This window comes from Streptomyces sp. NPDC096105 (assembly GCF_044763335.1).
In the GTDB taxonomy this organism is placed as follows: domain Bacteria; phylum Actinomycetota; class Actinomycetes; order Streptomycetales; family Streptomycetaceae; genus Streptomyces.
In genome coordinates, this window is sequence record NZ_JBIWGC010000001.1 from 55,354 (window position 1) to 112,088 (window position 56,735).

The window sequence follows — 56,735 nt, forward strand, 5'->3', positions numbered from 1 at the left end:
GGGACCCGGCTGGACGGAAGAGTACGACGAGGGAGCCGATCATCCAAGAGCCCGAAGTCCCCGAACCGGAGGCCACCCGGCGGGAGGCCGGCGTCACGGAGAGCTCCCGGGCCAACCGGGGCTGGTGGGACCGCAACGCCGACGAGTACCAGACCGAGCACGGCGCCTTCCTCGGCGACGACCGTTTCGTATGGGGCCCGGAGGGCCTGGACGAGGCGGAGGCGGGGCTGCTCGGCCCGCCGGAGGAGCTGAAGGGACGCGACGTCCTGGAGCTGGGCGCCGGCGCGGCACAGTGCTCGCGCTGGCTGGCCGCGCAGGGCGCGCGCCCGGTGGCCCTCGACATCTCGCACCGCCAGCTCCAGCACGCGCTGCGCATCGGCGGGGCGTTCCCCCTGGTGTGCGCGGACGCGGGCGCGCTGCCCTTCGCCGACGCCTCCTTCGACCTGGCCTGCTCGGCGTACGGGGCGCTGCCCTTCGTCGCCGATCCGCGGCTGGTGCTGCGCGAGGCGCACCGGGTGCTGCGGCCGGGCGGGCGGCTGGTGTTCTCCGTGACGCACCCGATCCGCTGGGCGTTCCCGGACGAGCCGGGCCCGGAGGGGCTGAGCGTGTCCGGGTCGTACTTCGACCGCACGCCGTACGTGGAGCAGGACGAGAGCGGCCACGCAGTGTACGTGGAGCACCACAGGACGCTCGGGGACCGGGTCCGTGACGTGGTCGCCTCCGGGTTCCGGCTGGTGGACCTGGTGGAGCCGGAGTGGCCGGCCTGGAACACCTCCGAGTGGGGCGGCTGGTCCCCGCTGCGCGGCAGCCTGATCCCCGGCACGGCGGTCTTCGTGTGCGTACGGGACTGAGCGCGTGATCCGTCACGAGGCACTGGAGTCCCTCCCGGTGCGCGAGGCCCTGCCCGGGCTCGCCGAGGCGCTCGACACCCGCGGCACGTCCGTGCTGGTGGCGCCGCCGGGCACCGGCAAGACCACCCTGGTGCCGCTGGCGCTCGCCGGTCTGTGGGGCACGGGTCCCGCGCGGCGGGTGGTGGTCGCGGAGCCCCGGCGGATCGCGGCCCGCGCGGCGGCGCGCCGGATGGCGTGGCTGCTGGGCGAGCGGGCGGGCGGCTCGGTCGGCTTCACGGTGCGCGGGGAGCGGGCCGTGGGGCGTGACACGCGCGTGGAGGTCGTCACGACCGGTGTGCTCCTCCAGCGGCTCCAGCGCGACCAGGAGCTGGCCGGGGTGGACGCGGTGGTGCTCGACGAGTGCCACGAGCGGCACCTGGACGCGGACACGGCGGCGGCGTTCCTGTGGGACGTGCGCGAGACGCTGCGACCGGACCTGCGGCTGGTGGCCGCGTCGGCGACGACGGACGCGGAGGGCTGGGCACGGCTGCTGGGCGGCGCGCCCGTGGTCGAGGCGCGGGGCGCCGCGCACCCGGTCGACGTGGTGTGGGCGCCGCCCCCGCGCGCGGTGCGGCCGCCGCACGGCATGCGGGTGGATCCGGCGCTGCTCACGCATGTGGCGGCGGTGGCGCGCCGGGCCCTGGCGGAGCGGGACGGCGACGTGCTGGTGTTCCTGCCGGGGGTCGGGGAGATCTCCCGGGTGGCCGGGATGCTGGGCTCCCCGCCCGGGGTGGACGTCCTCCAGGTGCACGGGCGGGCGCCGGCCGCCGTGCAGGACGCGGTGCTGTCGCTCGGTGAGCGGCGCCGGGTGGTGCTGGCGACGTCGGTCGCGGAGTCCTCGCTGACGGTGCCGGGAGTGCGGGTCGTGGTGGACTCGGGTCTCGCCCGCGAGCCGCGCGTCGACCACGCGCGCGGACTGAGCGCCCTGGCGACGGTACGGGCCTCGCGGGCCGCGGGGCGGCAGCGGGCGGGCCGCGCCGGACGTGAGGCGCCGGGCGCGGTGTACCGCTGCTGGGCCGAGGCGGAGGACGCGCGGCTGCCGTCGTACCCCTCCCCCGAGATCAAGGTGGCCGACCTGACGGCGTTCGCGCTCCAGGCGGCCTGCTGGGGTGATCCGGACGCCTCCGGTCTGGCGCTGCTGGATCCCCCTCCGGGCGGCGCGATGGCGGCGGCCCGCGACGTCCTCACCGCGATCGGCGCGGTACGGCCGGACGGCCGCCCCACCGAGCGCGGCGTCCGCCTCACCCGGCTCGGCCTGCACCCGCGCCTGGGACGCGCCCTGATGGACGCCGCCCCGCGCGTGGGCGCCGGCCTCGCGGCCGAGGTCGTCGCGCTGCTCTCCGAGGAGCCCCCGCGCGACTACGGCGACGACCTGACCGCCGCCCTGCGCGCCGCCCGCCGCGGCGGCGACGGGTACGCGGCACGCTGGCGCACGGAGGCACGACGGCTGCGCGGGGCGGCGACCGAGGCGGAGGGAGCCGTACCGGCCGGCGGGCCGGGCGCGGGCGGCTCCGGCGGGACCCCGGCGTCGGACGCCCCTGCGGGGGCGGGCGGCGGTGCGGTGCCGGTGGCCCGCGGTGGCGGGGAGCGGCCGGGCGGGCGCGGTGGTGGGACCGGCGTGGAGGAGCGTGCCGTCGGTGTCGTCGTGGCGCTCGCCTTCCCGGAGCGGGTGGCCCGGGTGGACGGCGGGTCGTACCTGATGGTGGGCGGGACGCGGGCCGAGGTGGGGGCGGGGTCCGCGTTGCGCGGGGCCGAGTGGATCGCCGTGGCCGTGGCCGACCGGCCCGTGGGGCGCGGCCACGCGCGCGTCCTGCTGGGGGCCGCCGTGGACGAGGACGTGGCGCGCTGGGCGGCGGGGACGCTCGCGGAGCGGCGCGAGGAGGTGCACTGGGCCGGCGGGGACGTCGTGGCGCGGCGGGTCGAACGGCTCGGGGCGGTCGAGCTGGCCGCACGGCCGCTCACCGACGCCGGCCCCGCGCCGGTGCGCGCCGCGCTGCTGGACGGGCTGCGCCGGGAGGGGTTCGGGCTGCTGCGGTGGCCGGCCGGGGCGGAGGTCCTGCGGCAGCGGCTGGCCTTCCTGCACGAGCGGCTGGGCGAGCCCTGGCCGGACGTGTCCGACGAGGCGCTGCACGCGCGCGTGGACGAGTGGCTGGAGCCGGAGCTGAGCCGGGCGCGGCGCCGGGCGGACCTCGCCCGCATCGACGCCGGGCAGGCGCTGGCGCGGCTGCTGCCGTGGGCGTCCGGCGAGGCGGCGCGCCTCGACGAGCTGGCGCCCGAGCGGATCACCGTGCCCAGCGGGTCGACCGTACGGATCGACTGGTCCGACCCGGAGCGGCCGGTGCTCGCCGTGAAACTGCAGGAGATGTTCGGGCTGCGGGAGTCGCCCACGGTGGCCGGGGTGCCGTTGCTGGTCCACCTGCTGTCCCCGGCCGGCCGTCCGGCCGCCGTCACCGCCGATCTCGCCTCCTTCTGGCGGGAGGGCTACCAGCAGGTGCGGGCGGAACTGCGGGGCCGGTACCCGAAGCACCCCTGGCCCCAGGACCCGGCCTCGGCGCAGCCGACCCGGCACACCAACGCGCGGTCGCGGGGGTAGGACGCGCGGGCGCCCGTTCCGTACGGGGCGCCCGCGTCCGTGTCGTCAGGCGCCCGGGGTCTGCGAGGGCCCGGTGGACGGCTCCGTCGAGGGGTCTGTCGAGGGGTCTGTCGACGGTTCGGGGTCCGGGCTCGGGGTGGCCGCCGGTTCCACGGTCAGTTCGACCGTGAGGGTCGCGCCGCCGGCCGTGGTGAGGCGGAGCAGGAACGTGCCGGCGGTGTCGTCCGCGTACAGCTTCGGCAGGGTCAGCAGCCCGTCCGCGTCCGTCCTGAGACCGGTCAGGGTGCGGACCGTCCTGCCGTCGGCGTCCTTGAAGTAGGGGCCCTCGTCGTTCTCGGCGGGGTCGTCGGCGGACGTCACGAGGGTGGCGGTGACGGCGACCTTCCCGGCGGCCGCGCCCCGGTAGGTGGCCTTGACCTCGACCGGCTCGGCGAACTCGCCGCCCGCGACGGAGGTCAGTTCCTCGGGGCCGGTGCGGACGAGGGCGGCGGCGGCGCGCTCGGTGACCGTCGCCCGGTAGGGGACGCCCTTGACCGAGCGGCCCGCGACGGCCGCCTGGACGGCGAACGCGCCGGTCCTCTCCCCCGCCCGCAGCGCGGGCGCCACCGCGACGCCGGACGCGTCGGTGGTGACGGTCGCCACGCTCTCGCCGCCGGCGAAGGTGGCGTCCGTGTCGCCGACGATGGTGAAGCGGATCCGCACCTTGGCGACCGCCTTGCCGGTCTCGGTCTCCGCGCGGGTGCTGATGCGCTCGGCGAAGGTGTGGCCCGCCATGGCGGTGAGGGTGCCGGTGCCGGCGTCCTCCAGGTGATGCACCGTGTCGGTGGGCGTCGGCGGAGTGGTCGGAGGAGGCGTGGTGGGCGGCGTGTTCGGGCTGTCGCTGCCGCCGTTGCCGGGTGCGGCGGGGCCGGGCGCCGGCCGGGAGCCGGAGGGCTTGCCGGGCCGGGTGTCGCCGGGCCTCGCCGGCGGGGTGGTGCGCGGCGTCGACGGGGAGGCGCCGGGACGCGCCGTGTCGTCGCTGCGGTCCGCGGGCAGGCTGCCGGTGCCGTCGGGGATCTCGTGGGTGCCCTTGCGGTAGTACTCCAGCCACGACAGGACGGTGTTCAGGTAGTCCGTCGAGTTGTTGTAGCTGAGGATCGCCTTGCGCAGGTCGCCCTGGTCGGACAGGTCCCAGCCGAAGCGGCACAGGTAGTGGCCGGCGGCGAGGGCGGCGTCGTAGATGTTGTTCGGGTCCTCGCGGCCGTCGCCGTTGCCGTCGCGGCCCGCCCACTCCCATGTGGAGGGGATGAACTGCATGGGCCCGACGGCCTGGTCGTACATGCGGTTGCCGTCGTAGACGCCGTTGTCGGTGTCCCGGATGAGGGCGAAGCCGTTGCCGTCGAGCTGGGGGCCGAGGATCGGCGTGACGGTGGTGCCGTCGGCGGTGACCCGGCCGCCGCGCGCCTGACCGGACTCCACCTTGCCGATGGCGGCGAGGAGTTGCCAGGGCAGGTTGCAGCCGGGCTTCTTCTCGCGCAGCGCGGCCTCGGCCTTCTTGTAGGCGTCGAGGACGGTCGCGGGTATGCCGGCCTCGGCGGCGCGCCGGTCGCCGGCGCCCGCGGAGGGCGACGGGCTGGGGCTGTTGAGGGGCGGCAGGTCCGTGTAGTACGGCGAGTTGCCGGTGGCGCTGTCGTCGGCGGCGGCGTCGGGCGCGGAGGTGGCGTCGCCGGTGCTCCGTCCGCCCTGGTCGTCGACCGTGACGCCGGGCGCCTGGGACGCGGACAGGGCCGCCACCGCTGCCGCGGCCACGGCGGTGGTCGCCGCTTGCTTGCGGAGCCGCCTGCCGATGTGCGCCGCCATAGAGTGAACCCCTCCCCTGGGCGCTGCCGGCGCCCGTCACCGTGTGCTGTGTCCGCCCTGTTGTGACGATCTGCCCGCCCCGCCGGCTGCCCCGGGACGCGGGACCGGTTCGGCGACCCTCGCGACCTTACGACAACTTCCTTTGCACGGACACCCGTTGATGTCCGATATTCACCGGTTGGCCGCCTTCTCGTCCGGACGGTTCGCGGGGCGGCGGGCCCGCGCGCGCGGGTCTGCCGAATACTGGGGTCCGCCCGGCACCGGGGCCGCCGGCCGACGAGTCCGGACGCCCCCGGTCAACCCCCGCTGCGAGGAGTCCCGTTGCCGTTCACACTCAGCCACGCGGCGGCGGTCCTGCCGGCCGTCCGCACCGACGGGACGGGCCGCGGGCCGCTGGTCCCGGCCGTGCTGGTCGCGGGCAGCTTCGCGCCCGACATGACCTACTACGCGGCCAGTGCGGTGTCCGGGGCGATGGAGTTCGGCGACGTGACGCACGCCGGCTGGGGCGTGTTCACCGTGGACGTGCTGATCGCCTGGGCGCTGGTGGGGCTGTGGCTGTTGGTGCGGGAGCCGCTGGTGGCGCTGCTGCCGCGGGCGCGCCAGGGGCGGGTGGCGGCGCTGGTGCGCTGCGGCGCGCCCCGGGCGCGCGTACGGGCGTCCCTGGTGGCGCGTTGGTACGTGTCCGCCGTCCTGGGGGCGCTGACGCACGTGGTGTGGGACGCGTTCACCCATCACGACCGGTGGGGAACGCGGCTGTTTCCCGTGCTGGGGCGGGAGATCGGGGGTTCGCCGGTGTTCTGGTACGCGCAGTACGGGACGTCGCTGGTGGCCGCGGTCGTCCTGGTGGCGTTCGCGGCGCGGGCGCTGCGGCGCGCGGTCCCCGGGGACGCGGTGCCCCCGGGGGTGCCGGCGCTGTCGGCGGGCGACCGGTGGGGGGCCGCCCTGCTGCTCGGCGGATGCGCGGTCGTGGCGGCGGTGCTGCGGGCCACCCGGTGGTGGGCCCACTGGGGCCACATGGCGAAGCCCTACGAGCTGATCCCGACCGTCTGTTTCGGCGCGGGCGCGGGGCTGGTCGCCGCGCTGCCGGTGTACGCCGTCGCCGTCAGGGTGTGGCGTCGGGTCCCGGCCACGGGGGGCCCTGCGGGCGCGGATACGCGGGAGCCGGACCGTACGGCCGCATGCTGAGGGTCTCGCTCGCCGCGACGAACACGGTGACCGTGCGGACCGGGCGGGGCCGGGGCAGCAGGGTGAGGGCGAGGGTGAGGTAGGCGCGGGCCAGCTCGGCCCACAGCCGCCACGGGGGTTGTTCCGTCCCGGCGCCCGGGGCGGTGGGGGTGCGGCCGGTTCTCCGCCGGCCGCCGGTGACGCGGACGCCGAGCCGGGCGGCGGCGTCGCGGAAGGCGGCCGTGAGGCCGCCGGGGACGCGGGCGGTGCTTGCGGCGGCCGCGAAGACCGGGACCGGCGGAAACGCCTGGGTGGTGGGTCCGTCGGCGTCGGCCCGCGGGGGTGCCGCTCTGCGGTGAGGCATGCGTATACCCATGCCTGGCATGCTCTCCGCCCGGTCCGGCGCGGGCTCCCCTGTGAGGGCCAGGCGAGTGAAGCACGGGGAGCCCGGCAGCCGCCGGGACACCCTCCCGGACCCCGCCCGGCCTGCGGTCACGGCGCCCTGCGGACGCCTCGGGGCGGCACGGCGGGCCGGGGCGCTCGACCGCCCCGGCGAGGGCGCCGCCCGGCCACCGGCGGCCACCGCCGGGGTGAAACCGCAGGCGCCGGCCTGCCTGCCGCACGGGGACGGGCCGGGCGAACGGCAGCCCGGCCGGCGCGTACCGGCGCCTCCGTGCCGCTGCGCGGCGGCGCACCGGCCGGAGGGGGCAGGCGCCCGGCCGCGGGCGCGCGGGTGTTCACCCGCAGGGGCAGACGCCGCGCCCGGCCCCGCGCACCGCGTCAGTGCGCCGCCGACTCCCAGTCCGGGCCCGCGCCCACCGAGACGCCCAGGGGCACCCGGAGCTCGACGGCGGACGCCATCTCGCGGCGGACCAGGTCCTCGACCTGTTCGCGCTCGCCGGGGGCGAGTTCCAGGACGATCTCGTCGTGGACCTGGAGGAGCATGCGGGAGCGCAGGTCCGCCTCGCGCAGGGCGCGGTCGACGTTCAGCATGGCGATCTTGACGATGTCCGCCGCCGTGCCCTGGATCGGCGCGTTCAGCGCCATCCGCTCCGCCGCCTCGCGGCGCTGGCGGTTGTCGCTGTTGAGGTCCGGCAGGTAGCGGCGGCGGCCGAACAGCGTCGCCGTGTACCCCGTCGCCCGCGCCTCGTCCACGACGCGGCGCAGATAGTCCCGTACGCCGCCGAAGCGTTCGAAGTAGGCGTCCATCAGGGCGCGCGCCTCCGCCGCCTCGATGTTCAGCTGCTGGGACAGGCCGAAGGCGGACAGGCCGTAGGCCAGGCCGTAGGACATCGCCTTGATCTTGCGGCGCATCTCCGCGTCCACCGCGGACCGCTCGACGGAGAACACCTGGGCGGCGGCCGTGGTGTGCAGGTCCTCGCCGGACGTGAACGCCTCGATCAGACCGGCGTCCTCGGAGAGGTGGGCCATCACGCGCAGCTCGATCTGGCTGTAGTCGGCGGTGAGCAGCGCCTCGAAGCCCTCGCCGACCACGAAACCGCGGCGGATGGCGCGGCCCTCGTCCGTGCGGACCGGGATGTTCTGCAGGTTGGGGTCCGTGGAGGACAGCCGGCCCGTCGCGGCGACGGTCTGGTTGAACGTGGTGTGGATGCGGCCGTCCGCGGCGATCGTCTTGATCAGGCCCTCGACGGTGACGCGGAGCTTCGCCTGCTCACGGTGACGCAGCATGATCACCGGCAGTTCGTTGTCCGTCTGCCCGGCGAGCCAGGCGAGGGCGTCGGCGTCCGTGGTGTAACCGGTCTTGGTCTTCTTCGTCCTGGGCAGGGCCAGCTCGCCGAAGAGGACCTCCTGGAGCTGCTTGGGCGAGCCCAGGTTGAACTCGTGCCCCGCCGCGGCGTGCGCCTCCTTCACCGCCTGCTGCACGGCGCCGGCGAACATCTGCTCCATGGCCTCCAGGTGCGCCCGGTCGGCCGCGATGCCGTGCCGCTCCATGCGGGCCAGCAGGGCGGAGGTGGGCAGCTCCATGTCGCGCAGCAGGTCGGAGGCGCCCACGTCGGCGAGGCGGCCCTCGAAGGCCTCGCCCAGGTCGAGGACGGCGCGGGCCTGCACCATCAGCGCGTGCGCCTGGGCGCCGTCGTCCGCGCCGAAGGCGAGCTGTCCGTCGGGCGCGGCGGCGGGCGCCAGCTCCCGGTGCAGGTACTCCAGGGACAGGGCGTCCAGGTCGAAGGAGCGGCGGCCCGGCTTCACCAGGTACGCGGCGAGCGCCGTGTCCATGGTGACGCCCTCGATCCGCCAGCCGTGCTCGGGGAAGACCCGCATCGCGCGCTTGGCGTTGTGGAACACCTTGGGACGGGCCGCGTCTCCGAGCCAGGCGCGGAACGCCTGCTCGTCGGCCTCGTCCAGCTCGGCCGGGTCGAACCAGGCGGCCGGTCCCTCCGCCGTGGCCAGCGCGATCTCGGCGACGGAGCCGGTGCCGAGCGCCCAGGTGTCGACCGCGACGACGCCGACCGGGCCGGTGGCGTGCTCCGCGAGCCAGCCGGCCAGTTCGCCGGTGCCCAGCACGGTGCCGTCGACCTCCACGCCGTCCGCGGCGACCGGGGCGGCCTCGGCCTCCTCGGCGCCCGGGTCGACGGCGAAGAGCCGCTCCCGCAGCGAGGGGTTCCTGATCTCCAGGGTGTCGAGGATCATCGCCACGGTCTTGCGGTCGTAGGCGGTGCGCTCCAGGTCGAGCACGCCCTTCGGCAGCTCCACCTGGCGCTCCAGCTCGGTGAGCCGGCGGTTGAGCTTGACGGACTCCAGGTGGTCGCGGAGGTTCTGCCCGGCCTTGCCCTTGACCTCGTCGGCCCGCTCGACCAGCTCGGCGAAGGAGCCGAACTGGTTGATCCACTTCGCGGCGGTCTTCTCACCGACGCCGGGGATGCCGGGCAGGTTGTCCGACGGGTCGCCGCGCAGGGCTGCGAAGTCCGGGTACTGCGCGGGCGTCAGGCCGTACTTCTCGAAGACCTTCTCCGGGGTGAAGCGGGTCAGCTCGGAGACGCCCTTGGTCGGGTACAGCACCGTGACGTGGTCGGAGACCAGCTGGAAGGAGTCGCGGTCGCCGGTGACGATCAGCACCTCGAAGCCCTCGGCCTCGGCCTGGGTGGCGAGCGTGGCGATGACGTCGTCCGCCTCGAAGCCCTCGACGGCGAAGCGGGGCACGCCCATCGCGTCGAGCAGCTCGCCGATCAGCTGGACCTGGCCCTTGAACTCGTCGGGGGTCTTGGAGCGGTTCGCCTTGTACTCGGCGAACTCCTCCGAGCGCCATGTCCTGCGGGACACGTCGAAGGCGACCGCGAAGTGCGTGGGTGCCTCGTCACGCAAGGTGTTGGCGAGCATCGACGCGAAGCCGTAGATCGCGTTCGTCGGCTGGCCCGTCGCGGTGGTGAAGTTCTCCGCGGGCAGCGCGAAGAACGCGCGGTACGCCAGTGAGTGCCCGTCCATGAGCATCAGGCGCGGGCGGGTCCCGCCGGAGGTCTGGTCGGTCTTCTTCGATGCTGTCTCTGCCACGGGTCCGATCCTGCCACGCCCCACCGACACCGGCTCCCGCCCCCGCGCCGCGCACCTCCGGCACACCGGGGCGCGGCCCCGCGAGCCTCGCCCGCGAGATCCGCGCTCCCTTCCCTCCGCCCCGGCCCGGGCCCCGTGGGAGGATCGGAGATCCACCTCACACGTGTGCGTGAACGGAGTGCGCGATGGCAACGAAGCCGCCCCAGGGTGATCCGGTCCAGGACGCGCCGAAGGTGGCCGAGCGGAAGCGGGCGGCCGCCGGGCTCCCCGCGATCGGTCACACCCTGCGCATGGCCCACCGGCAGATGGGTGTGAGGCGCACGGCGCTGACGCTGCTCGGCGTCAACCAGGAGAACGGTTTCGACTGCCCGGGCTGCGCCTGGCCGGAGCCGGAGCACCGGCACCGCGCGGAGTTCTGCGAGAACGGCGCGAAGGCGGTGGCCGAGGAGGCCACGCTGCGCCGGGTCACCCCGGAGTTCTTCGCCGCGCACCCGGTCTCCGACCTGGCCCGCCGCAGCGGGTACTGGCTGGGGCAGCAGGGCCGGCTGACCCACCCCATGTATCTGCCGGAGGGCGCCGACCACTACGAGCCGGTGAGCTGGGAGCGCGCCTTCGGCATCGTCGCCGAGGAGCTGGCCGCGCTGTCCTCCCCGGACGAGGCCGTCTTCTACACGTCGGGCCGCACCAGCAACGAGGCCGCGTTCCTCTACCAGCTCTTCGCGCGCAAGCTCGGCACGAACAACCTGCCCGACTGTTCCAACATGTGCCACGAGTCCTCCGGTTCGGCCCTGTCGGAGACGATCGGCGTCGGCAAGGGCAGCGTGCTGCTGGAGGACCTGTACCGGGCGGACCTGATCGTGGTCGCCGGGCAGAACCCGGGCACCAACCACCCGCGCATGCTGTCCGCGCTGGAGAAGGCCAAGGCGAACGGCGCGCGCGTGGTGAGCGTCAACCCGCTGCCGGAGGCGGGCCTGGAGCGCTTCAAGAACCCGCAGACGCTCAAGGGGCTCACCGCAGGCACCGCGCTGACCGACCTGTTCCTGCAGATCCGCATCGGCGGCGACCAGGCCCTCTTCCGCCTCCTGAACAAGCTGGTCCTGGACACCCCGGGCGCGGTCGACGAGGAGTTCGTCCGCGAACACACCCACGGTTTCCAGGAGTTCGCCGAGGCCGCCCGCGCCGCCGACTGGGACTCCACGCTCGCCGCGACCGGCCTGGCGCGCGAGGACATCGAGCGGTTCCTGCGGATGGTGCTGGACTCGGAGCGGATCGTCGTCTGCTGGGCGATGGGCCTGACCCAGCACAAGCACTCCGTGCCGATGATCCGCGAGATCGTCAACTTCCTGCTGCTGCGCGGCAACATCGGCCGCCCGGGCGCGGGCGTGTGCCCGGTGCGCGGCCACTCCAACGTGCAGGGCGACCGCACCATGGGCATCGTCGAACGGCCCGCGCCGGCGTTCCTGGACGCCCTGGAGCGGGAGTTCGGCTTCGCGCCGCCGCGCGAGCACGGCCACGACGTCGTCCGGGCGATCCGCGCGCTGCGCGACGGGGCGGCGAAGGTGTTCTTCGCGATGGGCGGCAACTTCGTCGCCGCCTCCCCCGACACCGAGGTCACCGAGGCCGCGATGCGCCGGGCCCGGCTGACGGTGCACGTGTCGACGAAGCTGAACCGCTCGCACGCGGTCACGGGCACGCGCGCCCTGATCCTGCCGACGCTGGGCCGCACCGAGCGCGATCTGCAGGCGGGCGGCGAGCAGTTCGTGACGGTGGAGGACTCCATGGGCATGGTGCACGCCTCGCGCGGGCGGCTGGAGCCGGCGAGCCCGCACCTGCTGTCGGAGCCGGCCATCGTGTGCCGGCTGGCCCGCCGGGTCCTCGGCGCGGAGGACGACGTGCCGTGGGAGGAGTTCGAGAGGGACTACGCGACGGTCCGCGACCGCATCGCGCGCGTGGTGCCCGGCTTCGAGGACTTCAACGCGCGCGTGGCGCGCCCCGGCGGCTTCGCCCTCCCGCACGCCCCGCGCGACGAGCGCCGCTTCCCCACCGCGACCGGCAAGGCCAACTTCACCGCGGCGCCGGTGGAGTGCCCGCAGGTGCCGAAGGGCCGGCTGCTGCTGCAGACGCTGCGCTCGCACGACCAGTACAACACCACGGTCTACGGCCTGGACGACCGCTACCGGGGCGTCAGGAACGGGCGCCGCGTGGTGCTGGTGAACCCGGAGGACGCCCGGGAGCTGAGGCTCGCGGACGGCTCCTACGTCGACCTGGTGAGCGAGTGGAAGGACGGTGTGGAGCGCAGGGCGCCCGGTTTCCGCGTCGTGCACTACCCGACGGCGCGGGGGTGCGCCGCCGCCTACTACCCGGAGACCAATGTCCTGGTGCCGCTGGACGCCACCGCGGACACCTCCAACACCCCGGCCAGCAAGTCGGTCGTGGTGCGTCTGGAACAATCGGCGACCGACTGAGCGTGCGCTCAGGGCACAGACGTACGAACGTACCGACGCACGATTGGAGCCGGGCCCATGGGAGAGCCGCAGCAGGTGAAGTTCCCGCAGGAGGTCATCGACGAGTACGCCGCGCTCGGTGTGGACCTCCAGGCGCTGTTCTCGGCGGGCCACCTCGGCACGCGGATGGGCGTGCAGATCACGGAGGCGTCGGCGGAGCGCGTCGTCGGCACGATGCCGGTGGAGGGCAACACCCAGCCCTACGGCCTGCTGCACGGCGGCGCGTCCGCCGTGCTGGCGGAGACGCTGGGCTCGGTCGGCTCGATGCTGCACGGCGGCGTGGGCAGGATCGCGGTCGGCGTGGACCTCAACTGCACGCACCACCGGGGGGTCCGCTCCGGTCTGGTCACCGGAGTCGCCACCCCGGTGCACCGGGGGCGGTCCACGGCGACGTACGAGATCGTGATCACCGACGAGGCGGACAAGCGGGTGTGCACCGCCCGGCTGACCTGCCTGCTGCGGGACGCGCGGCCCGGTGACGCGGAGAAGGCGGCCGGCTGACGGCCGCCGGGGCGCGGGGAGCCCTCGGCACCGCGCACCCCGCACGCCTCGCGCTCCCCCGCACACCCGCCCCGCTCCCGTGGCACCGCGCCCGTCGCCGCCCTTGCCCGCGGCCGGCGGGCGCTCCAGCGTTCCGTGTCATGGGACGGGGCGGCACCTCTCGCGGCGCCGGGGCGTTCCGCGCGCCCTTCCCGGCCGTGCTCGCGACGGCCCTGGCCGTGGCCGGGTGCGGTACGGCCGGCCCGGGCACAGCGCGTGACGCCTCCCCCGCGGCCCGCACCTCCCCGTCCCCCCGGGCGACCTCCGACGTGGACCTCTGCGTCCGCATCGTCGGCCACTGGTCGCGCGAGGTGCTCGACGGCCGCGGCTACGGCGACTACCAGTCCATGGGCATGTCCGGCGGCCAGTACGAGATCCTGCGCGAGGTGGTGGAGGCCGCGCGCGCCGCCCGGCGCGAAGGGGCGCGCGATGTCGGCAGGGTGACGGGGCGTCAGGCGCGCGAGGGGTGCGTCGCGTGGTACCGCTCCGGAGGGCCCGGTGAGGGGCCCTGGCGATGAGCGGGATCGGTCCCGTCGAACCGGACGGCGACACGCGCCCGTCGGACCCCGCCCCCGCCGCCCCGCACCCCTGGAACAGGCCGTCCGCACGCACGCCGGGACGCCGCCGCCGGACCGCGGCCGGCGCGCTCCTCGCCGTCGCCGTACTCGTCGGCGGGTTCGCCCTCCACCTCACGCGCCCACGCCCCGCACCACCGCCCGAACCCCGCTTCCCGAGTCAGACGACGTCCTTCCGTTACCTGTCCATGCAGGTCAGAGACGCGCGGGCGACTTTGCCTGAATTTGAATTCACAATACAAGCGTTTTCGGAATCCGATGCTCCGGTGCTCGTCCTGGACATTTCCCAGCCCTGCGCGGGCCTGTCCCTCGGATCCGGGCCGACCACTCCTTTACGAGTGAAAGGGGGCATGTCCCGCAAGATCACCGTGACCGCCCGCGTGACGGAATGCGGAAAAGTGCCACGGAACGCCGGACTCCCTTTCCTGGACGTAACACTGCGTAACACGCGCGCAAAAGAGGCGCACAGCTACATCCTCGGCGCCCGGTACGCGAGGGACCTGTCCGCGGCCCTGGAGGTGGCCTGCGGCAACGGATTCCGGTAATCAGCAAAACGCCTGATACACCTGGAGCACCCCCGCCGGTTCCTGCGGTTTCTCACCATGCGGACAGGGCAAATCGGCGGGAATTCAGCTCTTCTCCCCACTCAGTACCGCTCTGCAATACGTCGTGTCATAACAAGAGCGTCACAGCCTTGGCCAGAGTCTCCTCCACATTCCCCCCACACGCTTAGAGTCACGGCCAGTCACCGCGCCGCCTGATTCTCACTCGGCCCAGCGCTCGACTCGGCCGTTTCCACGGGGAAGCGGCTGTCAGGGGAAAGGACTGGATCGTGCGTCAACGTTCGCTCATCTCCATCACCGCCGCCCTGGCGGCAGGTGCACTCACCCTCACCGCCTGCGGCTCACGCGACGACAACGGCGGCGGCTCGGACTCGGGCAACGGTGACACCACCGTGGTCATCGGCGTCGACGCACCGCTGACCGGCGACCTCTCCGCGCTCGGCCTCGGCATCAAGAACTCCGTGGACCTCGCCACGAAGATCGCCAACAAGGAGAAGCACGTCGAGGGCGTCACCTTCAAGATCGAGGCGCTCGACGACCAGGGCCAGGCCTCCGTCGGCCAGCAGAACGCCACCAAGCTCGTCGCCAACAAGGACGTGCTCGGCGTCGTCGGCCCGCTGAACTCCTCCGTCGGCGAGTCGATGCAGAAGGTCTTCGACACCGCCAAGCTGGTCGAGGTCTCCCCCGCGAACACCAACCCCGCCCTCACCCAGGGCGTGAACTGGCAAACCAAGAAGGAACGGCCGTACAAGTCGTACTTCCGCACCGCGACCACGGACGCCATCCAGGGACCGTTCGCCGCGCAGTACGTCTACAACGACGCCAAGAAGAAGAAGGTCTTCGTCATCGACGACAAGAAGACCTACGGCGCCGGACTGGCCGCCACCTTCACCGAGGAGTTCAAGAAGCTCGGCGGCCAGGTCGTCGGCACCGAGCACATCAACCCGGAGAGCAAGGACTTCAGCGCCGTCGCCACCAAGGTGAAGAACTCCGGCGCCGACGTCGTCTACTACGGCGGCGAGTACCCGCAGGCCGGCCCGCTGAGCAAGCAGATCAAGGAAGCCGGCGCCAAGATCCCGCTGGTCGGCGGCGACGGCATCTACAGCGCCGACTTCATCAAGCTGGCCGGCGCGGCCGGCACCGGCGACCTCGCCACCTCCGTCGGCGCGCCCGTCGAGTCGCTGCCGTCCGCCAAGGAGTTCGTCGCGAACTACAAGGCCGAGGGCTACAAGGAGGACTACGAGGCGTACGGCGGTTACTCCTACGACTCCGCCTGGGCCATCATCGAGGCCGTCAAGAAGGTCGTCGACGACAACGACGGCAAGCTGCCCGACGACGCCCGCGCCAAGGTCGTCGACGCCATGCAGAACGTCTCCTTCGACGGCGTGACCGGCAAGGTCTCCTTCGACGAGTTCGGTGACGCGACCAACAAGCAGCTCACCGTCTACACCGTCAAGGGCGGCGACTGGACCACCGTGAAGTCCGGCACCTTCACCGGCTGACCTCCCCCGCACCACTCACACGAGCCGCGCGGGGCGCTGTTCCACTGGCGCCCCGCGCGGACTCGGTTCCGGCCCATCCGTCGAACCCGAAAGTCTCGGAGGACATGCGGTGAACGAACTGCCGCAGCAGCTGGTCAACGGCCTGCTACTGGGATCCATGTACGGCCTGGTCGCCATCGGCTACACAATGGTCTACGGCATCGTCCAGCTCATCAACTTCGCCCACGGCGAGATCTTCATGGTCGGCGCCTTCGGCGCCATCACCGTGCATCTGTACGTCTTGCCGGACGGCACCTCCATGTGGGTCGCCCTGCCGCTCATGCTGATCGGCGCCATGATCACCTCGGTGCTGGTCGCCATCGGAGCGGAACGGTTCGCCTACCGCCCGCTGCGCGGCGCGCCCCGGCTCGCCCCGCTGATCACCGCCATCGGACTCTCCCTCGCACTCCAGCAGGCCGTCTGGGCCTTCTACCCGGAGGCGAAGTCCAAGCTGGCCTTCCCGCAGATCGAAGGCGGCCCGTTCACCATCGGCGGCGCCACCGTCCAGACCGGCGACATCTTCCTGCTCGTCGCGGCACCCCTCAGCATGGCGTTCCTCGCCTACTTCGTCATGCGCACCCGCACCGGCCGCGGCATGCAGGCCACCGCGCAGGACCCGGACACCGCGAAGCTGATGGGCGTCAACACCGACCGCATCATCGTGATCGCCTTCGCCCTCGGCGCCGTCTTCGCCGCCGTCGGCGGTGTCGCCAGCGGTCTGAAGTACGGCCAGATCGACTTCAAGATGGGCTTCATCCTCGGCCTCAAGGCCTTCACCGCGGCCGTGCTCGGCGGTATCGGCAACATCTACGGAGCCATGATCGGCGGTGTGGTCCTCGGCGTCGTCGAGACCCTGGCCACCGCCTACATCGCCGACATCCCCGGCCTGGACCAGTTCGGCAGCCAGTCCTGGGCCGAGGTCTGGGCCTTCATCCTCCTCATCCTCGTGCTCCTGTTCCGGCCACAGGGCCTGCTCGGCGAGCGCGTCGCGGACAGGGCGTGACACCGATGACCACACAGACCACAGCACAGAAGACCGTGGCCGCACCCGCCCCGAACACCCCCTCCGGGCTCATCGGCATCCCCGCGAACCTCGCGCGGGCCCTCGCCACCGGCGGCAGCGTCCTCGCCGTCATATCCACCTTCCTCGCCTGGACCTGGACCTCCGCCTTCCCCGGCGACCTCACCGTCTACGGCTACCCGGGCGGACTCCAGGTGCTCGTCCTCGTCGGCGGCGCCCTCGCCACCCTCTTCTGCCTCGCCTCCCACGGCGTCAGAGGACTGGGCTGGCTCACCCCGGCCGGCGCCGACGCGGCCGTGAAGTACGCCGTGCTCGGCACCTTCGCCACCGTCTGGTACACCGTCGTCTCGATCAGCGCCGAACTCGGCGGCGTCGTCAACCTCGAACCGGGCGGCTACCTCGCCGCCGCCGCCACGCTCATCGCCCTCGTCGGCGCCCTGGCCCTCCCCTTCGAGCGCCCCGAACCCGACCCGATCGACCCCGAGGCCGGCGGCTGGGAACGGTTCACGCACGACACCGGACACGCCCTGGCGGTGCTGCGGGCGGCCTTCGCCTCCGGCTCCCCGCGCCCCGTGCGCACCCTGCCGTCCTACGCCGAGATCCTGATCATCGTCGCCGTCCTGGCGGTCGCCCTGACCGTCTTCACCTACGGCATCGGCACCGAGTACGACGAGCTGTTCGTCGGCTTCCTGATCACCGCCGGCTTCGGCTTCAGCGCACTGAACCGCTCCGGCCTGATCGCCCACGCCTCCCAGATCAGCGCCCGCCACCAGAACATCACCGTCTGCGGCGCGTTCGTCGCGGCGGCCCTGTTCCCCTTCACCCAGACCGACGACCAGTACGCCACCCTCGGCGTCTACATCCTCATCTTCGCCACCGTCGCCCTGGGCCTGAACATCGTCGTCGGCCTCGCCGGCCTGCTCGACCTCGGCTACGTCGCCTTCCTCGGCGTCGGCGCCTACGCGGCCGCGCTCGTCTCCGGCTCGCCCAGCTCGCCCTTCGGCGTGCACTTCCCCTTCTGGGCCGCCGTCCTCGTCGGTGCCGCCGCCTCGCTCGTCTTCGGCGTGCTCATCGGCGCGCCCACCCTGCGGCTGCGCGGCGACTACCTGGCCATCGTCACCCTCGGCTTCGGTGAGATCTTCCGCATCGCCGTGAACAACACCGACGGCACCTCCGGCCCGGACCTCACCAACGGCTCCAACGGCATCGCGTCCATCCCGGACCTGAACATCCTGGGCTTCGACCTGGGCGTCGCACACGACATCGGCGGCTTCACCATCGGCCGGTTCGCCAACTACTTCTTCCTGATGCTGCTCATCACGGCCGTCGTCGTCCTCGTCTTCCGGCGCAGCGGCGACTCCCGCATCGGCCGGGCCTGGGTCGCCATCCGCGAGGACGAGACCGCCGCCCTCGCCATGGGCATCAACGGCTTCCGGGTCAAGCTCATCGCCTTCGCCGTGGGCGCCACCCTCGCCGGCCTCGCCGGCACGGTCCAGGCGCACGTCACCTACACCGTGACCCCCGAGCAGTACCTGTTCGCCGGCACCACCCCGCCCAACTCCGCCTTCCTCCTCGCCGCGGTCGTGCTCGGCGGCATGGGCACCATCGCCGGACCCCTCATCGGAGCCGCGCTGCTCTTCCTCATCCCCAACAAACTCCAGTTCCTGGGCGACTACCAGCTCCTCGCGTTCGGCATCGCGCTCGTACTGCTGATGCGCTTCCGTCCCGAGGGCCTCATCCCCAACCGGCGCCGCCGGCTGGAGTTCCACGAAGAGGCCGACGCGCCCACAGTCCTGAGCAAGACGGGGGCCTGACCACCATGACCACCGACACCACCACCAAGGACACCGCCGCGGGCGCGCCCGCCCCCGGCACCGTCGTCCTCGACGCGCGCGGCGTCACCATGCGGTTCGGCGGCCTCACCGCCGTCCGGGACGTCGACCTCACCGTCCGCAGCGGCGAGATCGTCGGCCTGATCGGCCCCAACGGCGCCGGCAAGACCACCTTCTTCAACTGCCTCACCGGGCTGTACATCCCCACCGAGGGCGAGGTCCGCTACAAGGACAAGGTGCTCCCGCCCAAGTCCTTCAAGGTGACCGCCGCCGGCATCGCCCGCACGTTCCAGAACATCCGGCTGTTCGCCAACATGACGGTCCTGGAGAACGTCCTCGTCGGCCGCCACACCCGCACCAAGGAGGGCTTCTGGTCGGCCGTCCTGCGCGGGCCCGGCTTCCACAAGGCCGAGGCCGCCTCCCGCGCCCGCGCCATGGAGCTGCTGGAGTTCGTCGGCCTCGCCGAGAAGGCCGACCAGCTCGCACGCAACCTCCCCTACGGCGAGCAGCGCAAGCTCGAGATCGCCCGCGCGCTCGCCAGCGAACCGGGACTGCTGCTCCTCGACGAGCCCACCGCGGGCATGAACCCCCAGGAGACCCGGGCGGCGGAAGAGCTCATCTTCGCCATCCGCGACCAGGGCACCGCCGTCCTCGTCATCGAGCACGACATGCGGTTCATCTTCAACCTCTGCGACCGGGTCGCCGTCCTCGTCCAGGGACAGAAGCTGATCGAGGGCGACCCCGCCACGGTCCAGGGCGACGAACGGGTCATCGCCGCCTACATCGGCGAACCGCTGGCGAACGACCCCGGGGCCGCGGAGGCCGCCGAGGTCGAGGCCGCCGAAGCGGCGGCCGAGGCAGCGGGCCGGCCCCGGACCCCCGCCAAGGCGGCCGGCACCCCGGCGCCCGCCGCCGGAACGGCCGACGAGACGGCTGACGCGGACACACGGCCGGACACCGAGGCGCGAGCCGCAGCCGCCACGGACGCCGAACCCGCCACGGACGCCGAGACAGAAGCACAGGCGGAGACGGAGGCCGACGCCCCCACGGACGCCGCGCCCGGCAAGGAGAACGACCGATGACCGCACTCCTCGAGGTCGAGGACCTGAAAGTCGCCTACGGCAAGATCCAGGCCGTCAAGGGCATCTCGTTCAGCGTCGGCGCCGGCGAAGTGGTCACCCTGATCGGCACCAACGGCGCCGGCAAGACCACCACCCTGCGCACGCTCTCCGGACTTCTCAAGCCGGTCGGCGGCCAGATCAGGTTCAACGGCAAGTCGCTGAAGAAGGTCCCCGCCCACAAGATCGTCTCGCTCGGACTGGCCCACTCCCCCGAGGGACGGCACATCTTCCCGCGCATGACGATCGAGGACAACCTCCGCCTCGGCGCCTTCCTGCGCAGCGACAAGGCCGGCATCGAGCAGGACATCCAGCGCGCCTACGACCTCTTCCCCATCCTCGGGGAACGCCGCAAGCAGGCCGCCGGAACCCTCTCCGGCGGTGAGCAGCAGATGCTCGCCATGGGCAGGGCCCTGATGTCCCGGCCCCAGCTGCTCATGCTCGACGAGCCCTCCATGGGTCTGTCGCCGATCATGATGCAGAAGATCATGGCGACCATCGCCGAGCTGAAGTCCCAGGGCACCACCATCCTGCTCGTCGAGCAGAACGCCCAGGCGGCCCTGTCGCTGGCCGACCACGGCCATGTGATGGAGGTCGGCAACATCGTCCTCTCCGGCACCGGCCGCGACCTCCTCCACGACGAGTCGGTCCGCAAGGCCTACCTCGGCGAGGACTGAACCCGCGGGCAAAAGGCCCGCGCCCCCGGTACGGGAGCGCGGGCCTTCGTCGTACCCGTGCCTCAGGGGGCGGCGGCCCCGCTCAGCCGCCCTTCGCGGCCTTCTTCTCCTCGGCGTCGTCGATGACCGCCTGGGCCACCTGCTGCATCGACATGCGCCGGTCCATCGAGGTCTTCTGGATCCAGCGGAACGCGGCCGGCTCGGTCAGCCCGTACTGCGTCTGCAGCACCGACTTGGCGCGGTCCACCAGCTTGCGCGTCTCCAGACGCTGGCTGAGGTCGGCGACCTCACGCTCCAGCTCCTTCAGCTCCGTGAACCGCGACACCGCCATCTCGATCGCGGGCACCACGTCGCTCTTGCTGAACGGCTTGACCAGGTACGCCATCGCGCCCGCGTCCCGCGCCCGCTCCACCAGGTCGCGCTGCGAGAAGGCGGTCAGCATCAGCACGGGGGCGATGGACTCCTCGGCGATCTTCTCGGCCGCGGAGATGCCGTCCAGCTTGGGCATCTTCACGTCGAGGATCACCAGGTCGGGGCGGTGCTCACGGGCCAGCTCGACGGCCTGCTCACCGTCGCCCGCCTCGCCGACGACCGTGTACCCCTCCTCCTCGAGCATCTCTTTGAGATCGAGCCGGATCAGTGCCTCGTCCTCGGCGATGACGACGCGCGTCGTCATCGGCGGCACGTGCGACTTGCCGTCGTCGGACACGTCTGCGGGCTGGGGCGACTCGGGGGCGCTCAACGTGGGCTCCTTGGTGCGAGGCAGAACTCTGCTGACAAGAGCCTACCTAGCTGCGGTAAGGTGGTCGCGCAAAGGGTCGAGGGGAAACCTTTGATTCCTCGGGCCCCGGTAGCCCAATTGGCAGCAGGCAATGGATTCAAAACCCATACAGTGTCGGTTCGAGTCCGACCCGGGGCACCTTTCCTTGGGTTCCAAGGTCACTACGAAGTGGATGTGCACGTTCTCGTGAACATCCACTTTTTGCTGCACGCTGTCGTGGCCGGGGCCTCAGAGTGGCCACATGTACGACATGGGTACACGCCGGCGAGCGCTGCAACTGGTGGCGCAGGGCCGCAGTCTGAACGCCGTCAGCAAAGAGATGGGCGTGTCCAGGTACGCCATCCGCTCCTGGCGAACGCGCATCGAGCCGCTCAGGCGCGCGGGCACGTCCTGCCCCCGCTGTCAGGCCACTCCCGGCGTCCCTGACGACCCCGGCGCGTACGCCCACCTTCTCGGCCTGTACCTCGGCGACGGCTGCATCAGCACCCACCGCAGAGGCGTCTACTACATGCGCGTCGTCCTGGACGAGGCGTGGCCGGGCGTCATCGACGAGTGCGAGGCGGCACTCCGCGCTGTCAGACCCGACAACAGCGTCTGCCGCGTGCGGAGACAGGGCTGTGTGGCGGTCACCAGCTCCAGCAAGCACTGGCCCTGTCTCTTCCCTCAGCACGGACCGGGCATGAAGCACACGCGCACCATCGCCCTGGAGCCCTGGCAGCAGGCGGTCGTCGACGCGCACCCCTGGGCGTTCATCCGCGGGCTCGTCCATTCGGACGGCTGCCGGATCACCAACTGGACGACCCGTGTGGTCGCCGGCGAGCGCAAGCGCTACGAGTACCCGCGGTACTTCTTCACCAACAAGTCCGACGACATCAGGAAGCTCTTCACCGACACGCTGGACAAGGTGGGTGTCGAATGGACGGCGTCGGCCCGTGGCAGCGACCCCTGCAACGTCTCCGTGGCCCGCAAGGCGTCCGTCGCCCTGATGGATCTCCACGTGGGTCCCAAGCACTGACCCGGGACGCGGCGCGCGGTCACTTCGGGCTGTCGTCCTCGCCGATGTGGTGGACGCGGACCATGTTGGTGGAGCCGGAGACCCCGGGCGGGGAGCCGGCGGTGATGACGACCGTGTCGCCCTCGGCGCAGCGGGCGTACCGCAGCAGGAGTTCGTCGACCTGGTCGACCATGGCGTCCGTGGAGGCCACGTGCGGGCCGAGGAAGGTCTCGACGCCCCAGGAGAGGCTGAGCTGGGAGCGGGTGGCCGGGTCCGGGGTGAAGGCGAGCAGGGGGATGGGTGAGCGGTAGCGGGAGAGGCGGCGGGCGGTGTCGCCCGACTGGGTGAAGGCGACGAGGAAGCGGGCGCCGAGGAAGTCGCCCATCTCCGCGGCCGCGCGGGCGACGGCGCCGCCCTGGGTGCGGGGTTTGTCGCGTTCGGTCAGCGGGGGCAGGCCGCGGGCGAGGATGTCCTCCTCGGCGGCCTCGACGATGCGGGCCATGGTGCGCACGGTCTCGACGGCGTACTTGCCGACGCTGGTCTCGCCGGAGAGCATCACGGCGTCGGTGCCGTCGATGACGGCGTTGGCGACGTCGGAGGCTTCGGCGCGGGTGGGCCGGGCGTTGTCGATCATCGAGTCGAGCATCTGGGTGGCGACGATGACCGGCTTGGCGTTGCGCCGGGCGAGTGCGACGGCGCGTTTCTGGACGATGGGGACCTGTTCGAGCGGCATCTCGACGCCCAGGTCGCCGCGGGCCACCATGACGCCGTCGAAGGCGGCGACGATCTCGTCGAGGGCCTGGACGGCCTGGGGTTTCTCGATCTTGGCGATGACGGGGAGGCGGCGGCCCTCCTCGTCCATGATGCGGTGGACGTCCTTGATGTCGCGTCCGCTGCGCACGAAGGAGAGGGCGACGACGTCGAAGCCGGTGCGCAGCGCCCAGCGCAGGTCGTCCTCGTCCTTTTTGGAGAGGGCGGGCACGGAGACGGCGACGCCGGGGAGGTTGAGGCCCTTGTGGTCGGAGACGACGCCGCCTTCGACGACGGTGGTGTGGACGCGGGGGCCGTCGACGGCGGTGACCTCGAGGGTGACCCGGCCGTCGTCGACGAGGACGCGTTCGCCCGGGGTGACGTCCTCGGCGAGGCCGGCGTGGGTGGTGCCGCAGAGGTGGCGGTCGCCTTCGACGCCGTCCTCGACGCTGATGGTGAAGGGGTCGCCGCGTTCGAGGAGTACGGGGCCTTCGGCGAAGCGGCCCAGGCGGATCTTGGGGCCTTGGAGGTCGGCGAGGAGTCCTACGCTGCGGCCGGTCTCGTCGGCGGCCTTGCGCACCTTTCGGTACCGCTCCTCGTGCTCGGCGTGCTCGCCGTGGCTGAGGTTGAGGCGGGCCACGTCCATTCCGGCGTCGACCAGGGCTTTGATCTGGTCGTACGAGTCCGTCGCGGGACCCAGGGTGCAGACGATTTTCGCTCGGCGCATGGTTCGACCCTAGGCCTTACCCGTGGGTAGTGATGTGGTGGCGGGTGACGGCTGAACGGCTTGCGGGTGAAAGGGTATTGACAAGTGCCGAATTGTGCGGTGGGCCGCTCCGGTGAGCGTGCGGGGCCGGTCACCGGATCGACACCTGAGGGAGGTGTTCCGGATCGACGTGTTCAGGTCAGAATCGTCGGGCGAATCTACGCGCGTTGTGCGCCGTCGACGCGCCGGTCATCGATCTGATCAGCAAGGTGCAGGAGGACGTGGTCCGGGAGGCGCTGGCGGGCACCGAGCACGCCGCGCTGCCGGTGCTGTCGCAGGCGTCGCCGTTCTCCCGGACCAGCGAGATCCCGGCGGGCGAGGTGACCGTCCGGGACCTGTCCGGCCTGTACGTGTACGACAACACGCTGATGACGGGCGCTCAGGTGCGGGCGTACCTGGAGCACTCGGCGGAGTACTTCGTGCGGACCGCCGCGGACGCGCCGGTGGACGTGGAGAGGCTGACCAACGCGAACGGCCGTCCGGACTACACCTACGACTACGTGTCGGGTGCCACGTACGACATCGACATCGCCCGGCCGGCCGGGTCGCGGATCAGGAACCTGAGGTTCGACGACGCCCCGGTGGACGACGCGCAGCGGTTCGTGCTGGCGGTGAACAACTACCGTGCCAACGGCGGCGGGGCGTTCCCGCACGTGGCGTCGGCGCCGGAGCTGTGGGCGGAGTCGACGGAGATCCGCGCCCGGATCGCGGAGTGGGTGACGGCCAGGGGCGTCCTCGACCCGAAGGACTTCGCGTCGCAGGACTGGCGGCTGACCCGGGACGGCACGCCGGTGTTCTGACCGTCGGTCGCAGGGATGCCCGTCGGGGGCGCCGCCGGTCCGTCCGGCGGCGCCCCCGACGCGTTCCCGTCCGCTGTCACGCCTGCTGGACGCGCAGGGCGCGGGCCAGATCGTCGAGCCGGTCGGTGAACTGGCGGCGCAGGGCCGGCACGGGGTCGGTCTTGCGCAGGGCCTTCTCGCCGAGTTCCAGGGTCCCGGCGTCGACGGCGTGGGCGGGGAAGGCCCAGTGTCCGGCGGCCGTGGCGATGGCGGGTCCGCGGCGTGCGGCGAGGGCGACGGCGTCCTTGAAGTAGCGCGCCACGTAGGGGCGGACCAGTTCGGCCTGCTCGGGCTGCCAGAAGCCCTGGGCGGTGGCGGTGAACAGGTAGGCGGACAGGTCGTCGGAGCCGAACATGGCCTCCCAGGCGCGGGCCTTGGCGTCCGGGTCGGGCAGGGCGGCCCGGCAGCGGGCGGCGCCCTCCTGGCCGGTGGCGCTGGGGTCGCGGCGCAGTTCCCCGGCGATGGCGGACTCGTCGACGGCGCCGAGCACCGCGAGCCGGGCGAGGATCCGCCAGCGCAGTTCCGGGTCGAGTTCGGGGCCGCCGGGGACGGTGCCCTCGGCGAGCCAGGCGGCGATGGTCTCGGGGCGGGCTGCGGCGTCGATGCAGTGGCGCACCGCGACCAGGCGCAGGCCCGGGTGGTCGCCGTCCTCGGTGCGGCGGATGAGGTCGCGGCACAGGTCGGTGAGGGTGGCGAGCGCGGCGGGCCGCCGGTCCGGGGTGAGGTAGTGGTCGGCGGCCTCTCCGGACGCGAAGGCGAGGACGCCCTGGGCGAGGGCGATGTCGGTCTCGTGGGGCAGGTGGGCGCGGGCGATGCCGAGGTAGTCGCCTGCGGGCAGCTCCCCGTCGCGTACGGCGTCCCTGAGGGCGTTCCACACCACGGCGCGGGTGAGCGGGTCGGGCAGCCCGGACAGGTGGGTGCGCAGGGTGGTCAGGGAGTCGGGGTCGAAGCGGATCTTGGCGTAGCTGAGGTCGCCGTCGTTGAGGACGACGAGGGCGGGGCGGGTGCCGCCGGTGTCGAGGGAGACGGTTCCGTCGGCGGGGACGTCGGCGTCGGCGCGTTCGCGCAGGACGAGGCGTCCGGGGTCGTGCAGGTCGCGGTCGTAGACGCCGACGGCGATGCGGTGCGGGCGCCTGCCGCCCTCGGTGGAGCCGGGCCCTCCGGTGTTGCGGACGGTGAGGGTCCAGGCGCCGTGGTCGCCGGTGCGGATCTCGGGGGTGAGGGTGTCGACGCCGGTGGTGCGCAGCCAGGCGTCGGCCCAGGCGTGCACGTCGCGCTCGGTGGCGGAGGCCAGCGAGTCGATGAACTCGGCGAGGCCGGCGTTGCCGAAGCGGTACCGCTCGAAGTGGGTGTTGATGCCGGCGAGGAAGTCCTTCTCGCCGAGCCAGGCGACGAGCTGGCGCAGGGCGGAGGCGCCCTTGGCGTAGGAGATGCCGTCGAAGTTGAGCAGGGCGGAGGCGGTGTCCTCGACGTGCTCCGGGGCGACGGGGTGGGTGGAGGGCCGCTGGTCGGCGTCGTAGCCCCAGGCCTTGCGGGAGACGCCGAAGTCGGTCCAGGTGCTGGCGCCGCGCCAGCGGGGCGGCTGTCCGCCGGGGCTCGCGGGGGTGACCTCGTTGAGGGTCTGGTAGCCCATGTACTCGGCGAAGGACTCGTTCAGCCAGATGTCGTCCCACCAGCGGAGGGTGACGAGGTCGCCGAACCACATGTGGGCCATCTCGTGGGCGATCACCATGGCGCGGGTCTGCCGCTCGGTGTCGGTGACGGCCGAGCGGTAGACGAACTCGTCGCGGAAGGTGACCAGTCCGGGGTTCTCCATGGCGCCCGCGTTGAACTCGGGCACGAACGCCTGGTCGTAGGAGTCGAAGGGGTAGGGCTCGTCGAACTTCTCGTGGTAGCGGTCGAAGCAGACGCGGGTGATGTCGAGGAGTTCCTCCGTGTCCGCATCGAGGTACGGGGCGAGGGAGCGGCGGCAGTGCAGGCCGAAGGGCAGGCCGCGGTGTTCGGTGCGCACGGAGTGCCAGGGGCCGGCGGCGACGGCGACGAGGTAGGTGGAGACGGGCGGGGTGGGCGCGGCCTTCCACACGCCGCCGCCGGTGTGCTCGGTGACGCCGTTGGCGAGGACCGTCCAGTGCTCGGGCGCGGTGACGGTGAGCTCGAAGACGGCCTTGAGGTCGGGCTGGTCGAAGGCGGCGAAGACGCGCTGCACGTCGTCCAGGAAGAGCTGGGTGTAGACGTAGGTCTCGCCGTCGGCGGGGTCGGTGAAGCGGTGCATGCCCTCGCCGGTGCGGGAGTAGCGCATGCGCGCGTCGACCAGCAGCTCGTGTCCGCCGGCGGTGAGGTTCCTCAGCGGGAGCCGGCCGTCGTCGAGGAGGGCGGGGTCCAGGGGCTGTCCGTCGAGCGTGACGCTGCGCAGTTCGGCGGGCTTGATCTCGACGAAGGTGTCCGCGTCCGCGCGGGCGGTGAACCCGATGAGGGTGCGGGAGTCGAACGTCTCGTCCCCGGCGGTCAGATCGAGGGCGATCGTGTAGCGGTGGACGTCGATGAGCTGTGCTCGGTTCTGCGCTTCGTCGCGCGTCAGTACGGACATGCACGCCATGCTGCCTGATGCCGCCTGCCGGGCACAGAGGTGGATGGGGTACGCGGCCTATGTCCGGTCCCTTCCGGGCTCCGCGGTGTGCGCCCCCGGGGGCTGTGCGGGGGGCACGCGCGCGTGCGGGAGGGGCGGCGCGGGGCGTGCGGCGGGGCGCCGGCCGCGTCGGGCCGGGCGCGCGGGGAGCACGCCTCGGCCTCCGGGGCGAGCCCGCGCCGGCGGGTGTCGTGGAGGTGGCGCACCTTGGTGCGCGGCGCCCCGGGGGCGACGGGGGTGGTGGCGGGGGCCGGTGGCGGGGGCCGGCGAGGAGGACGCGGACGGCGGGCGGCATGGCGCGCGTCCTTCCTCGCCAGGGCCGGACGCGGGGACGGGAGGTGACGGACGGTGCCCGGCGTCCGGCAGGGCGTGCACGCCGTGCACGCGCCGCCCCGTCGCTCCCCGCCGCGTCCCGGGCCGGCGTCCGGTCCGCTCAGGAGGCGCCGTTCGCGGTGTCGTCGGCGATGCGCTCGTGGTGGCGGATCACCTCGGCGATGATGAACGTCAGGAACTTCTCCGCGAAGGCCGGGTCGAGCTTGGCGCTCTCGGCGAGGGCGCGCAGCCGGGCGATCTGGCGGGCCTCGCGCCCCGGGTCGGCGGGCGGCAGCCGGTGCTCGGCCTTGAGCCGGCCGACCTGCTGGGTGCACTTGAAGCGCTCGGCGAGCATGTGGACGACGGCCGCGTCGATGTTGTCGATGCTGTCGCGCAGGCGGGTCAGTTCGTCGAGGACCGCGGGGTCGGCGTCGGGGCCGGCGGCGTTGCTGGTGGTCATGGCGGTTCAGCCTACGGCGGGCGGGCCGCGCGTCCGGAGACGGCGGCGGGCGGGGCGGGCCCGTACAGTGGAGGGGGTCCAGGCGCGGCGGGGGTGCGACGTGGCGAACGGCGGACCGGTGGAGCACGGTTACCCGCATCTGCGGACGGTGCGGGAGTCCGTCACGGCGCTGTACCGGCGTCTGTCGTACGACACGGTCCGCACCTTCTCGGTGAGCGTGGCGCCGGCCGACGTGGCGTTCTGCGACACGGACGACCTGCATCTGGGGGCGCAGCGGGTGGCGCGCGAGATGGTGGCGCACTACCGGCTGCCGGACGCGCGGCTGATCGTCGGGTTCCGTGAGATGACGCATGCGGCGAACGTCGAACTGGCGGCGGGTCCGGAGTACTTCGTCGAGCTGAACGACCGGTTCCGCACGCATCGGCGGGACATCGGGGCGGCGCTGGCGCACGAGGTGGCGCACGTGTACCTGCACCGGCTCGGGCTGTCGTTCCCGTCGACGCGGGAGAACGAGATCCTCACGGACACCACGGCGGCGTACCTCGGGGCGGGGTGGCTGCTGCTGGACGCGTTCCGGGAGGACGGGGCGTCGTCGCAGAAGCTCGGGTACCTCACGCCGGAGGAGTTCGGGTACGTGCTGGCGAAGCGGGCGCTGCTGTTCGGCGAGGACCCGTCGGTGTGGTTCACCAGCCCCCAGGCGTACACGGCGTACCGCGAGGGGCTGGCGCTGGCGCGGCGGGACGCGGAGCAGCCGCCGTTGCGCTCGGCGGGGTGGGCCGGGCGGCGCCGGTACGCGCGGGACCGGCGGCACGCGCTGGGGGACGCGGAGGCGCCGGGCGCGGGGCGGGAGACGGCGTACCGGTTCTCGGCGGAGGGTCACGGTCCGCTGCGGGTGTCGTTCCCGTGTCCCACCTGCCACCAGCGGATCCGGGTGCCGGTGGCCGGGCGGGTGCGGGCGCGGTGCGGTCTGTGCCGGTCCGTGCTGGAGTGCGACACCTAGTGGTCCGGAGCCCGCGTCCCGCCCGCGACGACCGCCACGAGCACGGCATTTCACCCCCGGCGTTCGCCCGCCCCTCGGCTGTTCGCTATTTTGTTCGCCGCTGTCGTCGTGTGCGCCGCCGTCCCCCCGCCGGCCGTTTCCGTCCCGACCCCGCCGAGGAGCCGGCCTGTGGAGCCCGAGTCCACCGTCACCACCTGCTACCGCCCTCCGCGGGTGGAGTGCCGGGTGCGCTGCGTCCGCTGCGAGCGGTGCATCTGTCCCGACTGCATGCGCGAGGCGGCCGTGGGCCACCAGTGTCCCGACTGCGTGCGGGAGGGCGCCCGGTCGGTGCGGCAGGCGCGCACTCTGGTGGGCGGCCGGGTCTCGGTGGTGCCCGTGGTGACGTACGCGCTGATCGCCGTGAACGCGCTGGTGTACCTGGCGGAGGTGGTCCGGCCGGAGGTCGTGGACCGGTTCGCGATGGTGGGCGCGGGGCTGCTCGGCCCGGACGGCGGCCACTACGTGTGGACGCGGCCGTATCCCGCGGACATCACCCCGGAGGGCGTCGCGGGCGGCGAGTGGTACCGGCTGCTGACCGGCGCGTTCCTGCATCTGCCGCCCGCGGAGGGGACGTTCGGCGTCCTCCACGTGCTGATGAACATGGCGGTGCTGGGGAGCCTGGGCCGGGTGGTCGAGCCGATGCTGGGCCGGGTCCACTACCTCGCGCTGTATCTGCTGTCGGCGCTGGGCGGTTCGGTGCTGGTGCTGCTGATCGCGCCCTCGGACCCCACGGTCGGCGCGTCCGGCGCGCTGTTCGGGGTCGGGGCCGCCTTCTACGTGGTGTCCCGGCGGGTGGGCGCCGGCCTGCGCGGGGTGAACCGCTTCATGGCCGGGCTGCTGCTGTGGCTGGTGGTCTCCGCGGTGTTCACCTCGTGGCAGGGTCACCTGGGCGGGCTGCTCACGGGCGGGCTGGCGGCGCTCGCGTTCGCCTGGGCGCCGCGCGACGGGCGCCGCGTCCCGGTGCAGGCCGGCGCGTGCGCGGGGCTGGTGGTGCTGCTCGCCGTCCTGGCGGCGGCGAAGGTGTCGGAACTGACAGGTGGAGGGATCCCCCAGTGAAACGTGCCGGTGTGCTCTTCCTCGCGGGCGTCCCCGTGGTCGCCACGGCGGTGTACTTCGTCCTGCCGTCGGGGGCCGCCGACGCGCCGGCCGCCCCGTCCTCGGTCAGCGCGCAGTCCTCCCGTGACGACGTCAAGGACCGGGCCGAGCAGGACCACGGGCAGCGGCGGGACAAGGACGACGAGATCATCGCCTCCCTGCCGCCGGGGCTGGCCGCCCCCGACAAGAAGGAGCTGGCCCACCGGCTGGTGGCGAGCGCCGAGCACTCCACCACGGACTGGCGCTCCACCTACGGGGTCATCGAGGACGAGGGCGACGACTGCGGCTACACCGCGGGCATCGTCGGCTTCTGCACCGGCACCCACGATCTGCTCACCCTGGTGGAGCACTACACCGAGAGCCGTCCCGGCAACGGTCTCGCGCGTTACCTGCCGGCCCTGCGGAAGGTCGACGGCACCGACTCGCTCGAGGGGCTGGACCCCGGCTTCACCGAGGCGTGGAAGGCGGAGGCGGAGCTGCCGGAGTTCCGCGCGGCGCAGGAGGCGGAGCGCGACCGGGTCTACTTCGATCCGGCGGTCCGCCTCGCCAAGCTGGACGGCCTGGGCACCCTGGGCCAGTTCGTGTACTTCGACGCGATGGTCTTCCACGGCACCGGCACCGACGAGAACGGCTTCTACGCCCTGCGCGAGCGCGTCCTGGAGCGGGCGAAGACGCCCGCCGCGGGCGGGTCGGAGAAGACGTACCTGGACGCCTTCCTCGACGTCCGGCGCGCCGCCATGCTCGCCCGCTACCCGGACCGCGACACCTCCCGCGTCGACACGGCCCAGCGCCGCTTCCTCCAGGCCGGGAACCTGGACCTGGACACCCCGCTCACCTGGGAGATGTACGGGACCTCCTACACCCTGCGCTGACCATGTCGCGGCGCCTGCCCAGGGGTCCGGTCGGGGACTGGCGGGCAGGCGCCGCGGTGTTCCGCACGCCTTTGTGCGGGACGTGTTCGGGGTGTCAGACCGCCAGGGCGCGGTCCGTCGGGCGGATCGGGGCGGGCAGCTCGCTCGCCCCGGTCAGGTACCGGTCGCAGCCGCGGGCGGCCGACCGGCCCTCGGCGATCGCCCACACGATGAGCGACTGGCCGCGGCCGGCGTCGCCGGCGACGAACACACCCGGCACGTTGGTCTGGAAGTCGGCGTCGCGGGCGATGTTACCGCGCTCGTCGAGGTCCAGGCCGAACTGCTCGACCAGGCCGTTCTCCCGGTCGGTGCCGGTGAAGCCCATGGCGAGGGTGACCAGCTGGGCCGGGATCCTCCGTTCGGTGCCGGGCTTCCGGTCCAGCTTGCCGTCCACGAACTCGACCTCGACCAGGTGCAGCCACTGGACGTTGCCGTCCTCGTCGCCCTCGAAGTGGGTGGTGGAGACGGAGTAGATCCGCTCGCCGCCCTCCTCGTGGGCGCTGGTGACCTTGTAGAGCATGGGGAAGGTCGGCCAGGGCTGGGAGAGGGGGTCCCGCTCGTCGTTCGGGCGGGGCATGATCTCCAGCTGGGTGACCGAGGCGGCGCCCTGGCGGTGGGCGGTGCCCACGCAGTCGGCGCCGGTGTCGCCGCCGCCGATCACGACGACGTGCTTGCCCTCGGCGGTGATCGGCGGGGAGACGTAGTCGCCCTCCTGCACCTTGTTCGCCAGCGGCAGGTACTCCATGGCCTGGTGGATGCCCTTGAGCTCGCGGCCCGGCACCGGCAGGTCGCGCGCGGTGGTCGCGCCGACGGCGAGGACCACGGCGTCGTACCGCTTGCGCAGCGCGGTCGCCGGCATGTCGCGGCCGATCTCGATGCCGGTGCGGAACTTGGTGCCCTCCGCGCGCATCTGCTCGATCCGGCGGTTGATGTGCCGCTTCTCCATCTTGAACTCGGGGATGCCGTACCGCAGGAGGCCTCCGATGCGGTCCGCGCGCTCGTAGACGGCGACGGTGTGGCCGGCCCGGGTCAGCTGCTGGGCGGCGGCCAGGCCCGCGGGGCCGGAGCCGACGACCGCGACGGTCTTGCCGGACAGGCGCTCGGGGATCCGCGGCGCGACGTCGCCGGACTCCCACGCCTTGTCGATGATCGAGACCTCGACGTTCTTGATGGTGACCGGCGGCTGGTTGATGCCGAGCACGCACGCCGACTCGCACGGGGCGGGGCACAGCCGCCCGGTGAACTCGGGGAAGTTGTTCGTGGCGTGCAGCCGGTCGCTCGCCGCGCCCCAGTCCTCGCGGTAGGCGTAGTCGTTCCACTCGGGGATGAGGTTGCCGAGCGGACAGCCGTTGTGGCAGAACGGGATGCCGCAGTCCATGCAGCGGCTGGCCTGCTTGCTGATGATCGGCAGCAGGGAGCCGGGGACGTAGACCTCGTTCCAGTCCTTCGTGCGCTCCTCGGCCGGACGGGACGCGGCGACCTCGCGGCCGTGGTTCAGAAAGCCCTTCGGGTCAGCCATTGATCGCCGCCTCCATCATCTTCTCGTGGGTCTCGGTCTCCGACAGACCGGCTCGCTCGGCGGCGTCCTTGGCGGCGAGCACTGCCTTGTACGTGCTGGGGATGATCTTGCTGAAGCGTCGCACGGCGGTGTCCCAGTCGGCGAGCAGCTTCTCGGCGACGGTGGAGCCCGTCTCGTCCCGGTGGCGGCGGACCACGTCGTGCAGCCACTGCTTGTCGGCGTCGTCCAGCGCCTCGACGGCGTCCAGGTTGCCGGCGTTCACGTTGTCCCGGTCGAGGTCGATGACGTAGGCGACGCCGCCGGACATGCCGGCCGCGAAGTTGCGTCCGGTCTCGCCGAGGACGACCGCGCGACCGCCGGTCATGTACTCGCAGCCGTGGTCGCCCACGCCCTCGGAGACGACCAGCGCGCCGGAGTTGCGGACGCAGAACCGCTCGCCGACCTTGCCGCGCAGGAACATCTCGCCGCCGGTGGCGCCGTAGGCGAGGGTGTTGCCCGCGATGACGCTGTACTCGGCGAGGTGGTCGGCGCCGCGGTCCGGCCGGACGACGATCCGGCCGCCGGAGAGGCCCTTGCCGACGTAGTCGTTGGCGTCACCCTCCAGGCGCAGCGTGACACCGCGCGGGACGAAGGCGCCGAACGACTGGCCGGCGGAGCCGGTGAAGGTGATGTCGATGGTGTCGTCGGGCAGGCCCGCGCCGCCGAACTTCCGGGTCACCTCGTGGCCGAGCATGGTGCCGACCGTGCGGTTGATGTTGCGGATGGCGACCTGGGCGCGCACCGGCGCCGCGTCCTCGGCCCCGGAGGCGGAGAGCGCGTCGGCGGCGAGCCTGATCAGCTCGTTGTCGAGCGCCTTCTCCAGACCGTGGTCCTGGGCGATCACCTGGTGGCGGGCGGCGCCCTCGGGCAGCTCGGGCACGTGGAACAGCGGCTCGAGCTCCAGGCCCTGCGCCTTCCAGTGGTTGACCGCGCGGGTCACGTCGAGCACCTCGGCGTGGCCGACGGCCTCCTCGACGGAGCGGAAGCCCAGCTCGGCCAGCAGCTCGCGGACCTCCTGCGCGATGAACCGGAAGAAGTTCACCACGTACTCGGCCTTGCCGGAGTAGCGGTCGCGCAGCACCGGGTTCTGGGTGGCGATGCCGACCGGGCAGGTGTCCAGGTGGCAGACGCGCATCATGACGCAGCCGGAGACCACCAGCGGGGCGGTGGCGAAGCCGAACTCCTCGGCGCCGAGCAGGGCGGCGACGACGACGTCGCGGCCGGTCTTGAGCTGGCCGTCGGTCTGCACGACGATGCGGTCGCGCAGGCCGTTGAGCAGCAGCGTCTGCTGGGTCTCGGCGAGGCCCAGCTCCCAGGGGCCGCCGGCGTGCTTCAGCGACGTCAGCGGGGAGGCGCCGGTGCCGCCGTCGTGGCCGGAGATCAGCACGACGTCCGCGTGGGCCTTGGAGACGCCCGCGGCGACGGTGCCGACGCCGACCTCGGAGACCAGCTTGACGTGAACGCGCGCCCGGGGGTTGGCGTTCTTCAGGTCGTGGATCAGCTGGGCGAGGTCCTCGATGGAGTAGATGTCGTGGTGCGGCGGCGGGGAGATGAGTCCCACGCCCGGCGTGGAGTGGCGGGTCTTCGCCACCCACGGGTAGACCTTGTGGCCGGGGAGCTGGCCGCCCTCGCCGGGCTTGGCGCCCTGGGCCATCTTGATCTGGATGTCGTCGGCGTTGACCAGGTACTCGCTGGTCACGCCGAAGCGGCCGGAGGCGACCTGCTTGATGGAGGAGCGGCGGGCCGGGTCGTACAGCCGCTCCGGGTCCTCGCCGCCCTCACCGGTGTTGGACTTGCCGCCCAGCTGGTTCATGGCGATGGCGAGGGTCTCGTGCGCCTCCTGGGAGATGGAGCCGTACGACATGGCGCCGGTGGAGAAGCGCTTGACGATCTCGGAGACCGGCTCGACCTCCTCGACGGGGACCGGCTTCCGGTCCGGCTTGAAGCCGAACAGGCCGCGCAGCGTCATCAGCCGCTCGGACTGCTCGTTCACCCGCTCGGTGTACTTCTTGAAGATGTCGTAGCGGCCGGAGCGTGTGGAGTGCTGGAGGCGGAAGACCGTCTCCGGGTCGAACAGGTGCGGCTCGCCCTCGCGGCGCCACTGGTACTCGCCGCCGATGTCCAGGGCGCGGTGCGCCGGGGCGATGCCGGAGGCGGGGTACGCCTTGGCGTGGCGGGCGGCGACCTCCTTGGCGATCACGTCGATGCCGACGCCGCCGATCTTGCTGGTGGTGCCGTTGAAGTACTTCTCCACGAAGGCCTCTTGGAGACCGACGGCCTCGAAGACCTGGGCGCCGCGGTAGGAGGCGACCGTGGAGATGCCCATCTTGGACATCACCTTCAGAACGCCCTTGCCGAGGGCGTGGATGAGGTTGCGGATGGCCTGCTCGGGCTCGATGCCCGGCAGGAAGGTGCCCGCGCGGACCAGGTCCTCGACGGACTCCATGGCCAGGTACGGGTTGACCGCGGCGGCGCCGTAGCCGATGAGCAGCGCGACGTGGTGGACCTCGCGGACGTCGCCGGCCTCGACCAGCAGGCCCACCTGGGTGCGCTGCTTGGTGCGGATGAGGTGGTGGTGGACGGCCGCGGTGAGCAGCAGCGACGGGATCGGCGCGTGCTCGGCGTCGGAGTGCCGGTCGGACAGGACGATCAGCCGGGCGCCGTTCTCGATGGCGGCGTCGGCCTCGGCGCAGACGTCCTCGATGCGGGCGGCGAGGGCCTCGCCGCCGCCCGCCACCCGGTACAGGCCGGAGAGCGTCGCGGCCTTGAAGCCGGGCATGTCGCCGTCGGCGTTGATGTGGATGAGCTTGGCCAGCTCGTCGTTGTCGATCACCGGGAAGGGCAGGGTGACGCTGCGGCACGCGGCGGCCGTGGGCTCCAGCAGGTTGCCCTGGGGGCCCAGGGAGGAACGCAGGGAGGTGACCAGCTCCTCGCGGATCGCGTCCAGCGGCGGGTTGGTGACCTGCGCGAAGAGCTGGGTGAAGTAGTCGAACAGCAGCCGCGGGCGCTCGCTGAGCGCGGCGATCGGCGAGTCGGTGCCCATCGAACCGATCGGCTCGGCGCCGGACTTGGCCATCGGGGCGAGGAGGACGCGCAGTTCCTCCTCGGTGTAGCCGAAAGTCTGCTGGCGGCGGGTGACCGAGGCGTGGGTGTGCACGATGTGCTCGCGCTCGGGCAGGTCGGACAGCTCGATCTCGCCGGCCTCGAGCCACTCCGCGTAGGGATGTTCGGCGGCGAGGGCGGCCTTGATCTCGTCGTCCTCGATGATGCGGTGCTCGGCGGTGTCCACGAGGAACATGCGGCCGGGCTGGAGGCGGCCCTTGCGGACCACCCTGGCCGGGTCGATGTCGAGCACGCCGACCTCGGAGCCGAGGACGACCAGGCCGTCGTCGGTGACCCAGTAACGGCCGGGGCGCAGGCCGTTGCGGTCGAGCACGGCGCCGACCTGGGTGCCGTCGGTGAAGGTGACGCAGGCCGGGCCGTCCCAGGGCTCCATCATCGTGGCGTGGTACTGGTAGAAGGCGCGCCGGGCCGGGTCCATGGAGCCGTGGTTCTCCCACGCCTCCGGGATCATCATCAGCACCGAGTGCGGCAGCGAGCGCCCGCCGAGGTGCAGCAGCTCCAGCACCTCGTCGAAGGACGCCGAGTCGGAGGCGTCGGGGGTGCAGACCGGGAAGATCCGCTCGAGGTCCTTCTCCGTGCCGAACAGGTCCGACATCAGCTGGGACTCGCGGGCGCGCATCCAGTTGCGGTTGCCCTTGACGGTGTTGATCTCACCGTTGTGCGCGACGAAGCGGTACGGGTGCGCGAGCGGCCACGACGGGAAGGTGTTGGTGGAGAACCGGGAGTGGACCAGCGCGATCGCGGAGCCGAAGCGGCGGTCGGACAGGTCCGGGAAGAAGGGCTCGAGCTGGCCGGTGGTGAGCATGCCCTTGTAGACGAGGGTCCGCGCGGACAGCGACGGGAAGTAGACGCCCGCCTCGCGCTCGGCGCGCTTGCGCAGCACGAACGCCTTGCGGTCCAGGTCGATGCCCTGGCTCCGCCCGTCGGTGACGAAGAGCTGGCGGAAGACCGGCATGGTCGAGCGGGCGGTGGCGCCGAGCAGCTGGGGCGCGACCGGCACCTCGCGCCAGCCGAGCACGGTGAGCTCCTCGGCGGCGGCGATCTCCTCGATGCGGGCGACGGCCTCGTCGGCGCCGTCCTCGGGGAGGAAGGCGATGCCGACGGCGTAACCGCCCGCCCCGGGCAGCTCGAATCCGGTCACCTCGCGGAAGAAGGCGTCCGGGATCTGGGAGAGGATGCCCGCGCCGTCGCCGGAGTCCGGCTCGGAGCCGGTGGCGCCGCGGTGCTCGAGGTTGCGCAGCACGGTGAGGGCCTGCTCGACCAGCGTGTGGGACGCCTCGCCGGTGAGGGTGGCGACGAAGCCGACGCCGCAGGCGTCGTGCTCGTCGCGGGGGTCGTACATACCCTGCGCGGCAGGGCGGGCATCCATGAACGACCAGCTCGTGCGGTCCTTCGAGGAATGCTGGGACGGCTGGCGCGGCGTACGCATCGGCTCTCCCGTCGTCGTCTGGCATGTGGGTGTGCCGAGGGACGACGCTGGCCCTCTGCGTGGAGCGAAATTTCGTGCAGGTTACATGATGGGTCGACTCTCGGACACCGGGATGTTCCGTTCCATCATGCGGACATCGACCCGGTCGCGACGGGATGGCGCGTCTGTCGACGAAAGGTGCGGGGGACCGCGAGGGGCAGATCGGTGCCCGTCGGTCAGATGGCGGGAAGGGGCCTCTTCGCCCCTCCGCCGGGCACGCCGTCGGCCTCGTTGCCTGCAGCGCTTACGGCTCATGCCCATCGGTCACACGGCCGAAACCAGTGAGTAATGATTGTTTATGCGATGCTCCGCATGGACGCAAGAGGTCATCCCACGGCGGTGCCGAAAAGTGACCCGAGGGCGTACGTCACGCCGGCCGCCGCGCCGCCGAGGGCGAGCTGCCGCAGGCCGCTGTACCACCAGGAGCGCGCCGTGACCTTCGCCACCACGGCCCCGCACAGGAACAGTCCGAGCAGCGCGACCAGCACGGCCGGCCACAGGCTGCTCGCGCCGAGCAGGTACGGCAGCACCGGCAGCAGCGCGCCCAGCGCGAAGGAACCGAAGCTGGAGACGGCGGCGACGGCCGGGGAGGGCAGGTCGCCGGGGTCGACGCCCAGCTCCTCGCGGGCGTGTATCTCCAGCGCCTGCTCGGGGTCGCGGGAGAGCTGCCGGGCCACCTCGCGCGCCAGGCCGGGCTCGACCCCGCGGGCCTGGTAGAGGGCGGCCAGCTCGGCCTCCTCGTCCTCGGGGTGCTTGCGCAGCTCCCGGCGCTCGACGTCCAGCTCGGCCTCGACCAGCTCGCGCTGGGAGGCGACGGAGGTGTACTCGCCGGCCGCCATGGAGAAGGCGCCGGCGGCCAGTCCGGCGAGGCCGCTGAGGACGACGGTCTGCTGGCTGGCGGATCCGCCGGCGACGCCGGTCATCAGGGCGAGGTTGGAGACCAGTCCGTCCATGGCGCCGAACACCGCGGGGCGCAGCCATCCGCCGTTCACGTCGCGGTGGGTGTGGTTGTCGCGGTGCGCCTCGTGGAGCGTCGCCTCGGTCTCGATGACGGCCATGCCGGGTCCCCCTGGACTTCCTCGGGCGCCCTCGTCCGGGCGCCGGCTCGCACGTGATGCGGACTCTGTTTTGGACTGGTTCTAACTTTTGACGTCACCCAGTCTACGCCTCGGCGGACCCCCCTGCCAGCAAGGAAAGGCTGGGCTAACCAGCGGTTTTGTCCTCCGCCCCCGCCCGCGCGAACGGCCCTGCGGATGTCGTCCGGGTGACGCTCCGGCGCGCGAGGCTGCGGCGGACACGGCACCGGGGACAGTTCCGCAAAGGGCCCGCGCCCCGCGGGGCGCGCCTGAGAGGAAGGCCGCGTATGGCATCGACCGCCCGCATCCCCTCGGCGCCCGCGCCCGGGGACGCCCCGGGGCTCCGCGAACGGGCCCGCGGCGCGCTGCTCGGCCTGGCCGTCGGCGACGCGCTGGGCGCCCCCGCCGAGAACATGAAGCCCTCCGAGATCCGCGCGAAGTGGGGGCGCATCACGGGCTACGTGAGCGATCCCCCGGCCGGCACGGACGACACCGAGTACGCGATCTTCTCCGGTCTGCTGGCCGCCCGGCACGGCTCCGCGCTCACCCCCGCGCACGTGGAGGCGGCCTGGCACGAGTGGATCGCGGACCGCGCCGAGGGCCCCTTCCGCGGCGCCGGCTTCAGCGAGCGCGGCACGCTGGAGAACCTGCGCCGGGGGCTGGCCGCGCCCATCTCCGCCCAGCACCGGCACGCCTGGAGCGACGGCCTGGCGATGCGGGCGGCGCCGTACGGCGTCCACGCGGCCGGGCGTCCCGACGAGGCGGCCCGGCTCGCGGCGGTCGACGGCTCGGTCAGCCACGACGGGGAGGGCATCTACGGCGGGCAGGCGGTGGCGGCCGGCGTCGCGGCGGCCATGGCGGGGGCGCCGGTGGTCACGGTCGTGGCCTCGGCGCTGGCGGTGGTGCCGGACGACTCCTGGACCGCCCGCTCGCTGCGCCGCGCGGTGACCGCCGCCCACCGCGGCGAGCGCGCGGTCCGCGCCGCGGTGGTGATCGGCGGCTACCCCTGGACCGACCTCGCCCCGGAGGCGGTGGCCCTGGCCTTCGGCGCGTACGCGGCGGCCGACGGCGACTTCGCCCACGCGGTGCTGACCGCCGTGAACATGGGCCGCGACGCCGACACCACGGCGGCGGTGGCGGGCGCGCTGGCGGGGGCGACCCAGGGCGTCGCCGCCGTCCCCGAGCACTGGGCCGCGGCCATCGCCCCGGCCCGCGGCACCTGCCTGCCCGCCATGGCGGGCCACCACGTCCTCGACATCGCGGACCTGCTGACCCCGGAGACCCCCACATGACCTCCACCACCCCCGCCCCGACCACCGACGACACGCTCGCCCCCGGACCCGGCCGGGACGACGCGGCCCCCGCGCCGCGGACACCCGCCGCGCCCGCTCCCCGCCCGTCCCGCGCGGCCGTCGAGGGCCTGCTCCTCGGACTCGCCGCCGGGGACGCGGCCGGCTGGCCCGCCGCCCGGCACCGCGCCGCCCGCATGCCCGAGTGGACCCGGCGCCTCACCCGCGAGCTGGACACCTTCGCCGAGCAGAACGCCACCACCACGCTCCCCGTCCCCATCGCCCTGAACCAGCCCCCCGAGCCGCTCCGGCTCGGCCCCTCCGACGACGCCGAGTGGGCCGCGTTCGCCGCCGAGGCGGTGCTGCGCGCGGGCGACGACACCGTGCTCGGCGAGCTGAGCCGGGAGCGCCGCACCCGCGCCGCCATCGACCTCACCTGGAACGCGGTCGCGGCCGAGGTCGCCGCGGCCACCGAGCGGGCCCCCGAGACCGAGTCCGCCGTGCTGCCGCTGCGCGCCCGCATCTCCGTGCGCGCCGGCCTCGGCAACCTCGCCACCGGGCTGCGCCCGCCCGCCTCCGGTCACGACAACCCGCACTACTTCGACGACGCGGCCTGCGTCCGGGCCTGCGTGCTGGCCGTGGCCCACCCGGGCGACCCCCGCGCCGCCGCCGACCTCGCCGAGTTCGACGCCCGCTACACCCAGGACGGCGACGGCGTGCACGGCGCCCGCGCCATGGCCGCCGCCGTGTCCCTCGCCCTGTCCGGGGCGGATCCGGACGCCTGCGCGGCCGCCGCCTGCGCCGAGCTGCCCGAGGACACCGAGATCGGCCGCAACGCCCGGCACGCCCTGGCGCTCGCGGCGGACGCCGGCAGCGCCTTCGCCCTGGTGCCGCCGCTGGAGCACCAGATCGTCGACCACGTCTACAGCTACGGCGTCGCCGCCGCCGAGACCGTCCCCGTCGCCCTCGCCCTGACCACCGCCGCCCGCGGCCGGATCGCGGAGGCGGTCCCGGCGGCGGCCTGTCTGTCCCGGGTGGCGGACTCCGCCCCGGCGCTGGCCGGCGCCCTCACCGGCGCGCTGGGCGGGAGCGCCGCGATCCCCGCGTCCTGGCGGGAGAGCTGCCGCACCCTGTCCGGCTGCGTGCTCCCCCGGCTCACCGGGACGGACCTGGTGGAACTCGCCGGGCTGCTGGAAGCCGCCCGACCGACCGCACCCGGAGGATGATCCCGGCATGACACACGAGTCCACCGAAAGCACGGAAAGCACACCGTCCCTGGAGGAACGGATCACCGGGGCGCTGGTGGGGGCGGCCGTCGGCGACGCCCTCGGCGGCCCGGTCGAGGGGTACTCCCCCGAGCAGATCGCCGAGCGCCACGGCGGCCGCGTCCGCGGCGTCGTGGGTCCCTGGCACGGCGACGACTGGCGCACCGCCCGGCCGGTCGCGCCGTACCACAAGGGCGACGGGCACGTCACCGACGACACCCTGATGACCCACGCGCTGGTCCGGGTGTACGCGCGGGTCCGTGACCACCTGGACGCCTACGCGATCGCCGAGCACCTGGTCCCGGACCTGATGACGAACCCGCGCTGGATCCCGGAGCTGGAGGCGGAGGCGATCCCGCTGCACCGGATCTTCCTCGCGGAGAAGTGGCTGGTGGCGCGCCTGCACTACGGGCACGTCGACCCGCGCGAGGCGGGCGTGGGCAACATCGTCAACTGCGGTGCCGCGATGTACATGGCCCCGGTCGGCCTGGTCAACGCCGCCCACCCGGCCGCCGCCTACGCCGAGGCCCTGGATGTCGCGGGCGCCCACCAGTCGTCGTACGGCAGGGAGGCCGCCGGGGTGTTCGCGGCGGCCGTGGCGGCGGCCTGCGCGCCGGGCGCGACCCCGGAGTCGGTCGTCGCCGCGTGTCTGTCCCTGGCCAAGGACGGCACCCGGGAGGCGATCGGGAAGGTCTGCGCGGAGGCGTCCCGGCACACCGACGCCGAGTCGGCGCTGCGTCCGCTGCGCGAGGCGGTCGCCCCGTACGACACCGTGGGTCCCGACTACCGCTCCCCGTCGCTGGGCGCCCGGCGCCCCTCCCGGCTGCACGCGATCGAGGAGCTGCCCGTCGCGCTCGGCATGGTGCTGGTGGCCCGCGGCGACTTCCGGCACGCGGTGCTGGGCGCGGTCAACTACGGCCGCGACTGCGACTCCATCGCCACGATGGCCGGGGCGGTGGCCGGCGCGCTCGGCTCCCCGGTGCCCGAGGAGTGGGCCAAGACCGTGGCGGAGGCCAGCCGGCTCGACCTGTGGGAGCCGGCCGCCACGCTCACCGCGGTGACCCGCGAGGTCTTCGCCCGGGACGTGGAGCGCCGCCGCGCCCACGAGCGGGCGTTCGCGCGGCTGGGAGGCGCCGGATGCTCCGGCTGACCTGGGTCCAGCCGGAGGACCTCGTCGGGCACGAGCTGCGCCAGGCCGCGCTGGACGGCCGGGAGGCGTCGGCGGTCGCCGCCCGCTGGCACGCGGCGGGCGGTCCCCCGGCCCCGCTCACCGCCGGCGCCTCCCCCTGCCCGGCCTCCCGCTCCCTGCGCCTGCTGGCCGGCGACCTGCTGGACGAACTGGCCGAGCTGCCCAGCGCCCTCGCCGACGACGAGCCCTCCGACTTCGCCGCGATCCGGGCGCTGTGCCCCGAGTGGCCCGTCTCCCCCGGCGCCCCGGCGGCCTGGGAGGGGCCGGTGTTCGAGGCGCGGCTGGAGGCGGCCTGGCTCGGCCGGGCGGCCGGCTGCCTGCTGGGCAAGCCGGTGGAGAAGCTGCCCCTGACCGCCATCCGCGACCTCGCCCGCGCCGCCGGCAACTGGCCGCTGAACGGCTGGTTCACCGCCCGGGGCGTCCCCGCCGGGCTGCTGGACCGGCATCCCTGGAACCGGCGCTCGGCGGCCACCTCGCTCGCCGAGAACATCGACGGCATGCCCGAGGACGACGACCTGAACTACCCGCTGCTCGCCCTGCTGGTGCTGCGCCGCCACGGCCGCCGCTTCACCACCGGCGACGTGGCCCGCGTCTGGCTCGACGAGCTGCCCGCCGGCCGCACCTTCACCGCCGAGCGCGTCGCCTACCGCAACCTCCTCTGCGGGCTCGAGCCGCCGCTGACCGCCCGCCACCACAACCCGTTCCGCGAGTGGATCGGCGCCCTGATCCGCGCCGACGCGCACGGCTGGACCAACCCCGGCGACCCGGGCGCCGCGGCCGAGCAGGCGTACCGGGACGCCGCCCTCACCCACACCGCCAACGGCGTCCACGCGGCCATGTTCACCGCCGCCGTCATCGCCGCCGCGGCCGGCGGCGAGCGTGACGTGCACACCTGTCTGCGCACCGGGCTCACCGTCGTCCCGCCCCGCTCCCGGCTCGCGCGGGCCGTCCGCGACGCCGTGCGGCTGGCCCGTGAGCACGGCGACTTCGACACCGTGGCCGACCTGCTGCACGAGACGCACGGCGCCGCCCACCACTGGGTGCACGCCGTCCCCAACACCGCCCTGCTGGCCGCCGCGCTCACCCACGCCGACGGGGACTTCACCGCCTCGATCTGCCGCGCGGTGTCCGGCGGCTGGGACACCGACTCGGTCGGCGCCGCCGCCGGCAGCGTCGCCGGGCTGCTCGCCGGCTCGCCCCGCGCGCTCCCCGAGCGCTGGACGGCCCCGCTGAAGAACCGCCTGGCCACCTCCGTCGGCGACTTCGACGGCGCCGGCTTCGACTCCCTGGCCCGTCTCACCCACCTGGAGGCGTCCCGCCCATGACACCCCCCGACCCGGCCACCGCCGCCCCCACCGCTCCCCCGCTGACCGGCCTGCGCGTCCTGGACCTCGCCACCCTCTTCGCCGGCCCCCTCGCGGCCACCCTGCTCGGCGACTTCGGCGCCGACGTCGTCAAGGTCGAGCACCCGAGGCGCCCCGACCCCTCACGCGGCCACGGGCCGTCCAGGGACGGCGTCGGCCTGTGGTGGAAGGTCCTCGGCCGCAACAAGCGCACCGTCACCCTCGACCTGTCCACGCCGGGCGGCCGGGCCACCCTGCTGCGCCTGGCGGCCACCGCCGACGTGGTCGTGGAGAACTTCCGCCCCGGCACCCTGGAGAAGTGGGACCTGGGCTGGCCCGAGCTGTCCGCGGTCAACCCCCGGCTGGTGCTGGCGCGGGTCACCGGCTTCGGCCAGTTCGGCCCGTACGCGCACCGGCCGGGGTTCGGCACCCTCGCCGAGGCGATGAGCGGCTTCGCCGCGCTCACCGGCGAACCGGACGCGCCGCCGACCCTGCCGCCGTTCGGCCTCGCGGACTCCGTCGCGGGCCTCACCACGGCGTACGCGATCATGACCGCGCTCGCGGCCCGCGACCGCACGGGCCAGGGGCAGGTGGTGGACACGGCGCTGATCGAGCCGATCCTGGCCGTCCTCGGCCCCCACCCCACCTGGTACGACCAGCTCGGACACGTCCAGCCGCGCACCGGCAACCGGTCGCAGAACAACGCCCCGCGCGGCACCTACCTCACCGCCGACGGCACCTGGGTCGCCGTCTCCACCTCGGCCCAGTCGATCGCCGAGCGGGTGATGGTGCTCGTGGGGCGTCCCGACCTGATCGACGCACCCTGGTTCGCCACCGGCGAGGGCCGGGCCCGGCACGCGGACGTGCTGGACGAGGCGGTCGGCGGCTGGATCGCCCGGCACACCCGCGCCGACGTGCTGGCCGCGTTCGAGAAGGCGGAGGCGGCCGTCGCCCCGGTCCAGGACGTACGGGACGTCATGGCGGACCCGCAGTACCAGGCGCTCGGCACGATCACCACGGTCGACGACCCGGAGCTGGGCCCGCTGCGCATGCAGAACGTGCTGTTCCGGCTCTCCGCCACCCCGGGGGCGGTCCGCTGGGCGGGCCGCCCGCACGGCGCGGACACCGAGGAGGTGCTGACCGAGCTGGGCCTCACCCCGGCCGACCTGGCGGAGCTGCGGGCGGAGGGCGCGCTGTGAAGGGCCCCCCGCTGACCTGGCTGTACGCCCCCGGCGACCGCCCCGACGTGGTGGCGAAGGCGCTGGTCTCCGGGGCGGACGTGGTGGTGGTCGACCTGGAGGACGCGGTCGCGCCGGACCGGAAGACGTACGCCCGCGCGGCCACCGCCGAGCTGCTGCGCGACCCGCAGCCGGTGCCGGTGCACGTCCGCGTCAACGCCCTCACCGGCCCCTGGGGACAGGCCGACCTGGCGGCGCTGGCCCCGGCGCCGGGCCTGTCGGGGCTGCGGCTGCCGAAGGTGTCCTCCCCGTCCGACGTGGTGCGGGCGGCGCGCGGGGCCGTCTCCGCGCGCGGCGGTCCCCCGCCCCTGTACGCGCTGCTGGAGACCGCCCTCGGCATCGAGCACGCCCACGCCGTGGCCACCGCGCACCCGGCGCTGCGCGGCATCACGCTGGGCGAGGCGGACCTGCGGGCCGACCTGGGGGTGCGCGAGGACGCCGGGCTCGACTGGTGCCGGGCCCGGGTGGTGGTCGCGGCGCGCGCGGCGGGGCTGGCCCCGCCCGCCCAGTCCGTGCACCCCGACATCCGTGACCTGGAGGGTCTGGAGGCGTCCTGCGTCCGCGGGCGCGCCCTGGGCTTCCTGGGCAGGGCGGCGATCCATCCGCGCCAGCTCCCGGTCATCGAGCGGGCCTACCTGCCCACGGAGCGGGAGGTCGAGCAGGCGGAGACGGTCCTCAAGGCGGCGGCCGCCACCCAGGGCGCGCAGGCCCTGCCCGACGGCACGTTCGTGGACGCGGCGGTGGTGACGGCGGCGCACCGGACACTGGCGCTGGCGCACAAGCGGTGAGCCGGCCGGCAGCGGCGAGGGCGCCCGGGGTGTCCCCGGGCGCCCTCGGCACGCGTACGGCGGGCGGTCAGCCCTTCCTGGCCGGCCCGGCCCCGTCCCCGGACTTCTCGGACTCCTCGGAGTCGCCGGTGTCCGTGGTGTCGTCCGCCTTCGCGTCCTCGTCGGGGGCGTCCGCCTTCCCGGTCGCGTCGCCGTCGGCCTTCTTCTCCCCGTCCGCGGGTCCGTCGGCGCCGGGCTCGACCACGGCCTCCCGGCCCGGGCGCTTCCGCGCGGACAGCACGATGTACAGCACCGCCAGCAGGAAGACCAGGATCGCCGTCCAGTTGTTCAGCCGCAGGCCGAGGATGTGGTGCGCCTCGTCGACGCGCATGTACTCGATCCAGAACCGGCCCGCGCAGTACCCGGCTACGTACAGGGCGAAGGCGCGGCCGTGGCCGAGCGTGAAGCGCCGGTCGGCCCAGATCACCAGCAGCGCCACGCCGATGCACCACAGCGACTCGTAGAGGAACGTCGGGTGGTAGGTGCCCGGCATCCGGCCGTCGGAGGAGGAGGTGATCTCCACCGCCCACGGCAGGTCGGTGGCCTTCCCGTACAGCTCCTGGTTGAACCAGTTGCCCCAGCGGCCGATGGCCTGCGCGAGGGCGATGCCGGGGGCGATGGCGTCGGCGTAGGCGGGCAGCGGGATGCCGCGGCGGCGGCAGCCGATCCACGCGCCGAGCGCGCCCAGGGCGATGGCGCCCCAGATGCCGAGGCCGCCCTCCCAGATCTTGAAGGCGTCCACCCAGTCACGGCCCTCGCTGAAGTACAGCTGGTAGTCCGTGATCACGTGGTAGAGCCGGCCGCCGACCAGACCGAACGGCACGGCCCAGACGGCGATGTCCGCGACCGTGCCGGCCCGCCCGCCCCGGGCGATCCAGCGCTTGTTGCCGAGCCAGACGGCAACGAAGACGCCGATGATGATGCAGAACGCGTAGCCGCGCAGCGGGACGGGGCCGAGGTACAGCACCCCGCTCGACGGGCTGGGAATGTAGGCAAGTTCCATGGCAGGACCGACGCTACCGTGCCGGGCCGCCCGCACGGCAGGCAGCCCGGCTACGGCTCCATAACAGGCCCTCGGGGACCGCGCCCCCTAGGACTTGCCGGCCTCCTCGACCATCTGCTTGAGCTTCTCGGGCGTCATGGAACGGTCCTGGTAGATGTTCTCGCCCTCGAACAGCACCGTCGGGGTGCCGCTGAAGCCGCCCTTCTGGAAGGCCTCGTTGGACTTGACCACCCAGCTGTCGTGCGTGCCGTCCTCGACGCAGGCGCGGAACTCGGGGGTGTCGAGCCCGTCGACCTTGCCCGCCAGGTCGAGCAGCTTGGCGTCGTCGGAGAAGGCGTCGTCGGTCTCCGCCGGCTGGTTGTCGAACAGCACGTCGTGGTACGCGGCGAACTTCCCCGCGTCCTGGGCGCACGCGGCGGCGTTGGCCGCGTTCAGCGAGCCGCTGCCGCCGAGGCCGCCGTCGATCAGCGTGACCAGGTGGTACTCGACCTTCAGCCGGCCGGCCTCGGTCAGCTCGTTCAGCGTCGAGCGGTAGGTCTGCTCGAAGGACTTGCAGGCGGGGCAGCGGAAGTCCTCCCACACCGTGAGGGTGGCCCTGGCGTCCTCCTCGCCGACCGGGACGGCCAGGCCGTCCTCGCCCTGGGCCCCCGACGGCGCCACGACCGGGCCGGACGCCTTGCTCTCGTCGTCCCCGCCCGCGTTGGCCGCGACGACGCCGATCACCGCCGCGAGCCCCAGGACGCAGACCACGCTCGCACCCACGATCAGGGTGCGGCGCCGCTTCTCCGCCGCCTTCTGCTTCTCACGCTCGACCGCCAGCCGCTCCCGGGCGGTGCGCTTTCCCTCACGGTTCTTCTCGCTCACACCCCGCAGAACGAACCGGGGAGGCGCCCAGCGCCTCCCCGGTCCCAGGTCCACCCGTACGAGGGACCCCGACGGCCTGCCGGCCGGTGAGGTCACACCTGCCCGCGCACTCCCTGGGCCAGGTCCCCGGCGAGGGCGCGGACCGCCTCGACGCCCGCCGCGTCGTCGGGCGCGTCCAGCATCCGCTTGACGAAGGCGGAGCCGACGATCACCCCGTCGGCGAACCGGGCGACCTCCGCGGCCTGCGCGGGGGTGGAGACGCCGAGTCCGACGCACACGGGGGTGCCGGTGGTGGCGCGGGTGCGCCGCACCAGGTCCTCGGCCTGCGAGCTGACCGACTCACGGGTGCCGGTGACGCCCATGAGGGAGGCGGCGTAGACGAAACCGCTGCCGGCCGCGGTGATCTCGGCGAGCCGCTCGTCCTTGCTGCTGGGCGCGACCACGAAGACCGTGGCGAGCCCGTGCTTCTCGGCGTGCTCCCGCCACAGCGCGGACTCCTGGACCGGCAGGTCGGGCAGGATGCACCCGGCGCCCCCGGCCTCCGCCAGCTCGGCGGTGAACCGCTCCACGCCGTAGCGGTCGACGGGGTTCCAGTACGTCATGACGAGGATCGGCGCGCCCGTGGCCGCGTGGGCCTCGCGCACCGTGCGCATCACGTCGGCGATGCGCACTCCGCCGCGCAGGGCGATGTCGTCGGCGGTCTGGATGACCGGGCCGTCCAGGACGGGGTCGCTGTGCGGCAGCCCCACCTCGACGACGTCGGCGCCGCCCTCCAGGGCCGCCTTGACCGCCTCGATGCCGCCGTCCACGGTCGGGAACCCGGCGGGGAGGTAGGCGATGAGGGCGGCGCGGCCCTCCGCCTTCGCCGCGGCGAGGGTGTCGCTCAGCAGCCGCACGTTCCCGCTCACTTGGCGTCCCCCTCGATCTCGGCGGTGCCGGAGGCGTTCTCGTCGACCTCGGCGTCCGTGTCGTACAGCCCGAAGTAGCGGGCCGCGGTGTCCATGTCCTTGTCGCCGCGTCCGGAGAGGTTGACGACGATCAGCCCGTCCTCGCCCAGTTCCCTGCCGACCTCCAGGGCGCCGGCCAGGGCGTGCGCGGACTCGATGGCCGGGATGATCCCCTCGGTGCGCGACAGCAGGCGCAGGGCCTGCATGGCGGCGTCGTCGGTGACCGCGCGGTACTCGCCGCGGCCGCTGTCCTTGAGGTGGGCGTGCTCGGGACCGATGCCCGGGTAGTCCAGGCCGGCGGAGATCGAGTACGGCTCGGTGATCTGGCCCTCGTCGTCCTGGAGGACGTAGGAGCGGGAGCCGTGCAGGATACCGGGCTCGCCCGCGGTGAGGGTGGCGGCGTGCTCGCCGGTCTCGATGCCGTGTCCGGCGGGCTCGCAGCCGATCAGGCGGACGCTCTCGTCGGGGAGGAACGCGTGGAACAGGCCGATGGCGTTGGAGCCGCCGCCGACGCAGGCGACCGCGGCGTCGGGCAGGCGTCCGGCGCGCTCCAGCAGCTGGCGGCGGGCCTCGACGCCGATGACGCGGTGGAAGTCGCGGACCATCGCCGGGAAGGGGTGCGGTCCGGCGACGGTGCCGAACAGGTAGTGGGTGCGGTCGACGTTGGCGACCCAGTCGCGGAACGCCTCGTTGATGGCGTCCTTGAGCGTGCGGCTGCCGGACCTCACGGCGACGACCTCGGCGCCGAGCATGCGCATCCGGGCCACGTTGAGGGCCTGGCGCTGCGTGTCGATCTCGCCCATGTAGATCGTGCACTCGAGGCCGAACAGGGCGCAGGCGGTGGCGGTGGCCACGCCGTGCTGTCCGGCGCCGGTCTCGGCGATGACGCGGGTCTTGCCCATGCGCTTGGTGAGCAGGGCCTGGCCGAGCACGTTGTTGATCTTGTGCGAGCCGGTGTGGTTCAGGTCCTCGCGCTTGAGGAAGATCCGGGCTCCGCCGGCGTGCTCGGCGAAACGGGGGACCTCGGTGAGGGCGCTGGGGCGGCCGGTGTAGTGGGCCAGGAGGTCGTCGAGTTCCCGGGCGAACTCGGGGTCGGCCTTGGCCTTGTCGTACGCGACGGCGACCTCGTCGACCGCCGCGACGAGGGCCTCGGGGATGAACTTGCCGCCGAAGGCGCCGAAGTAGCCCTCCGGGGAGGGGACCTGGCCCTCCGGGTCGGGGATGAAGAAGGTGCTGGGCATGCGTGTACCTCACGGTGAGTGTGTTCTGGGCACGTGTCGCCGTGGGGCGTGGGGTGGGCCGGCCACTGCGGGCCGTGCGTGGTCGCTCGCGCCGGCGTGGCGGAGCCGCATGTCGGTGGAGCCCCGCGCCCCTAAGGGGCGCGCCGCCATCGCCGCCCGTTCACCTGGCCCGGTTCGTCGCCGATGACGTAGCGGACCCTGCGGCCGTGCACCCGGCGGGCGGGGGCACGGCAGCCGCGGGGCCGGCAGCCACGTGCGAGTCGGGGAAGCGTCATCGGGGGTCGGCCTGACGGGGTCTCAGCGGCCGTGGCGCAGGGCCGGGTGCTCGCCCGCGGCGACCAGGTCGGCGACCGCCGTCTTCGGGTCCTTGCCGGTCACCAGGGACTCGCCGACCAGGACGGCGTCGGCCCCGGCGTTGGCGTAGGCGATCAGGTCGTGCGGGCCGCGCACGCCGGACTCGGCGACCCGCACGAGGTGGGCCGGGATCTCGGGGGCCACCCGCTCGAAGGTGCCGCGGTCGACCTCGAGGGTCTTGAGGTTGCGCGCGTTGACGCCGATGACCTTGGCGCCGGCGTCGACCGCCCGCTCCACCTCGTCCTCGTCGTGCACCTCGACCAGCGGGGTGAGGCCGATGGACTCGGCGCGCTCGATCAGCGACTCCAGGGCGGACTGCTCCAGGGCGGCCACGATCAGCAGCGCCAGGTCGGCGCCGTACGCGCGGGCCTCCCAGAGCTGGTACGACGTGACGATGAAGTCCTTGCGGAGCACGGGGATGTCCACCCGGGCGCGGACGGCCTCCAGGTCGGCCAGCGAACCGCCGAAGCGGCGCTGCTCGGTGAGGACGGAGATGACGGAGGCGCCGCCCGCCTCGTAGTCGGCGGCGAGTGCCGCCGGGTCGGCGATCGCGGCCAGCGCGCCCTTGGAGGGACTGGAGCGCTTCACCTCGCAGATCACCTTGACGCCGTCACCGCGCAGGGCGGCCACGCCGTCCTTGGCGGCGGGGGCCTTGGCCGCGCGCTCCTTGAGCTCGTCGAGGCTGACGCGCGCCTGCCGCTCCGCCAGGTCGGCACGGACTCCGTCGATGATCTCGTCGAGCACACTCACGCGAGCGGCCCCCTTCCTGACGGTCGGGCTTGGCTGGTCCCTGCGATGGTATCCGGAGCTGGTCGAATGGCCCGCATCCGGTCGAGGCGACGTCCAGCACCTGGACGATCATCACTCGTTCACGGGTGCAGCCAGCCGCCGAACGGCGTGTTCCGGATCACCGTGAAGGCGAGCAGCAGCCCGCCCACCGTCCACAGCACCGCGGGCGGCGGGTCGAGGCGGAAGGGCCGGCCGCGCGCCGCGCGGACCGCCCAGACGGTCCACAGCACGGCGAAGGCCGCGTAGCCGAGGACGGCGGGGGCGTTGGCCTGGAGGGCGGCCGGCAGGTCGCCGTGGGCGACGGCGTGGGCGCTGCGCAGCCCGCCGCAGCCGGGACAGTACAGGCCGGTGAGGCCCAGCAGCGGGCAGACCGGGTAGTGACCGGGCTCGTTGGGGTCGACGGCGGCGACGTAGGCGAAGGCCGCGGTCACGGCGGCGAGCAGGCCGGCGGGGGCGGCCAGCCGGGCCGCCCGGCCGGGGACCGCGTGAGGGCTCGGGGCGTTCACGGGAGGCATTGTCCCCCGGACGCGCCGCGGGGGCGGCTCCGGCTCACGGCCGGATGCCGCCCCCGTGCGGAGTGGTCCGCGGGGCTCAGCCCTGGGCGCCGGCCGGCCGGCGGTCGCCGGTGGTCTCGTGCACCGGGTGGTTGCTCTTCGGCTGGCCCAGCCCCATCGAGCGCATGACGGCGCCGACCACGCCGCCGAGGAGGACGACGCCCATGCCGGCCCAGAAGCCCACGGGCTGGTTCATCACCATGAACGCGCCCGCGGCGCAGAAACCGATGAAGGCGATGATGACACCGGTCCAGGCGGCCGGGGTGTGACCGTGGCTGCTGCCCGCCATTGCTTGCTCCTCGTTGCCGTGTGCGTGGGTGAGCGGGACGCTCGTCCCCATTGTCCCGCACACGCCGGGCCGCCGTGCGCCGGGGTCGGCCGTGGGCGGGACGGCCGGCTCAGGCGCCGGTGGGGTCCTCGCCCCGGTCGAGGGCCTTCCAGAGCTCCTCGGGGCGGTCCGGGTCGGCGGGGGCGGCCGCCCGGCGCGGGCGGGGGGCCCCGTTGCGTTCGTAGCGGCCGGACATGGCGGGCCACAGGCGCCCGTACCGCAGCGCGAGCAGTCCGGCGACCAGCAGCAGCAGTCCGCCGACGGCGGCCACGTACGGCCAGGCGGTGTGGGAGAGGGCGCCGACGGTCGCGGACGCGTCGCCGGACACCCGCGCGGCCTTCTCGTCGAGGGCGGTGGAGTCGGACGCCCCGAGCAGCGCGGCGACGACGGTGCCGGCCCCGGAGAGGGCGAGCACCGCGGCGACGGCGAGGCGGCCGGCCCGGCGCACGGCGAAGACGGCGACCAGGGCGGCGAGCCCGACGACGGCCAGCGCGGCGGGCACGCCGGTCACGTCGCTGCCCTTGGCGGTCAGCGGGAACGCGCCGCCGGCCACCGTCGCGGTGCCCTCCGACCACTGCTGCCGGGTGGCGAGCAGGGCCACGGCCGCGCCGAGGGCGCCGCTCAGCAGGGCGGCGGCGAGGCTCGTGCGGCCGGTCCGGGAGGGGCCGGCGGGCTCGGAACGGGGGCTGGATACGGCAGTCACGTCCTCCACTATCGCGCGGATCCCGGGGGTCACGGCATCCGGGGGGCTGTGTCAGCCGTCACCGAGCCGGTTCGCGGTGTGGACGGCGCGCAGCACCGCGGCCGCCTTGTTGCGGCACTCGGTGTCCTCGGCGACCGGGTCGGAGTCGGCCACGATCCCCGCGCCGGCCTGCACGTACGCGGTGCCGTCGCGCAGCAGGGCGGTGCGGATGGCGATGGCCGTGTCGGAGTCGCCGGCGAAGTCGAGGTAACCGACGCAGCCGCCGTACAGGCCGCGCCGGGACGGCTCGAGCTCGTCGATGATCCGCAGGGCGCGGGGCTTGGGGGCGCCGGAGAGGGTGCCGGCCGGGAAGCAGGCGGTGAGCACGTCGAAGGCGGTGCGGCCGGCGGCGACCCGCCCGGTGACCGTGGAGACGATGTGCATCACGTGCGAGTAGCGCTCGATCGACATGAAGTCCACGACCTCGACGGAGCCGGGTTCGCAGACCCGTCCGAGGTCGTTGCGACCGAGGTCGACGAGCATCAGGTGCTCGGCGCGCTCCTTGGGGTCGGCGAGCAGCTCCTCGGCGAGCGCCTGGTCCTCCTGCGGGGTGGCGCCGCGGTGCCGGGTGCCGGCGATGGGGTGCACCATCGCCTGCCCGTCCTCGACCTTCACCAGCGCCTCGGGCGACGACCCGGCCACGTCGAAGCCGTCGAACCGGAACAGGTACATGTACGGCGACGGATTGGTGGCCCGCAGCACCCGGTAGACGTCCAGGGCGCTCGCGGTGCAGGGCGTCTCGAACCGCTGGGAGGGGACGACCTGGAAGGCCTCGCCCGCGCGGATGCGCTCCTTGACGTCCTCGACGGCCTGCTGGAAGTCGGGGCCGCCCCACAGCGCGGTGTACTCGGGCAGCTCGGAGGGCGGCAGCACGGCCGGGGGCTGGGCCACCGGGCGGGCCAGGTCGGCCTCCATGGCGTCGAGGCGGGCCACGGCGTCCGCGTACGCCTCGTCGACGCCGGTCTCCAGGTCGTTGTGGTTGATCGCGTTGGCGATCAGCCAGACGGAGCCCTCCCAGTGGTCCATGACGGCGAGGTCGCTGGTGAGCAGCATGGTCAGCTCGGGGAGCCTCAGGTCGTCCCGCTCGCCGGGGCCGATCCTCTCCAGGCGGCGCACGATGTCGTAGCCGAGGTAGCCGACCATGCCGCCGGTGAAGGGCGGCAGGCCGAGGTCCTGGGCGAGGTCGCGGGGGGTGTGCAGGGTCTGCAGGGTGGCGCGCAGCGCGGCGAGCGGGTCGCCGTCGACGGGCACGCCGACGGGCGGGACGCCCTCCCAGTGGGCCTGCCCGTCGCGCTCGGTGAGGGTGGCGGCCGACCGCACGCCGACGAAGGAGTAGCGGGACCAGGACCTCCCGTTCTCCGCGGACTCCAGCAGGAAGGTGCCGGGGCGCTCGGCGGCGAGCTTGCGGTAGAGCGCGACCGGGGTGTCGCCGTCGGCGAGCAGCTTGCGGGTGACCGGGACGACCCGGCGGTCGGCGGCGAGCTTGCGGAAGGTCTCGAGGTCCATGGCGGCAGACCCTACTGATCCGCGGCGGGCACGCCGGTACCGGCGTCCTTCAGCAGCACGTCGGCGTCGAAGCAGGTGCGGTCGCCGGTGTGGCAGGCGGCGCCCACCTGGTCGACCTTCACCAGCACGGTGTCCGCGTCGCAGTCCAGCGCGACCGACTTCACCCGCTGGACGTGCCCGGAGGTGTCGCCCTTGACCCAGTACTCCTGGCGGCTGCGCGACCAGTAGGTGCAGCGGCCGGTGGTGAGGGTGCGGTGCAGCGCCTCGTCGTCCATCCAGCCCAGCATCAGCACCTCGCCGGTGTCGTACTGCTGGGCGATCGCGGGCAGGAGGCCGTCGGGGGTGCGCCTGAGGCGCGCGGCGATCTCCGGGTCGAGGCGGCTGGGCGGAGCGCTGTGGCGCGAAGCGCCTTCCTGAGGGGCGGTGGCCGGGCGACGGGCGGGCGTGCTGGTCATGGGGACCATTGTGCCGCGCGCGCCCGGTGCGTCCGCGCCCTCGTCCACTGTCCGGACGCGACGGCCCGCCGTAGGCTGGCTGGCATGTCGACCCATGCCAAGCGTGAACGCCTCCTCCTGGCCGACCTGCTGGAGACCGCGGGCCCGGACGCGCCCACCCTCTGCGAGGGCTGGACCACCCGGGACCTGGCCGCGCACGTGGTGGTGCGCGAGCGCCGTCCGGACGCGGCGGGCGGCATCCTGGTGAAGCAGCTGGCGTCCCGTCTGGAGCGGGTGACGGCGGAGTTCCTGGCGAAGCCGTACGACGAGCTGATCCGGCTGATCCGCACCGGCCCGCCGCGCTTCTCCCCCTTCTCGCTCAAGCAGGTCGACGAGATGTCGAACGTGATCGAGTTCTACGTGCACGCGGAGGACGTCCGCCGGGCGCAGCCGGACTGGACGCCGCGCGAGCTGGACCCGGTGTTCCAGGACGCCCTGTGGTCGCGGCTGGAGCGTTCGGCCCGGCTGCTGGGCCGCGGGGTGCCGACCGGACTGGTGCTGCGCCGGCCGGACGGGCAGACGGCGGTGGCGCGTCGCGGGGCCCCGGTGGTGACGGTGACCGGGGAGCCGTCCGAGCTGGTGATGTTCGGCTACGGCCGGCAGAGCGCCGCGAAGGTCGAGCTGGACGGCGACGAGAACGCGATCGCCGAGCTGCGCGCCACCAAACAGCTCGGCATCTGATCCGCTCCGGAAAGGCGCAGCTCGTGATCAAGGTCGCCGTGACGAGTGTGTACGTGGAGGACGTGGCCAGGGCGCACGCCTTCTACACCGGGGTGCTCGGCTTCGAGACCCGCACCCATGTGGACCCGGGCGGCGGCGCGCCGTTCGTCACCGTGGGGGCGCGCGCGGGCGCCCAGCCGGATCTGGAGCTGCTGCTCGAGCCGGGCGACGGGCCGATCGCGGGGCCCTACCGCCGTGCGGTGCGCGAGGCGGGGCTGCCGGCGATCGTGTTCTCCGTGGACGACCTCCGCGCGGAGTTCGAGCGGCTGCGCGGGGAGGGCGTCCACTTCGTCCGGGAGCCGGAGAGGCAGGGCCCGGTGCTGACCGCGCTGCTGGACGACACGGTCGGCAATCTGATCCAGCTCACGCAGCCGCTCGGCTGAGGCTCACCGCACCGGGTGGCCGGCGTCCCTGAGGGTCTGCTTGACCTCGCCGATGCGCAGGTCGCCGAAGTGGAACACCGAGGCGGCCAGCACCGCGTCCGCGCCGGCGGCGACCGCGGGCGGGAAGTCGGCGAGCCGGCCGGCGCCGCCGGAGGCGATCACGGGGATCGTGACGTGCTTGCGCACGGCGGCGATCATCTCCAGGTCGTAGCCGTCCTTGGTGCCGTCGGCGTCCATGGAGTTGAGCAGGATCTCGCCCGCGCCCAGCTCGGCGGCGCGGTGCGCCCACTCCACGGCGTCGATGCCGGTCCCGCGGCGGCCGCCGTGCGTGGTGACCTCGAAGGACCCGCCCTCGGTGCGCCGGGCGTCGACCGAGAGGACGAGCACCTGGCGGCCGAACCGCTCGGCGATCTCGCGGATGAGGTCGGGCCGGGCGATGGCGGCGGTGTTCACGCCGACCTTGTCGGCGCCGGCCCGCAGCAGCTTGTCGACGTCCTCGGCGGTGCGCACGCCGCCGCCCACGGTGAGCGGGATGAACACCTGCTCGGCGGTGCGGCGGACCACGTCGTAGGTGGTCTCGCGGTTGCCGGAGGAGGCGGTGATGTCCAGGAACGTCAGCTCGTCGGCGCCCTCGGCGTCGTACACCTTGGCCATCTCGACGGGGTCGCCCGCGTCGCGCAGGTTCTGGAAGTTGACGCCCTTGACGACCCGGCCGCCGTCCACGTCCAGGCAGGGGATGACTCGGACCGCCAGGGTCATGACTCCACGGCTCCTCTGAATGCTTCGAGTTCCACTGAGACCAGTACGCGCGAGTCGACGAAGCCCTCCACCACCAGCAGCGTGGTGACCGGGCGGACCGCGTCGAACAGCTCCTTGTGCGCGCGGCAGGCCTCGTCCACGTCCCGCGCGTGGGCGAGATGGAGGCGGGTGCGGATCACGGACCCCACGCCGAGCCCGAACTGTCCGAGCGCCTCCAGCGCGTGGGCGAAGGCCGCCTTGGCCTGTTCGTACGGGTCGCCCTCCCCGTGCAGCACGTCGCCCCGGAACGCGGTGGTGCCCGCGACCAGGACGAGATCGCCGGCCGCGACGGCGCGCGCGGAGCCGAGGATCTCCTCCCAGGGGTTCCCGCTCTGCACGCGCCGCACGGCTTCCGGCGTCATCGGACCGTGTCCCGTGTCACGACGTGGCCTCCAGGGCCTCTTCCAGGGTGAACGCCTTGGCGTACAGGGCCTTCCCGACGATGGCGCCCTCGACGCCGAGCGGGACCAGCTCGGCGATCGCCCGCAGGTCGTCCAGCGAGGACACCCCGCCGGAGGCGACCACCGGGCGGTCGGTGGCGGCGCAGACGTTCCTCAGCAGTTCCAGGTTGGGGCCCTGGAGGGTGCCGTCCTTGGCGATGTCGGTGACGACGTAGCGGGCGCAGCCCTCCTTGTTCAGGCGGTCCAGCGTCTCGTAGAGGTCGCCGCCGTCGCGGGTCCAGCCGCGGCCGCGCAGGGT

47 protein-coding genes, 1 tRNA gene and 1 pseudogene (1 of these 49 running past the window's edge) are annotated in these 56,735 nt (G+C 73.5%); 25 read left to right on the top strand and 24 right to left on the bottom strand.

Annotated elements, in window-relative coordinates; genetic code table 11:
• Nucleotides 1–38: 38 nt before the first annotated feature.
• Together ACIQ8B_RS00280 and ACIQ8B_RS00285 are read left to right on the top strand one after the other, a co-directional pair.
• A complete protein-coding gene (locus ACIQ8B_RS00280) occupies nt 39–851 on the top strand; it encodes a class I SAM-dependent methyltransferase (protein WP_290007287.1) in 813 nt (270 codons plus the stop codon).
• A 4-nt stretch (nt 852–855) separates the two neighbouring features.
• Nucleotides 856–3,483, top strand: coding sequence for an ATP-dependent RNA helicase (locus ACIQ8B_RS00285; RefSeq protein WP_403544112.1), 2,628 nt, complete (start codon nt 856–858; stop codon nt 3,481–3,483).
• Between the two features lie 45 nt (nt 3,484–3,528).
• Here the strand turns inward: ACIQ8B_RS00285 and ACIQ8B_RS00290 are convergent, their stop codons facing one another.
• Nucleotides 3,529–5,322: a lytic murein transglycosylase gene (locus ACIQ8B_RS00290; RefSeq protein WP_403544115.1), complete on the bottom strand. Its 1,794-nt coding sequence runs from the start codon at nt 5,320–5,322 to the stop codon at nt 3,529–3,531.
• 321 nt (nt 5,323–5,643) lie between these two features.
• Between ACIQ8B_RS00290 and ACIQ8B_RS00295 the strand changes: the two genes are divergently transcribed.
• Nucleotides 5,644–6,507 carry a DUF4184 family protein gene (locus ACIQ8B_RS00295; protein ID WP_403544117.1) on the top strand — a complete coding sequence of 288 codons (864 nt, stop codon included), beginning with the start codon at nt 5,644–5,646 and terminating at the stop codon, nt 6,505–6,507.
• Here the strand turns inward: ACIQ8B_RS00295 and ACIQ8B_RS00300 are convergent.
• Nucleotides 6,425–6,862 (bottom strand): hypothetical protein, encoded by a 438-nt coding sequence (locus ACIQ8B_RS00300; RefSeq protein ID WP_403544119.1) that lies wholly within the window; start codon nt 6,860–6,862, stop codon nt 6,425–6,427. The genes ACIQ8B_RS00295 and ACIQ8B_RS00300 overlap by 83 nt on opposite strands.
• Before the next feature lie 404 nt (nt 6,863–7,266).
• Complete coding sequence (gene polA, locus ACIQ8B_RS00305) at nt 7,267–9,993, bottom strand: DNA polymerase I (RefSeq protein ID WP_403544121.1); 2,727 nt, start codon at nt 9,991–9,993, stop codon at nt 7,267–7,269.
• A 185-nt stretch (nt 9,994–10,178) separates the two neighbouring features.
• Here polA and ACIQ8B_RS00310 point away from each other — a divergent pair, with 185 nt between their 5' ends.
• The 8 genes from ACIQ8B_RS00310 to ACIQ8B_RS00345 all read left to right on the top strand — a co-directional run bounded on the left by ACIQ8B_RS00310 (nt 10,179) and on the right by ACIQ8B_RS00345 (nt 20,364).
• Nucleotides 10,179–12,458 (top strand): FdhF/YdeP family oxidoreductase, encoded by a 2,280-nt coding sequence (locus tag ACIQ8B_RS00310; protein ID WP_403544123.1) that lies wholly within the window; start codon nt 10,179–10,181, stop codon nt 12,456–12,458.
• Nucleotides 12,459–12,515: 57 nt separating this feature from the next.
• A complete protein-coding gene (locus ACIQ8B_RS00315) occupies nt 12,516–12,998 on the top strand; it encodes a PaaI family thioesterase (protein ID WP_403544125.1) in 483 nt (160 codons plus the stop codon).
• Between the two features lie 140 nt (nt 12,999–13,138).
• A complete protein-coding gene (locus ACIQ8B_RS00320) occupies nt 13,139–13,555 on the top strand; it encodes a hypothetical protein (protein ID WP_403544127.1) in 417 nt (138 codons plus the stop codon).
• Nucleotides 13,556–14,444: 889 nt separating this feature from the next.
• Nucleotides 14,445–15,677 (top strand): branched-chain amino acid ABC transporter substrate-binding protein, encoded by a 1,233-nt coding sequence (locus ACIQ8B_RS00325; RefSeq protein WP_106414703.1) that lies wholly within the window; start codon nt 14,445–14,447, stop codon nt 15,675–15,677.
• A 109-nt stretch (nt 15,678–15,786) separates the two neighbouring features.
• Complete coding sequence (locus tag ACIQ8B_RS00330; protein WP_290007191.1) at nt 15,787–16,719, top strand: branched-chain amino acid ABC transporter permease; 933 nt, start codon at nt 15,787–15,789, stop codon at nt 16,717–16,719.
• Nucleotides 16,720–16,724: 5 nt separating this feature from the next.
• A complete protein-coding gene (locus tag ACIQ8B_RS00335) occupies nt 16,725–18,551 on the top strand; it encodes a branched-chain amino acid ABC transporter permease (RefSeq protein ID WP_403544130.1) in 1,827 nt (608 codons plus the stop codon).
• 5 nt (nt 18,552–18,556) lie between these two features.
• On the top strand, nt 18,557–19,651 hold the full coding sequence (locus ACIQ8B_RS00340) for an ABC transporter ATP-binding protein (protein ID WP_403544132.1): 1,095 nt from the start codon (nt 18,557–18,559) through the stop codon (nt 19,649–19,651).
• The gene (locus ACIQ8B_RS00345; RefSeq protein WP_106414699.1) at nt 19,648–20,364 is read left to right on the top strand and encodes an ABC transporter ATP-binding protein; all 717 of its coding nucleotides are present in this window, start codon (nt 19,648–19,650) and stop codon (nt 20,362–20,364) included. The genes ACIQ8B_RS00340 and ACIQ8B_RS00345 overlap by 4 nt, the downstream gene beginning before the upstream one ends.
• A gap of 82 nt (nt 20,365–20,446) precedes the next feature.
• On the opposite strand, the gene ACIQ8B_RS00350 is transcribed toward ACIQ8B_RS00345, so the two are convergent.
• Complete coding sequence (locus ACIQ8B_RS00350; RefSeq protein ID WP_403544134.1) at nt 20,447–21,106, bottom strand: ANTAR domain-containing response regulator; 660 nt, start codon at nt 21,104–21,106, stop codon at nt 20,447–20,449.
• A 102-nt stretch (nt 21,107–21,208) separates the two neighbouring features.
• Here ACIQ8B_RS00350 and ACIQ8B_RS00355 point away from each other — a divergent pair.
• A tRNA-Leu gene (locus ACIQ8B_RS00355) sits at nt 21,209–21,283 on the top strand.
• 103 nt (nt 21,284–21,386) lie between these two features.
• A complete protein-coding gene (locus ACIQ8B_RS00360; protein ID WP_403544136.1) occupies nt 21,387–22,160 on the top strand; it encodes a transcriptional regulator in 774 nt (257 codons plus the stop codon).
• A gap of 19 nt (nt 22,161–22,179) precedes the next feature.
• On the opposite strand, the gene pyk is transcribed toward ACIQ8B_RS00360, so the two are convergent.
• Nucleotides 22,180–23,616, bottom strand: a complete 1,437-nt coding sequence (pyk, locus tag ACIQ8B_RS00365) for a pyruvate kinase (RefSeq protein WP_403544138.1) — start codon at nt 23,614–23,616, stop codon at nt 22,180–22,182.
• A gap of 218 nt (nt 23,617–23,834) precedes the next feature.
• On the opposite strand from pyk, the pseudogene ACIQ8B_RS00370 reads away from it, so the two are divergent.
• Nucleotides 23,835–24,455 (top strand): annotated as a pseudogene (locus tag ACIQ8B_RS00370) (5'-nucleotidase C-terminal domain-containing protein); the annotation flags it as partial.
• Nucleotides 24,456–24,531: 76 nt separating this feature from the next.
• On the opposite strand, the gene pepN reads toward ACIQ8B_RS00370, so the two are convergent.
• Nucleotides 24,532–27,090, bottom strand: coding sequence for an aminopeptidase N (gene pepN / locus ACIQ8B_RS00375; protein WP_403544140.1), 2,559 nt, complete (start codon nt 27,088–27,090; stop codon nt 24,532–24,534).
• A gap of 463 nt (nt 27,091–27,553) precedes the next feature.
• Nucleotides 27,554–27,892: a chorismate mutase gene (locus ACIQ8B_RS00380; protein ID WP_106414693.1), complete on the bottom strand. Its 339-nt coding sequence runs from the start codon at nt 27,890–27,892 to the stop codon at nt 27,554–27,556.
• A gap of 100 nt (nt 27,893–27,992) precedes the next feature.
• On the opposite strand from ACIQ8B_RS00380, the gene ACIQ8B_RS00385 reads away from it, so the two are divergent.
• From ACIQ8B_RS00385 to ACIQ8B_RS00395, 3 genes are all read left to right on the top strand, one after another.
• The gene (locus ACIQ8B_RS00385) at nt 27,993–28,892 is read left to right on the top strand and encodes a hypothetical protein (protein WP_290007181.1); all 900 of its coding nucleotides are present in this window, start codon (nt 27,993–27,995) and stop codon (nt 28,890–28,892) included.
• 168 nt (nt 28,893–29,060) lie between these two features.
• Nucleotides 29,061–29,987 (top strand): rhomboid family intramembrane serine protease, encoded by a 927-nt coding sequence (locus ACIQ8B_RS00390; RefSeq protein WP_403544143.1) that lies wholly within the window; start codon nt 29,061–29,063, stop codon nt 29,985–29,987.
• Nucleotides 29,984–30,898, top strand: a complete 915-nt coding sequence (locus ACIQ8B_RS00395; RefSeq protein WP_290007177.1) for a chitosanase — start codon at nt 29,984–29,986, stop codon at nt 30,896–30,898. The genes ACIQ8B_RS00390 and ACIQ8B_RS00395 overlap by 4 nt, the downstream gene beginning before the upstream one ends.
• Nucleotides 30,899–30,992: 94 nt before the next feature.
• Here ACIQ8B_RS00395 and ACIQ8B_RS00400 read toward each other — a convergent pair whose 3' ends face one another.
• From ACIQ8B_RS00400 to ACIQ8B_RS00410, 3 genes are all read right to left on the bottom strand, one after another.
• The gene (locus ACIQ8B_RS00400) at nt 30,993–32,456 is read right to left on the bottom strand and encodes a glutamate synthase subunit beta (RefSeq protein WP_403544146.1); all 1,464 of its coding nucleotides are present in this window, start codon (nt 32,454–32,456) and stop codon (nt 30,993–30,995) included.
• Complete coding sequence (gene gltB / locus ACIQ8B_RS00405; protein ID WP_403544148.1) at nt 32,449–37,047, bottom strand: glutamate synthase large subunit; 4,599 nt, start codon at nt 37,045–37,047, stop codon at nt 32,449–32,451. Before gltB ends, ACIQ8B_RS00400 begins: the two co-directional genes overlap by 8 nt.
• Before the next feature lie 365 nt (nt 37,048–37,412).
• On the bottom strand, nt 37,413–38,144 hold the full coding sequence (locus tag ACIQ8B_RS00410) for a VIT1/CCC1 transporter family protein (protein WP_403544150.1): 732 nt from the start codon (nt 38,142–38,144) through the stop codon (nt 37,413–37,415).
• A gap of 305 nt (nt 38,145–38,449) precedes the next feature.
• On the opposite strand from ACIQ8B_RS00410, the gene ACIQ8B_RS00415 reads away from it, so the two are divergent.
• From ACIQ8B_RS00415 to ACIQ8B_RS00440, 6 genes are read left to right on the top strand one after another with little or no spacing between them, the layout of a single operon-like run.
• Entirely contained in the window at nt 38,450–39,454 is a 1,005-nt protein-coding gene (locus ACIQ8B_RS00415; protein WP_403544152.1) for an ADP-ribosylglycohydrolase family protein, read from the top strand.
• Complete coding sequence (locus tag ACIQ8B_RS00420) at nt 39,451–40,677, top strand: ADP-ribosylglycohydrolase family protein (protein ID WP_290007170.1); 1,227 nt, start codon at nt 39,451–39,453, stop codon at nt 40,675–40,677. The genes ACIQ8B_RS00415 and ACIQ8B_RS00420 overlap by 4 nt, the downstream gene beginning before the upstream one ends.
• A gap of 7 nt (nt 40,678–40,684) precedes the next feature.
• Nucleotides 40,685–41,866 (top strand): ADP-ribosylglycohydrolase family protein, encoded by a 1,182-nt coding sequence (locus tag ACIQ8B_RS00425; RefSeq protein ID WP_403544154.1) that lies wholly within the window; start codon nt 40,685–40,687, stop codon nt 41,864–41,866.
• Nucleotides 41,854–43,230, top strand: coding sequence for an ADP-ribosylglycohydrolase family protein (locus tag ACIQ8B_RS00430; RefSeq protein ID WP_403544156.1), 1,377 nt, complete (start codon nt 41,854–41,856; stop codon nt 43,228–43,230). The genes ACIQ8B_RS00425 and ACIQ8B_RS00430 overlap by 13 nt, the downstream gene beginning before the upstream one ends.
• Nucleotides 43,227–44,447, top strand: a complete 1,221-nt coding sequence (locus ACIQ8B_RS00435; RefSeq protein WP_403544158.1) for a CaiB/BaiF CoA transferase family protein — start codon at nt 43,227–43,229, stop codon at nt 44,445–44,447. Before ACIQ8B_RS00430 ends, ACIQ8B_RS00435 begins: the two co-directional genes overlap by 4 nt.
• Nucleotides 44,444–45,274, top strand: coding sequence for a CoA ester lyase (locus tag ACIQ8B_RS00440; RefSeq protein ID WP_290007164.1), 831 nt, complete (start codon nt 44,444–44,446; stop codon nt 45,272–45,274). Before ACIQ8B_RS00435 ends, ACIQ8B_RS00440 begins: the two co-directional genes overlap by 4 nt.
• 67 nt (nt 45,275–45,341) lie before the next feature.
• Here the strand turns inward: ACIQ8B_RS00440 and lgt are convergent, their stop codons facing one another.
• The 11 genes from lgt to hisI form a co-directional block, all read right to left on the bottom strand.
• Nucleotides 45,342–46,316, bottom strand: a complete 975-nt coding sequence (gene lgt / locus ACIQ8B_RS00445) for a prolipoprotein diacylglyceryl transferase (protein ID WP_290007162.1) — start codon at nt 46,314–46,316, stop codon at nt 45,342–45,344.
• A gap of 87 nt (nt 46,317–46,403) precedes the next feature.
• Nucleotides 46,404–47,180 carry a DsbA family protein gene (locus tag ACIQ8B_RS00450; RefSeq protein WP_403544161.1) on the bottom strand — a complete coding sequence of 259 codons (777 nt, stop codon included), beginning with the start codon at nt 47,178–47,180 and terminating at the stop codon, nt 46,404–46,406.
• A gap of 92 nt (nt 47,181–47,272) precedes the next feature.
• Nucleotides 47,273–48,088: a tryptophan synthase subunit alpha gene (gene trpA, locus ACIQ8B_RS00455; RefSeq protein WP_290007158.1), complete on the bottom strand. Its 816-nt coding sequence runs from the start codon at nt 48,086–48,088 to the stop codon at nt 47,273–47,275.
• A complete protein-coding gene (gene trpB, locus ACIQ8B_RS00460) occupies nt 48,085–49,368 on the bottom strand; it encodes a tryptophan synthase subunit beta (RefSeq protein ID WP_290007157.1) in 1,284 nt (427 codons plus the stop codon). Before trpB ends, trpA begins: the two co-directional genes overlap by 4 nt.
• 131 nt (nt 49,369–49,499) lie before the next feature.
• On the bottom strand, nt 49,500–49,643 hold the full coding sequence (gene trpM, locus ACIQ8B_RS00465; protein WP_391662597.1) for a tryptophan biosynthesis modulator TrpM: 144 nt from the start codon (nt 49,641–49,643) through the stop codon (nt 49,500–49,502).
• A gap of 22 nt (nt 49,644–49,665) precedes the next feature.
• Nucleotides 49,666–50,472, bottom strand: coding sequence for an indole-3-glycerol phosphate synthase TrpC (gene trpC / locus ACIQ8B_RS00470; RefSeq protein WP_106414678.1), 807 nt, complete (start codon nt 50,470–50,472; stop codon nt 49,666–49,668).
• A gap of 119 nt (nt 50,473–50,591) precedes the next feature.
• The gene (locus tag ACIQ8B_RS00475) at nt 50,592–51,026 is read right to left on the bottom strand and encodes a DUF2752 domain-containing protein (RefSeq protein WP_198602582.1); all 435 of its coding nucleotides are present in this window, start codon (nt 51,024–51,026) and stop codon (nt 50,592–50,594) included.
• A gap of 76 nt (nt 51,027–51,102) precedes the next feature.
• A complete protein-coding gene (locus ACIQ8B_RS00480) occupies nt 51,103–51,354 on the bottom strand; it encodes an HGxxPAAW family protein (protein ID WP_403544165.1) in 252 nt (83 codons plus the stop codon).
• Between the two features lie 109 nt (nt 51,355–51,463).
• Entirely contained in the window at nt 51,464–52,105 is a 642-nt protein-coding gene (locus ACIQ8B_RS00485) for a TIGR02234 family membrane protein (RefSeq protein WP_403544167.1), read from the bottom strand.
• Between the two features lie 42 nt (nt 52,106–52,147).
• A complete protein-coding gene (locus tag ACIQ8B_RS00490; protein WP_290007151.1) occupies nt 52,148–53,641 on the bottom strand; it encodes an anthranilate synthase component I in 1,494 nt (497 codons plus the stop codon).
• A gap of 11 nt (nt 53,642–53,652) precedes the next feature.
• Nucleotides 53,653–54,096, bottom strand: coding sequence for a phosphoribosyl-AMP cyclohydrolase (hisI, locus tag ACIQ8B_RS00495; RefSeq protein ID WP_403544169.1), 444 nt, complete (start codon nt 54,094–54,096; stop codon nt 53,653–53,655).
• An 84-nt stretch (nt 54,097–54,180) separates the two neighbouring features.
• Between hisI and ACIQ8B_RS00500 the strand changes: the two genes are divergently transcribed.
• Both ACIQ8B_RS00500 and ACIQ8B_RS00505 read left to right on the top strand, forming a co-directional pair.
• On the top strand, nt 54,181–54,816 hold the full coding sequence (locus ACIQ8B_RS00500) for a TIGR03085 family metal-binding protein (RefSeq protein WP_403544171.1): 636 nt from the start codon (nt 54,181–54,183) through the stop codon (nt 54,814–54,816).
• A gap of 23 nt (nt 54,817–54,839) precedes the next feature.
• A complete protein-coding gene (locus ACIQ8B_RS00505; RefSeq protein WP_403544173.1) occupies nt 54,840–55,238 on the top strand; it encodes a VOC family protein in 399 nt (132 codons plus the stop codon).
• Between the two features lie 3 nt (nt 55,239–55,241).
• On the opposite strand, the gene hisF is transcribed toward ACIQ8B_RS00505, so the two are convergent.
• The 3 genes in view from hisF to priA are tightly spaced (at most 16 nt apart) and all read right to left on the bottom strand, a layout consistent with a single transcriptional unit that may run on beyond the window.
• Complete coding sequence (gene hisF, locus ACIQ8B_RS00510; RefSeq protein WP_290007145.1) at nt 55,242–55,997, bottom strand: imidazole glycerol phosphate synthase subunit HisF; 756 nt, start codon at nt 55,995–55,997, stop codon at nt 55,242–55,244.
• Complete coding sequence (locus tag ACIQ8B_RS00515; RefSeq protein ID WP_290007143.1) at nt 55,994–56,398, bottom strand: Rid family hydrolase; 405 nt, start codon at nt 56,396–56,398, stop codon at nt 55,994–55,996. Before ACIQ8B_RS00515 ends, hisF begins: the two co-directional genes overlap by 4 nt.
• Before the next feature lie 16 nt (nt 56,399–56,414).
• Nucleotides 56,415–56,735, bottom strand: the end of a protein-coding gene (gene priA / locus ACIQ8B_RS00520) for a bifunctional 1-(5-phosphoribosyl)-5-((5-phosphoribosylamino)methylideneamino)imidazole-4-carboxamide isomerase/phosphoribosylanthranilate isomerase PriA (protein WP_290007142.1). Its footprint extends 402 nt past the window's final position; only the last 321 of its 723 coding nucleotides appear in the window; its start codon lies off the right edge, out of view; it ends in the stop codon at nt 56,415–56,417.

Coding starts and splice junctions, on each gene's coding strand:
- ACIQ8B_RS00425 (WP_403544154.1), top strand. CDS start 40,685: ATGACACACGAGTCCACCGAAAGCACGGAAAGCACACCGTCCCTGGAG.
- ACIQ8B_RS00315 (WP_403544125.1), top strand. CDS start 12,516: ATGGGAGAGCCGCAGCAGGTGAAGTTCCCGCAGGAGGTCATCGACGAG.
- ACIQ8B_RS00430 (WP_403544156.1), top strand. CDS start 41,854: ATGCTCCGGCTGACCTGGGTCCAGCCGGAGGACCTCGTCGGGCACGAG.
- ACIQ8B_RS00290 (WP_403544115.1), bottom strand. CDS start 5,322: ATGGCGGCGCACATCGGCAGGCGGCTCCGCAAGCAAGCGGCGACCACC.
- ACIQ8B_RS00410 (WP_403544150.1), bottom strand. CDS start 38,144: ATGGCCGTCATCGAGACCGAGGCGACGCTCCACGAGGCGCACCGCGAC.
- hisF (WP_290007145.1), bottom strand. CDS start 55,997: ATGACCCTGGCGGTCCGAGTCATCCCCTGCCTGGACGTGGACGGCGGC.
- hisI (WP_403544169.1), bottom strand. CDS start 54,096: ATGACCAGCACGCCCGCCCGTCGCCCGGCCACCGCCCCTCAGGAAGGC.
- ACIQ8B_RS00415 (WP_403544152.1), top strand. CDS start 38,450: ATGGCATCGACCGCCCGCATCCCCTCGGCGCCCGCGCCCGGGGACGCC.
- ACIQ8B_RS00490 (WP_290007151.1), bottom strand. CDS start 53,641: ATGGACCTCGAGACCTTCCGCAAGCTCGCCGCCGACCGCCGGGTCGTC.
- pepN (WP_403544140.1), bottom strand. CDS start 27,090: ATGGCGTGCATGTCCGTACTGACGCGCGACGAAGCGCAGAACCGAGCA.
- ACIQ8B_RS00360 (WP_403544136.1), top strand. CDS start 21,387: ATGTACGACATGGGTACACGCCGGCGAGCGCTGCAACTGGTGGCGCAG.
- lgt (WP_290007162.1), bottom strand. CDS start 46,316: ATGGAACTTGCCTACATTCCCAGCCCGTCGAGCGGGGTGCTGTACCTC.
- ACIQ8B_RS00310 (WP_403544123.1), top strand. CDS start 10,179: ATGGCAACGAAGCCGCCCCAGGGTGATCCGGTCCAGGACGCGCCGAAG.
- ACIQ8B_RS00515 (WP_290007143.1), bottom strand. CDS start 56,398: ATGACGCCGGAAGCCGTGCGGCGCGTGCAGAGCGGGAACCCCTGGGAG.
- trpB (WP_290007157.1), bottom strand. CDS start 49,368: ATGCCCAGCACCTTCTTCATCCCCGACCCGGAGGGCCAGGTCCCCTCC.
- ACIQ8B_RS00500 (WP_403544171.1), top strand. CDS start 54,181: ATGTCGACCCATGCCAAGCGTGAACGCCTCCTCCTGGCCGACCTGCTG.
- ACIQ8B_RS00400 (WP_403544146.1), bottom strand. CDS start 32,456: ATGGCTGACCCGAAGGGCTTTCTGAACCACGGCCGCGAGGTCGCCGCG.
- pyk (WP_403544138.1), bottom strand. CDS start 23,616: ATGCGCCGAGCGAAAATCGTCTGCACCCTGGGTCCCGCGACGGACTCG.
- ACIQ8B_RS00320 (WP_403544127.1), top strand. CDS start 13,139: ATGGGACGGGGCGGCACCTCTCGCGGCGCCGGGGCGTTCCGCGCGCCC.
- ACIQ8B_RS00420 (WP_290007170.1), top strand. CDS start 39,451: ATGACCTCCACCACCCCCGCCCCGACCACCGACGACACGCTCGCCCCC.
- ACIQ8B_RS00380 (WP_106414693.1), bottom strand. CDS start 27,892: ATGACCACCAGCAACGCCGCCGGCCCCGACGCCGACCCCGCGGTCCTC.
- ACIQ8B_RS00435 (WP_403544158.1), top strand. CDS start 43,227: ATGACACCCCCCGACCCGGCCACCGCCGCCCCCACCGCTCCCCCGCTG.
- ACIQ8B_RS00335 (WP_403544130.1), top strand. CDS start 16,725: ATGACCACACAGACCACAGCACAGAAGACCGTGGCCGCACCCGCCCCG.
- gltB (WP_403544148.1), bottom strand. CDS start 37,047: ATGCGTACGCCGCGCCAGCCGTCCCAGCATTCCTCGAAGGACCGCACG.
- ACIQ8B_RS00345 (WP_106414699.1), top strand. CDS start 19,648: ATGACCGCACTCCTCGAGGTCGAGGACCTGAAAGTCGCCTACGGCAAG.
- ACIQ8B_RS00300 (WP_403544119.1), bottom strand. CDS start 6,862: ATGGGTATACGCATGCCTCACCGCAGAGCGGCACCCCCGCGGGCCGAC.
- ACIQ8B_RS00340 (WP_403544132.1), top strand. CDS start 18,557: ATGACCACCGACACCACCACCAAGGACACCGCCGCGGGCGCGCCCGCC.
- trpM (WP_391662597.1), bottom strand. CDS start 49,643: ATGACGCTTCCCCGACTCGCACGTGGCTGCCGGCCCCGCGGCTGCCGT.
- ACIQ8B_RS00475 (WP_198602582.1), bottom strand. CDS start 51,026: ATGCCTCCCGTGAACGCCCCGAGCCCTCACGCGGTCCCCGGCCGGGCG.
- ACIQ8B_RS00480 (WP_403544165.1), bottom strand. CDS start 51,354: ATGGCGGGCAGCAGCCACGGTCACACCCCGGCCGCCTGGACCGGTGTC.